This window comes from Hydrogenimonas urashimensis (genome assembly GCF_016593255.1).
In the GTDB taxonomy this organism is placed as follows: Bacteria; Campylobacterota; Campylobacteria; order Campylobacterales; family Hydrogenimonadaceae; genus Hydrogenimonas; species Hydrogenimonas urashimensis.
In genome coordinates, this window is sequence record NZ_AP023212.1 from 1,522,262 (window position 1) to 1,579,932 (window position 57,671).

A 57,671-nucleotide genomic window follows, 5' to 3' on the forward strand; every position below is an offset into this window, starting at 1 on the left:
CGCCCAGACCATCACGATCAATCCCTGGGAGAAAAACCTGCTGCCGGAGATCGAACACGCCATCCAGCAGGCCAATATCGGCGTCAACCCCAACAACGACGGCGAAACCATCAAACTCTTCTTCCCGCCCATGACCGTCGAACAGCGCCAGGAGAGCGCCAAGCAGGCCAAAGCGATGGGAGAGAAGGCCAAAATCGCCATCCGCAACATCCGCCGGGACGCCAACGACAAAATCAAGAAGATGTTCAAAGAGAAACTCATCACCGAAGACGAAGAGAAAAAGGGGCTCGACCAGGTGCAGAAGATCACCGACGAATTTGTCAAGAAGGTGGATGAGCTGGTCAAGAAGAAAGAGGAAGAAGTACTGAAAGTCTAACTAAAAATTAAAAACTAAAAACTAAAAATTGTTGATGCTTTGCTTCGCGAAGCGTTCCATCAAATGTTGTCCGCAAAGCGGCTCACCTCAACTTTTAGTTGTTCACTTTTAGTTTTTAGCTGAAAAGGTTGTACGATGGATATCAAAAAAATCTACATGGACGCGGACGCGCTGCTGCATGGCCATTTCAAACTGAGTTCGGGCAACCACTCCGAATACTACCTCCAGTCGGCAAAAGTGCTGGAAGACCCAAAAACCGCCAAACTGCTGGCGGAGGCTTTGGCCAAACAGATTCAAGATTACGGCCTGGAGGTGGAGACTGTCTGCTCTCCCGCCATCGGCGGGCTCATCGCCGGTTTCGCGCTGGCCACGGCGCTGGATTGCCGCTACATCTTCACCGAACGGGTGGGCGGCGAAATGACCTTGCGGCGGGGGTTTGAAGTCAGACCCGGTGAAAAGATCCTCATCTGCGAAGATATCATCACCACCGGGGGATCGGCGATGGAAGCCGCGGCGGAGGTGGAGCGTCTTGGAGCCGAAGTGGTCGGCTTCGCCGCCCTGGCCAATCGGGGATTTTGCCAACGTATCGGCAGCGACCTGGAGCGCAAGCCCAACTGCAAACTCCCGGAGAACAAACCTTTCTTCGCGCTGGCCGATTTCGATTTTCCGATGTATTCGCCCGAAGAGTGCCCCATGTGCAAAGCCGGCAGCGAAGCGATCAAACCGGGAAGCAGAGGAAATTAGTGAAAAGTTAAAAACTAAAAAATGAGGAAATTTTGCATCGCAAAATGTTTTATTGGATTTTCTCTGCGAAGCAGTTCACCCCAACTTTTAGTTTTTAGTTGAAAAGGATAGTCGTGGGTCGTTGGCGAAAAGTGAAACAGGGAAAAGTGGAAAACCCCGTTTCCAAAAAGAGTGAAAAAAGTGGGGCGAAAAAGGAAGAGACGGCCTGTGCTCCCGTATTTTTGCGCCTCAAAGCTTTTTTGACCGATACCTTCATGATCGTCATGCCGATTCTCTACATCGTGATCTATCTGGTGATGGGGAGCCGGGAGGGGTTTCGAGAACACATAGGCGAGGGGTGGCTCATCATTCTCGCCGCCCACTCCATCGCCGTCATCGCCTTTTGGGCCATCGCCGGTCAGACACCGGGGATGCGGGCTTACGATCTGCTGCTGGTCGACCCCCAAACGAATCAAAAGCCCGGCATCGTCAAGCTGGTGCTGCGCTATGTCATGATGCAGACCGCCATCTTCTCCATTCTGGGGCTCTTTCTGCCTTTCTTTCTCAAAAGCCGCGAAGCCCTTCACGACCTGGTTTCGGGTACCTGCATTCTCTGGCAGCCGCGAATACATGAAAAGAGAAGAAAGCGAAAATCCTCATCATGAAAAGACGACTCGATTTCGCTTTCTATTTCCGATTTCCAATTCACGCCTGACATGTACGCGCGCCTTTCGGCATTTTATCTCTTCTACTTCGCTGCGGTAGGAGTTTACGTCATCTTTTTCCCCAAGGCGCTGCAGATGGCAGGATACACCAGCCTGCAGATAGGCACGCTTCTTTCCGCCGCACCGCTGATGCGCTTTTTCGCCCCGTTTCTCTTTTTGAAGCATTTGCGACTGGACGACCGCACATTTCTGGGAGCGCTGATGCTCATGAGTACGGGCGTACTGCTTTTTCTACCGGCGCTGCACCATTTTTGGCTCCTGCTCTCGGTCAATCTGCTTTTTGGTGCGGCCATGAGCGTCACGCTACCTTTCGTCGAAACGAGAGCGCTCGAAAGTCTCGCGAGAAAAACCTACGGTCGGGCAAGGCTCTTTGGCTCCATCGGTTTCATTGCCATCGCGCTTTGGCTGGGCAGGATCCTTGAAACACCCTACGATGCGGTGCATTATCTTATCGCCACGATTTTGCTGACGGCTCTCTTCGGCGCCGCCATCGTTTTCGCCGACCGTGCCCATGCCCACGCCGACGTCCCATCCGATGGCGATCCCTTCGATCTGTTACGCCACTGGCCGCTTTGGAGCGCCTTTTTTCTGATGCAGGTGAGTTTCGGGGGATTTTACAACTTTTTCACGATCTACGAAACGGCCCACGGCATCTCGCTTGAAACCACCAGCTGGCTCTGGAGTTTCGGCGTCATCTGCGAAATCGTCATGTTCTATTTCCAAGGGCCGCTTCTGCAGAAAAACCTGATGACGATCCTGAAAATCACCATTTTCGCTACTTCGTTGCGATGGGCCATGCTTTGGCTCTTTCCCGACTCCCTGCCCATGACCTTCGCCGCCCAGAGCCTCCATGCCCTCAGCTTCGCCCTCTATCACACCACGGCCATCACCCTGCTGCATACTCTTTATAGACGCAAAGCACTGGCCCAGCAGTTTTTCCTGGGTATCTCCTACGGACTGGGTGGCTTCGTCGGTGCCCTGGTGGCGGGAAGGCTTTACGATGAGCGGCTTTTTCTCTACGAAAGTCTTATTGCCTTCACAGCTTTTGTCGTGCTCTTTTTCGCGAAAAAACAGTTGTTTCGAACCATTTAACTGCCTATTAATTTGGCCGATATTACAATGCAGATATACTAAAAGGCAAGGAAAGGCGGGACAGTCATGAAAAAGCAGATTCTATTCGGTGCCGCGGCGGCATTTTTGTCTCTTGGCACAGTGTCGGCTTCCGCGGATACGCTTTTGGGCGGTGAAATTGCTGTCGGCGGATGGCATCACGATCCGGGGGGATGGGTCAAGTATCCCAACGATCTGCCCGATGACCAGAGCAAGGTCGACGCGGATGACGATCTGAATCTCGATGCGCAGAACGATATCTACCTGCGGGCGAAACTGGAGCATCCGATACCGATCGTGCCCAACGTAAAAGTCGCCTATACACGCACGGAAACAGAGGGAGACGGCCGTATCGAGAGAAGTTTTACATTTGGTAATATCGATTTTACCGAAGGCCGGGACATCCATTCCGAAGCGAAGCTCGACAGTTACGATGGGACGCTCTATTACGAAGTGGTCGATACCGGCATCGATTTCGACCTGGGGTTGACCGTTAGATATTTCGACGGCTATGTCAAGGTGACCGACAGACAGACAGGTGAAAACGATCAGACGGATATCGATTTTGTCGTACCGATGCTCTATGGCAACATTCGGGTGCCGCTGCCCTTTCTGGAAGGTTTTTCACTGGGCGCCGAGGGCAACTGGATCACCTACGACGGAAGCACCCTTTACGATGTGCAGGCGGATGCACGCTACACGTTTTCAATGGGTCTTGGTTTCGAGGTCGGATACCGGTATGAAAAGGTGGAGCTCGACGATGTCGAGGATACCGATTCGGATATCGACATCCAGGGAGTCTTCTTCGGAGCGCTCCTGGATTTTTGATCCGCAGCTCGGAAGCGGTATCCGCGCTTCCCGGATAGCTACAGGTATTCGACGATCTCTTCGAGGGGCAGACGGATCTTCGCCGGAGGCTCCTTGACGCGATAACCGAAAGTGACAATGAGTGCGATCTACTCTTTTGCCACATCCATCTGCAGTACCGCTTCAACTTTCTCTTTTTCGAAACCCTCGATCGCGCAACTGTCGATCCCCATCGCCGCCGCTCCTGTCATCATGTTGGCCGCTGCAATGTAGCACTGCCTGGATGCCCAGGCAAAAAGCCCCTCTTTTGCCATCTTCTCCGTAACGAATTTGTCGTACCTTTCGAAGTAGGCGCGAATCTTCTGCTCGGGCAGATCCCTTCTTGAAAGCATCTTTCGGCTGTAGTCGCTGCCGGGTGTCAGCGGGGAGAGAATCGTCTTGATGATCACAAGATCGCTGCATGTCGTGATCTGAGGCTGGTTCCAGCAAAGCGGCCGCAGCGTCTCTTTCAGCCCCTGGTCCCGGACCACGAGAAAACGCCACGGTTCCATGCCGAAAGAGGAGGGACTCAGGCGGCCAAACTCCAGAATGGTCTGCAGCGACTCTTTCGGAATCTTTCTCTTTTCATCGAACATCTTGCAGGCGTGCCGTGCCCGCATCGCTTCCATAAAAATCTCTTCGTTTCTCATGCGCCGCTCCTTTCGCTTCCAAATTCTACCCCAACCTCACTTAGCATCCGTTACGCTTTGCTCCATATGCGCCGATTGAGATTGAGTTCCTCGACGATGCTGAGAATGAGATCGAGATTGTCGATATAGGATTTGAAAACATCAAGACGCAGCAGGGAGCGAAAGAGGGTGGGCTCGAACCATTTTCCTCCGTTTGCGATAGCGATAAAGAGTTTGTCGTAACGAAAGGAGAAGTACAGATCCGATCCCGCCTCTTTTCTCAAGGCCACGATCTTCTCCATCAGGTTGGGAGTGAGAAGATAGTGGGCTTCCACCGGATCGTCGCAGTAAACTTTGAAATAGTTTTCGAATTCGGGCGAATCCATGCGCACCAGATTTTTGGACCCGATATTCTGAAACCAGCCCCCCAGCACGCCCATGTAACGCTCCGCCACATCGGGTAGAACCATCAAAGAGCGGGTGAAATGCTTATGGAATTCTGTCACGATGAATGTTCCGTTGAATATCGTTTCGCGATGCTCCCTGCCCCTGGCGTCGCGACTTCTTTTCTCGACTTTCAGATTGGAGAACTCGATCGGGGTCTTGCCGATTTTTCCGCGAATGTAATCTTTGCCTTCGTAGCGGTCGTAATCGGTTTCGAAAAGGCCGCTGGCAACGAACAGCCCTTCATGCACCTTGCCGTCGGGATCGTACGTCAAAGATGGATCGATATGGGTGACAAGCCGTCGAAAAACGTCTCTTTTGAAACGGTTGCGGTAGCTGTGGCCGAACCACCGGGCAGACAACGCCACGATAGCAAAGCCAATGGGCAGAAGGGTCAGGATCTTTTCGACCGGATCGCCTTTTGTTGCAAAAAAATAGGCCGCCGCCACTCCCGCAACCACTGCCGCAACGACATAAAGCTGTTTGAGAATCCGTTTGCGCTCCGATTCAAGAGATGTCAGCTCGTTGTAAAGTTCGTCGTAGTAGAAGTCGAGCAGATCCGATGTTTTGATGTCCATCCCGACTCAGTCAGCTTTTGAGCAGCTCTTTGATATCGATGTTTTTCCGCTCGGTTTCGGGAATTTCGAAAAGCTCTTTGGGTTGAAAACGGAACCAGGCGGCGATCAGGGAGGAGGGGAACATCTGGCGGGCGTTGTTGTAGTCGGTCACCGCCTGGTTGTAAGCCCGCCTGGCCGCGGCGATCTGCTCCTCGATCTCGTTGAGCGAACGCATCAGCTGCATGATCTGTTCGTTGGCCTTGAGCTCCGGGTAGTTTTCCACAGCCACCATCAGTCCATGCAGCGGCTGGGTCAGCTCATCGGCGATGGCGATCTTCTCTTCCGGTGTGAGGTTGGGCCGCATCGCTTTGGCTCGCAGCTGTGTCACCCTTTCGAGCAGATCCCGCTCGTAGCGCATCGACTCTTTCATCAGTGTCACCAGGTTGGGGATGAGGTTGTAGCGCTTCTTCAGCAACGCGTCGATACTGGCGAAAATGTTGTCGCACTGGTTGCGGCGGGAGACGAGGGTGTTGTAGATAAGGACGGCAAGAAGCAGGATGATGCCGATTGCAACAAGAATTTTCATGATCTGCCTTTTTGAAAATAGTACATCGAAAAGAGGATATCAAAGAATCGGTATTTCCATCAATTTTTGAACGAAGGGCACCAGGGAGCCCCAGTGTTTCCTCTCTCTTATCAGGCTTTTTTCTGCTTCTCCATCCGTTTTCGGACATGGGGATCGAGGTAGCGTTTGCGCACCCGGATGTTTTCGGGGGTCACTTCCACCAGTTCGTCATCTTCGATCCACTCCATCGCACGCTCGAGCGTCATTTCCCGCGGCGGGACCAGGACGATCGCGTCGTCGGCGCCGGAAGAGCGGACGTTGGAGAGCTTCTTTCCTTTGATAGGATTGACCTCAAGATCGTTGGGCCGGGCATGCTCGCCGATGATCATACCCACATAGACCTCCGTCTGAGGCTTGATAAAGAGGGTGCCGCGATCTTGAAGATTGAACAGAGAGTAACCCAGCGCCTTGCCGTTTTCCATCGAGATCAGCGCCCCGTTGGCCCGATGCTCCACATTGCCGACGAAAGGCCGGTAGGCGAGGAAGGAGTGGTTCATGATGCCTTCTCCTTTCGTGTCGGTCAAAAACTGTGTTCTAAAACCGATGAGTCCGCGGGCGGGAATCTCGAACTCGATGCGGGTCGTGCCGTCAGGCATCGGATGCATCGACGTCATCTCCGCTTTGCGGCGTCCCAACTTTTCGATAACCGAACCGCTGAACTCTTCGGGCACGTCGATCACCAGGTGCTCGTAGGGCTCCATTCGCACGCCGTTTTCTTCCTTGATGACCACCTCCGGACGGGAGATCAGAAATTCGAACCCTTCGCGGCGCATGTTCTCCGCCAGAATCGAGATCTGCAGCTCCCCGCGGCCGGAGACTTTGAAACTCCCTTCGCCCAGCTGTTCGAGGCGCATGGCGATATTGGTCTGCATCTCCTTTTCAAGACGCTCCTTGAGCTTGTTGGCCGTGACGAACTTTCCTTCGCGTCCGGCGAAAGGCCCGTCGTTGACGCTGAAGATGACCGAAAGCGTCGGCTCTTCGATATGGAGCGGATCGAGGGGCTGGGGATCGTTGGGATCGGTGATGGTATCGCCCACATCGATCTCGTTGAATCCGGCGATGGCCACGATGTCACCCGCTTCGGCCTCGTCGATCTCGATACGCTCCAGACCAAGAAAGCCGATCAGTTTGCTGATGCGCCCTTTGAGCTTCTCTCCGTCGCTTTTTGCCAGAAGGACCTGCTCGCCCGCTTTCACTTTTCCGTTGAAGATGCGCGCGATACCGATGCGGCCGACGTAATTGTCGTAGTCGAGGGTGAAAACCTGGGTCTGCAGGGTATTCTCCGCACTCCCTTCGGGCGCCGGGACATACTCCAAAATCGCTTCGAAAAGGGGCGTGAGGTCCCTGTTTTCATCTTCCATGTTCCATTTGGCGTACCCGTCGCGGGCGGCGGCGTAGAGAACCGGAAAATCGAGCTGCGTTTCGTCGGCGTCGAGTGCTACCAGCAGGTCGAAAACTTCGTCGACGACACGCTCGGGTTCGGCGGCCGGCTTGTCGATTTTGTTGACGACGACGATGGGGCGCAGACCCAGGCTGATCGCTTTTTTCAATACGAATTTGGTCTGGGGCATGACCCCCTCCTGGGCATCGACCAAAAGCAGTACCCCGTCGACCATTTTGAGCACCCGCTCGACCTCGCCGCCGAAATCGGCGTGGCCCGGTGTGTCGATGATGTTGATTTTGAAGTCGTTGTATCGAATCGCCGTGTTTTTCGAAAGAATCGTGATACCGCGCTCTTTTTCGATATCGTTGCTGTCCATGACGCGCTCGGCAACATCTTTGTGGGCTTCGAAAGTGCCCGACTGCTGCAAAAGGCCGTCGACCAGTGTTGTTTTACCGTGGTCGACATGCGCGATGACGGCTATGTTTCGAATGTTTTGCATGGGTGTGTAGTCCTGTAGTTGTGTAGATATTTCGCGCATTATATCCAAAATATGGCGTTTTGCATCCAGGACACGGTGGAACATCTTTTGCTTGATCAGTTCAAAGTTCCAAAAAAGGGTTCCTATGGCTCTACTTCAGCTCTCTGCGCTGCTGACGAAAGCGATCCCACCCGGAAAGGGCAAAGCCGATGTTCTCTCACCGGAAGGGGGCGATGATTTTTTCAAAGAGTTGTTCCAGCTTCTGCTGGGCGGCAAAGAGAAAATGACGCAAACAAAATCAAAAGCTCCGCTCGGCCGCATGTTGCACGAGCCGGGAGAAATTTCCAAAAAAACGCCAAAAAGCGAAAGAGTTGCCGCAAATCTGCCCAACCAAGCCGAATCGCCGCGGGAAAAAGCGCCGCCGATGTTGAAAAGAACGATCGTTCACATTCAGGATTTTCCTGAAAACGACGGAAGGCTTCCGCTTTTACATGAGGACGGCGACACGGAGGCCGTGAAGGTGGAAATTCCCGTTTTACAGGAAGCGGCGCCTCCTGTAAAACGGATAAAAACACAAAAGGGTCAAGAGAAAATTGCCCCTGCAGCGCCTATAAAAATTTCTGAGCCGCTTCTTTTGAGAATCGTCACAAAAAAGCCGCAAAAATCCGAAAAAGCGCCGCCGGATGGGGCAGGGGAAAAGAGAATGCCCTCCCTGGAGAGACTCTTTGGGGTTTTCGTTCCATTTTCTCCATTCGCGCCGGATGAAGCGTCGCCCTTTACAAAGAACCGGAAGGTCCCCCTTCCTCTCCAGGAACCTCCGTTCTTCTCCAAAAAGAGGGTCGCCGGAGTGCCCGAAATCCTGCAAACCGGCCATGCGGTCAAAAAGAGGGGCAAACGAGCCAAAAGAGTGACGGAACTCGTCGATTTTGCCAAAAACATCGGACTCAATCCAAAACGAGCGAGCCTCCACATCCAGAAAAAGAGCGAACCAACCCCCCTCTTCGGGAATCTGCCGCACCGGACGCATAATGCATCCGAAAGAAACGGAGACATTTCCCGCAGTACCGCCGAACTGCTTCGGCGTCCCTTCCCATCCCATGCGCCGAAGAATCCTAAGACCGTACCCCCGCAAGAGCTTGGCAGCCCGACCGAGGAGACGGCAGCGGCGAAAGAGTCCGCAGGAGCGGGCGATACTCCCGCCAACAAAGAAGGATCGGCTCCTGTGGAGAATGCGCTGAAAAAACTGATGGAGCTTACCGCCCATCCCGATCACCGAAGCCGTGCCGCAAAAAAAGAGACGACAGCAGCCCAGAAGGGGCCGGATGGAATCGAGAGTCCGCGAAAGGAAGAGAGCAAACAGCCCTCCTCTGAAATCTCCGATCCGAACGGTTTGGATCTGCCCGATCACCTGGTTGCCGAAAACACGAAAACGGGCGAATCCCTTCATCAGAAAATCGCCGACGCCAAAGCGACGGTACGCCATTTCGCCCGGCAGCTTCAGGAGCAGGTGGAAAACTACAAACCCCCCTTTACCCGCATGAAGATGCTTCTTGAGCCCAAAGAGCTCGGAGCGGTCGAACTGACCCTTGTCAACCGCGGCAGCAATCTTCATGTGCAGGTGCACTCCAATCCCAATGCCATCGGCCTCATGGCCACCCAGGGACAGGAGTTGAAAAGCCAGCTCGTCTCGATGGGTTTTAGCGATGTGCAGATGCAGTTCAGTATGAATCAGCAGCAACAGCGGCCGCGGCACAACATGCAAAAGAGCCGAAGCGAAGGAGATGTCGCAATCGCGGAAGAGAGAAGCGATTTTTACGACTCTTTGAACATCATCATCCCGTACTATATCTGACAAGGAGACAAAGATGGATGTCACCACCACATTCAAACCCGATACCACGTTTACCTCAAAGAGCGATGTTGTCTCCAACCCCGACGCGATTCTCGGAAAAGACGACTTCATGAAACTGCTCCTAACAGAGCTGCAGTACCAGGACCCGACCAACCCGATGGACAGCGAAAAGATGCTGACGCAGACATCGCAGCTGGCCACCCTGGAAGCTTCCGACAATACCAACAAAGCCCTCGAAAAACTGGCCGCCACACTGACACAGAGTTCGTCGCTGGCCATTGTTTCCGCCATCGGGAAGATGGCCTCGTTGAGCAACGAAGGGTTCGTGCTGGACGAAAACAATACGCCGACCTTCGACATCTATCTGCCCGAAAACATCTCGTCCGGAACCATTCAGATAGAGGATACGCAGGGCAACGTCGTGCGCACCATCCCTGTCGATGCGATGGGCGCGGGAATCCATACATTCTCATGGGACGGCACGGACGGGGCGGGCAACCGGTTGAACGAGGGCAGCTACCGGGCGATGCTCAGTTACATGACATCCGACGGGCAGAAGGGTTACAGCCGCACCGGTTCCTATCCCATCGAGGCGGTCCGCTTCGACAAAGGCGAAGCGCTGCTGAAAGTGGGCAACCGCTATCTTCCGATGGATGAGATCGGCGAAATATACGGAGGATAGGAATGAACAGATCTTTCTACAACGGTGTCTCCGGCTCGAAAACCTACATGCTCGGCATGGATACGATCGCCAACAACATCGCCAATGTCAATACGATCGGATTCAAAGGCAAAACGGTCGAGTTCGCCACCGTTTTCAGCCAGACGCTCGGCGGATCGGGCCTTGCCCCCGTCGACAGCCAGACAGGACTCGGAAGCCGTGTCAACGCCACGGCGCTCGACACCGATCAGGGCTCCATCGTGGCCACCGACAACACATTCGATCTGGCGATCGCAGGAGACGGCTGGTTTGCCGTCAGGAACGGCGGTGAGCGACTCTACACGCGCAACGGAGCTTTCTTTGTCGACGCAACGCAGACATTGACGGCGGAAAACGGCAGTTATGTGCAAGGCGTCTCTGGCAACATCTTCAGACCCGACCCCGAAAACCCGGGAGGCTATATCGCCGCACTCGTCGATTCAATTCCTCTGCGCGAAAACGTCCCCGTCGGCGACATCTTTCTTCCCGGAGAGGCCCGAGTACCCGGCCGCCCGACGGAAAACGCCTCCTTCAAAGCCAATCTCAATCCAACCGTGGAAAAAGGCAACGTCGTCGTCACGATCCCCCAAAACGATTACACGACGGATATTGACAACAACAGGCTGGAAGCGACCATCTCCGGCAGCGTGACACCCTCCGACGAGATCTTCGAACCCCGGCCGGGGCAAACCGTCGTCGTCACGATACGAAACAGTGCCGGAGATGAAATCGAAGCCAGCACCCTGCTGGACGAGACACTCCACTGGTCGATCGAAAATATCGATATCAGCGCTCTTCACCCCTCCGAAAACGCTCCTTTGAGTGTCGAAAGCAGGCTTCATACCTATCAGGATATCCCCAACGTGGGCCATTTTCAGATGCCTGTGTTCACGGCGGGCGGGGAACGGGCCGTCATCGATATGAACTTTACCCAGCGGCTTCCTCTCCCACAGCTGGGTTCGGTCTGGGATGCCGAGATCAAGCTGATGCAGTTTTACGAAGAGTACGATCCCGATACCGTGTACGATCCGCAGCGGTACTATATCGAAGAGTCGACACACAGGGTCTATACCGTCATCGACCGCCAAAACGGTGAAGTCCGTTTCAACGAAAACGGCGCCCTGTCGGCCAACACGATCCCCCCTCTCAACAATGCGGAAACCCCGCTGCAGCTGAATTTCGGTACCCCCTACGATCCGGAGATTCCCAACAGCGGATACGACGGCCTGACGACATTCGCGAACCTGGCGACCGCCAGTACCGCCGCCACCCACGACGGATACGAGGCAGGCAACCTGCGTGGATACGTGGCGGCCGAAGACGGCACAATCTATGCAAACTTCTCCAACGGCAAAACCTCGGCGGCCGCCAGGCTTCCTGTCTACCATTTCCAGAACGATCAGGGTCTGGCCAGTAAAGGGAATGTCCTTTTCCGCGCCACACTCAACAGCGGCAAGCCCTTCTTCTATACCGATGCCGCGGGCAATGTGGTCCAGGGAGCCGTCATACACTCCTACGCCCTGGAGAGCAGCAACGTGCAGCTTTCAAGAGCACTGACCGAGATGATCGTCATGCAAAAAGCCTTCGACGCCAACGCCAAGAGTATCACGACCAGCGACCAGATGATCCAGAAAGCGATCAATATGAAGAAGTAGGAATGGATTTTGCTTGAAGAATTTCACCTGAATGAAAAGAAGAATAAAAATCACTATCAAAGGATAGAACCATGATGCGATCACTATGGGCCGGCGTGTCCGGACTTCAAGCCCACCAAATCGCGATGGATGTGGAGGGCAACAACATCGCCAACGTCAATACCACAGGATTCAAATACAGCCGCGTCAATTTCGCGGACATGCTGAGCCAGACAAGCAAAATCGCCACGGCGCCCCAGGGGGAACTGGGAGGCAAAAACCCGATGCAGGTGGGACTGGGAACCCAGGTGGGATCGATCACCAAAATTTTCAAACAGGGTTCTGTGCAGACAACCGACAAGAACACCGACCTGGCAATCCAGGGGGACGGTTTTTTTGTGATAAGCCCCGATGGAGGCAAGACGTACAAATATTCACGAAACGGGGATTTCGTTTTCGATGCGGAGGGAAACTTCGTCGACAACAACGGCTATATCGTCCAGGGATGGATACGGGACCCCGCCACCAACGAGATCGATGCGACCGCTCCCATTCAAAACATCACCATTCCGCCCGGATTGACGACACCGGCCAATGCGACATCCATGGTTTCGCTCAAAGCCAATCTCAACTCCGGCCAGCAGATAGAAAACAAATCCCTCGTTTTCTCTCTGGACAGTTCCGGCCAAAACGACAGTGAAGAGGCGAGGGCGATAGAGAACGCGGGAAAATCTTACTATCTTGACTTCAAAACGCTTTTCAACGGGACGGGAGAGTCGCTTGCGATGCAAGAAGGCGACGCATTCCGGATATCATTCGACGGAGGCGCCAGTTTTACCGAATTTGTCTACGACGATCCGAGTAATACAACGACACCCGCAAATGGGACACCTTTTACAACAAACGAAGATCTGCGAAGCGCTATGCAGTCGGCAGCGGGAGCCGGCACGACCGTTACACTCAACGAGAACGGAAAATTTGAAGTTTTCAACAATACCGGTGGAGAAATCAGAATCGTTGTGGAAGGACCGGATACCGCCGCAACGGGAAACAAACTGAATCAGAAGTTTTTGGATATGTTTACACCGCTGGAAGGTGCCATACCGGACGGGGATTCGAAAATCTCCCAGTCCTTCTACTCCGCCACCCACGCGTCGAGCATCGATATTTTCGATTCCCTCGGTACAAAGCACACTCTGCGTTTTGAATTCAGAAAAATTTCCCAGAATACGAACGGATCGGAGTGGATGATGGTGCTCAGCGTTCCGGAACCTTCCGAAATCAACACCACCGATCCCAAAAACTATCTGGTCGGTAGCATCTCTTTCAATTCGGACGGTTCCCTCTCCACTTTCTCCCCGACCAATATCAGCTTTACGGGCAACAACGGCTCCGCACCGAAGCAGACGGTCAATCTGGAACTGGGTACCGCGGGGCTTTTTGACGGAATGACCAGTTTCGACAACCCTTCCAGCACGTCGGGCATCAGCCAGGACGGCTATCCCGGCGGCGACCTCAACGGCATCCGCGTCGACGAGACCGGAACGCTGATCGGCAGTTTCACCAACGGAAGAAGCTTCGGACTCGCCCAGGTGGCAATGGCAAGTTTTGCCAACAACGAGGGACTCGAAGCCGACGGCGGCAACGTCTTTATCCAGACATCCAACTCAGGAGACCCCATCATCGGCCAGGCCGCGACGGGCAAGCGCGGTTTCATTTCGGCATCCTCCCTGGAGATGTCCAACGTCGACCTGAGCCGCTCTTTGACCAATCTCATCGTTATTCAGCGCGGTTTCCAGGCCAACTCCAAATCGATCACGACCTCCGACCAGATGCTGCAGACGCTGCTGCAGCTCAAGCAGTAATTTACATCAGGCCATAAACTTCCCGGTACCGCATCAGCGCGTACCGGTCGCTCATGCCGGCAATGAAGTCGGCGATGACTCTCTCCTTTTTCTCCTTTTCCAGCCGTCTGCGATACTCGTCGGGAAGAAGGTTGCCATCTTCCGTGAAAGCCTTGTAGAGATTTTCGATACAGATCTTGCCGGCATGCATCTTGCTGACGATTCGCTCGTGGCGATAGAGTTTTTCAAAAAGGATCTTCTTGAGCTTTTTGATCTCGGTCGCCAGCTCTTTGTCGAACCGCACAGGAAGCGGCTCGGAAGCGGGCAGGGTACGGCACAAAACGCCTCTGCCCCGGGGTACCCTTCCGCGGCTCGATTCGATCAGTTCCGTCACAAGATGGCTGATGAGCATTCCCACGAACCGGTAACGGTGCAACTTCGATCCTCTCTGAAGTACTTCGCTCCTTACCCTGGCATCGATCATCCGGACCAGTTCGTTTTCCAGAATATCCTCGAAAGAGATGAGACCATACTGGATGCCGTCGTCGATATCGTGACTGATGTAGGCGATCTCGTCGGCATGGTCGACGATCATCGCTTCGATGGAAGGGTGGTAGTCGAGTCCGAAAACCTCGTCATACCACTCCGTCAGAAAGGGCTTTCGGTAGGGGTAGGAGTGTTTGAGTATGCCCTCCAGCGTGGCGAAGGTGAGGTTCAGGCCATCAAACGGGGCGTAGCGTTTCTCCAGTTTCGTCACGACGCGGAACGACTGGAAGTTGTGCTCGAAACCGTTTGTATTGCCATCTTTTTTCAGACAACTATCGAGCGTGTCACCCCCCACATGGCCGAAAGGGGTGTGGCCCAGATCGTGGGCCAGGGCGATCGTTTCGGCCAGTGTCTCGTGACACCCCAACGCCGTGGCCACCGACCTGGCGATCTGGCTCACCTCCAGCGAATGGGTCAGTCGCGTTCTGAAATAGTCTCCCTCGTGGTTGATGAAAACCTGGGTTTTGTACTCCAGGCGGCGGAACGAACTGGTATGGATAACCCTGTCACGGTCACGGGCAAACGGGTCCCTGAAATCCGGAATGGCCGCATGGAAACGATCGGTGCACTGCATAAATTTTCCTTGGAATCCCGGTATGGGTGGCTTAAGAAATCGATGCGCGATTTATATTATAATTGGATCAATTTTATCCAAAAAGGCGAGCCGATGAAAGTGACGCTGATGCACCATACCCCACTGGAAGTGTGCGCCCATGCCATACGGACATGCTGGCAGAGTTTCGACAAAAGCGACGGCGGCGGGGAGAGAGACCGGGAACTCATCGACCGTGTCGGCAACAAGTTCAAACACGCCAGCACCCTCGAGCATCTCTGTTATACGTTCTATATCCAGGGGATCAGCCGCGCCGTGCTGCAGGAGCTCGCGCGCCACCGCATGGCGAGTCTGAGTGTCAAAAGCACCCGCTACACGCTCAAAGAGCTCAAAACCGAATCCCCTTTCACATCCGCGGATATCCAACGGGCCGAAAAATATCTCGTCATGACCGACAAGGCACTGGTCAACGAAATGAGTATCAAAGCACTGGAAAATCTGCGGCAGCTGCTGGTAGCCGGCATCGCCAACGACAAAGCCAAATATGCCCTGCCGGAGTGTTACAAAACCGAACTGACCTGGACCATCAACGCCCGCAGCCTTCAGAATTTCCTGTGGTTAAGAAGCGACAAAGCGGCGCTGTGGGAAATCCGCGACCTCGCCCATGCCGTCTACGGCGCCCTGCCCGAAGATCACAAATATCTTTTCACGATCAAAGAGATATAAAGGCGGCTGCCGGGATACCCCGCTGCCCGCCGCTCACTTCATCCGCTGCGCATGGGTGATCGCCACAGCCATTGCGTCGGTGATATCCAGGGGCCTGATCTCCCTGTCGATTTTCAGAATCCTCTTTACCATGAACGCCACCTGCTCCTTGGCCGCTTTGCCGTTGCCTGTGAGCGCTTTTTTGACCTGAAGCGGTGTGTATTCGGCGAAATTGCCCAGCTCCTGCAGAATCTTCAAACTCAAAGCCCCCCGAAACTGCGCCAGTTTCAGCACCGTTTTGGGATTGAAAGCGAAAAAGATATCTTCGATCGCCACTTCGTCGACAGGGTTGGCTTTCAATACAAGATCGAGCCCCTCCACCAGCTCGACGATCTGATGCTGCAGATCCTTCTCTTTGATCTTTATCAATCCGGCCTCCACGAGCCGAAGAGAACGTCCCTCTTTTTCGACAATGGCATACCCGCAGTTTCTGCTGCCAGGATCAATTCCAAGTATCTTCACGCTTTCACCCTTTTTTCACAGTGTGAATAAGTCACTCTTCACAATTTTCTAACCTCATTTTAACGTAATTGGGATAAAATGCTTCAAGTTATTCACATACTTTATTCACAGGTTGAAACGATGCTCGGACAACAGATTCTGCAACTTCTCAAACAGGAAATTCCCCAGATCGAATACGAACGCTACATTCGGCAGCTTCGGTACGACGAAGAGGCTTCCAGGTCCGATATTGCGGTGTTTTACGCCCCAAATCCCCTGATATCCAAATGGGTCAAAACCCGCTACGGCGAGAAACTGTCCCACCTTTTTGAACTCAAGACCGGCATCAAGCCGCAAATCTCCATCGAAGTCAAAAACGGCCGCAAAAAGGCCGCCGAACCGAAAGGGGGTGAATTTTCCGAGGCACCCTCACCCAAATCCCCCACGAAGAGCACGATTCTCAACCCCTCCTACACTTTCGACAGCTTCGTCGTGGGCAGTTCCAACCAGTTCGCCTACACGGCAGCGCTGCGCGTCGCGGAAAAACCGGGAGAACAGTACAACCCCCTTTTCATCTACGGCGGGGCCGGACTGGGGAAGACCCATCTGCTGCACGCCATCGGCAACTTCAACCTGGAGCGCGGCAGACAGGTGATTTTCACTTCGCTCGAACAGTTCATGAACCAGTTCACCCATCATCTGCGCAACCACACGATGGACCGCTTCAGGGACAAATTCCGCAGCTGCGACATTCTTCTGCTCGACGACATCCAGTTTCTCAGCCGCAAGGAAGAGACCCAAAAAGAGCTCTTCCACACTTTCAACGAGCTTCACGGTGCCGGCAAGCAGATCGTCATGACCTCCGACCAGCACCCCAAAAAGATCGCCGGGCTGGAGGAGCGCCTCAGAAGCCGCTTCGAGTGGGGGCTCATCGTCGACATCCAGCCGCCTGAACTGGAGACCAAAATCGCCATCATCAAGAAAAAGTGCGAACTCAACGGCATCCAGATCGACAATGACATCGTCAACTACATCGCCGCCAACATGGGCAACAATATCCGGGAGATCGAAGGGATCATTATCCAGCTCAACGCTTTTGCGAACATGATGAACCAGAACATCACCCTCGAATTCGCAAAAAATGTCGTCAAGAACCAGCTGAAGGAGCGGAGCGAAAACATCACGATCGACGACATCGTCAAAGTGGTCTCCAAAGAGCTCAATGTCAAGCCGAGCGAGATCAAGAGCAAAAGCCGCAGCCGGAAGATCGTCGAGGCGCGGCGCATCGTCATCTACCTCGCCCGGTCGCTCACACCCAACTCCATGCCCAGCCTCGCCCAGTATTTCGGCATGAAAGACCATACGGCCGTCAGCCACGCCATGAAAAAGATCAACGAAATGCTTGACAGGGATGAAACATTCAAAGCCAAAATCGAGGAGCTGGGCCACAAAATTACGGCCATCACCGTGGAATAGCCGTCCGAAGGCATCTTTGAGACGAAATCTATTCATTTTGACGTAAAAAAAAGATATAATAATTACCAGTGAAAAAAGGTGAAGAGTCCGTTTTACCCGCCTCGACGAAAAGATCCCAGAATTCCGCGGCACGCGCGCGCTTTTCACATAAACACGCCATACGACTACCGCTACTGAAAAAATTAAAAAAACAAACAAGGAGTTCCGATGAGACTTGCTGTAGCCAAAAGCACGCTTGAATCACTGCTGATCAACCTTCAGCCTTTTCTCGAGAGAAAGGATACGTCGCAGATCACTTCCCATGTGCTCTTGATCGCATCCGACAATCTGCTTACCGCCAAGGCTACAGACCAGGAGATCGGATTGAAAATCGAAACGGAACATGTCAGCACCCAGCTTGACGGCAAAGCGACAGCCAACGGAAAGAAACTCCTCGACATCGTACGTATTCTCAAAGAGGGCGACATCATCCTCGAAACGATCGAAGAGACGCTTCATATCAAACAGGACCATTCGAAATTCAAACTTCCGATGTTCAATGCCGACGAGTATCCGACCTTTCCCGAAGTCGACGAGCTTCCCTCCATCAAACTCGATTCGATGCAGCTGATACAGATGTTCAAGAAGGTCTCGCCCGCCATCGACACCAACAACCCGAAATATGAGCTCAACGGCGCCCTTCTCAACATCAAGGACAATGAAATCGACGTCGTCGGAACCGATACCCGGCGCCTCGCCATCGGCAAAATACCCAACGAAAGCGACACAACCCTCTCCATGATCATTCCGAAAAAGGCGATTATAGAAATCCAGAAACTCTTTTTCGACCAGATCGACATCCACTACGACGAAACCAACCTGATCATCACCGCCCCGGGATACTACTTCTTCACACGGCTGATCAACGGAAAATACCCCGACTACGAACGCATCATTCCAAAAAGTGTCAAATACTCTCTGACACTTCCCAAAACGAAGATCATCGAAGCGATCAAGCAGATCACCACCATCTCCCAGGAGATCAAACTGACGTTCGAACCAAATTCCATCGTATTCAAGAGTCTGGGAGACGAAAACTCGGAAGCGGTTACGGAGATTGATGCCGAAACCGGTTTCGAAGACAAATTCGTTCTGGCGGTCAACAGCCGCTATCTGCTCGATTTTCTGAGTCACATCGACACGGAGAATTTCACGATGGGTCTGAACGAACCGAACCTTCCCTTCATCGTTCAGAGCAACAACTTCTCGACGGTGATCATGCCGATCATCATCTGAAAAACACTCTGGAACGGAAATATTTGACAAGGATTGAAACTATATGAGTAACCAAAACTACGGTGCAAGCAACATCAAGGTCCTCAAAGGACTCGAAGCGGTCCGCAAACGACCGGGCATGTACATCGGCGACACATCCGTCAAGGGACTTCACCATCTCATTTACGAAGTGGTCGACAATGCCATCGACGAAGCGATGGCAGGCTACTGCGACAAAATAAAGATCACCCTTAAAAAAGACGGAAGTGCCGTAATCAGCGACAACGGCCGCGGTATCCCGACCGATATGCACCCGACCGAAAAGGTCTCGGCCGCCACTGTCGTTTTGACCGTGCTGCATGCAGGCGGCAAATTCGACAAGGACACCTACAAAGTTTCCGGCGGTCTCCACGGCGTCGGCGTCTCGGTCGTCAACGCCCTGAGCGAAAAACTTCACATGACCATCTACAGAGATGGCAAGATCCACGAACAGGATTTCGAAAAGGGAATCCCCGTCAACGAGCTGACCGTCACCGGCAAGACCCGAAAAAGCGGCACCACCATCCAGTTCTGGCCCGATGCCACGATTTTTGAGACCGTCGATTTCCAATACGACATTCTGGCCAGACGATTCAAAGAACTGGCCTATCTCAACCCCCGTATATCGATCACTTTCGAAGACGAAAGAATCGGCAAGAAAGAGGTCTATCATTTCGAAGGGGGCCTCAACCAGTTTGTCCAGGATATGGCGAAAAAAGAGCCGATCTGTTCGGTCATCAGCTACTCCGAGAAAGCGGACGACATCGAAGTCGATATCGCGTTCGAGTATACGACGGCCTACGACGAAAAGCTTCTGAGCTTCGTCAACAATATCCGAACGCCCGACGGCGGAACCCACGAGAGCGGATTCCGGGCCGGTCTGACGCGGGCAGTGAGCCGGTACATCCAGGAAAACGCCAGCGCGCGGGAAAAAGATACGAAAATAAGCGGCGACGATGTGAGGGAAGGATTGGTGGCGGTTGTGAGTGTCCGCGTTCCCGAGCCGCAGTTTGAGGGGCAGACCAAAGGGAAGCTGGGAAGCAGCTATGTCAAACCTCTGGTGCAGAAACTGACCTACGAAAAACTGATGAAATACTTCGAAGAGAACCCGGCCGATGCCAAAGCGATCATGCAAAAGGCACTGCTGGCGGCCAAAGGACGGGAAGCGGCGAAAAAGGCGCGGGAGCTGACGCGCCGCAAAGATGCCATGACCGTCGGAACCCTGCCGGGCAAACTGGCCGACTGCCAAAGCAAGGACGCCACGATCAGCGAACTCTATCTCGTCGAGGGCGATTCCGCGGGCGGTTCGGCCAAACAGGGAAGGGACAGGGTCTTCCAGGCGATTTTGCCTCTGAAGGGTAAAATCCTCAACGTCGAGAAGGCGCGGCTCGACAAAATCCTCAAAAGCGACGAGATCAAAAACATGATCACGGCGCTTGGATGCGGTATCGGGGAGGAGTTCAACCCCGACAAGCTCCGTTACCACAAAATCATCATCATGACCGACGCCGACGTGGACGGCAGCCATATCCAGACGCTGCTGCTGACCTTCTTTTTCCGTTTCCTGCGGCCGGTCATCGAGGAGGGGTATCTCTACATCGCCCAGCCGCCGCTGTACCGGTACAAGAAAGGAAAGCAGGAGATCTACCTCAAAGACGACAGGGCGATGAGCGAATTCCTGATCGAACGGGGAATCGATGCGCTGGATGTCCAGGGGATGGGCAAAAAAGATCTGACGGAGCTTTTCAAACTGGTCGCTTTCTACCGTATGACGCTCAAAGAGCTCGACAAACGGTTCAGCCTCGTGGAGGTGGTCCGCTATCTGATCGAGCATCCCGATCTTTTGGCGCTCAATACCCAGGCTCTTTATGAAGAGATCAAACTTTACCTCGACGGGCTCGGATACAACATTCTCAACAAACATGTGGATGACGAAATAATCCACCTCTATGTCCAGACAGACGAGGGACTCGAAGAGATCGTCATCGACGACGAACTCTTCACCAACCCTTTCTACAACGAGGCGCGATACATTTTCGACAAGATCAGCGAACGCGATCTGGAGATTTTCGGGGGCCGTGATCTGCTTCAATTGCTCGACGAAATCGAAAAGAGCGCCAAAAAAGGCGCCTATATCCAGCGGTACAAAGGTCTGGGAGAGATGAACCCCGAGCAGCTTTGGGAGACGACGATGAACCCGGAAAACCGTCGGCTTCTGAAAGTGGCCATCGAAGATGGCGAAGCCGCCAGCGACGTCTTTACACTCTTTATGGGCGATGAGGTGGAACCCCGCCGCCAGTATATCGAAGAGCATGCGAAGGATGTCAAGCATCTGGATGTCTGAGTGATGCTCTTCTCGGAAAAGCAGGAGCGCGCCAGACGGTTCCGACTGGCGCTGCGAATGGGAATTCCCATCCTGCTGCTGATCAGTGTCCTCGTTTTCTACTTTTTCCGGCAGAGCCGTCTGCAGATAGAGAGGCTGGATATCGCCGTTTTCGTCGCGGTCCTCTTCATCTCCGTCTATTTTCTCTTTTTTCTCATCAATCTCGGCCAGTCCGAGACACTCGTCGACAGAATGACAGGCGCTTTTAACCGTGACTCGCTCATGGACGCGCTGAAAAAGGCGATGAAACATGAAAAAGAGTACAGTATCCTTCTTCTTAGGCTCGACAATCTTCCCTTCATCAGCGACCACTACGGCATCGAGAGAGGAGACAGGCTTCTTAAAGTTTTCGTCTCCGTTCTCAATGAATTTTTCCGACGGCACGATCTCAAGGAGCCCCTGATCGGCCGCTATCACGGAGGGGATTTCATTATCGGGCTGCCTCTTGAAGCGCAGGAGAGTCTGAATCTGATCGAAGACTTCGTTTCGACCTACAGGGAGATCAGCAATCTCGCGGTCGAATTCAAATACGCGGCGGTGCAGAAAGAGAGCGCCTCGGATCTGAATGCGCTGATCACCTATCTTTATGATACGATCTCCCAGCAGAAAGGCTCGTCTGAAAAAAAAGAGCCCCAGGAAAAAAGACTCGATATCGATCTTCTCGAACGGGAGATCGTCGAAGCGGTTCACGACGGAGCTCTCCTTCTGCACTACATTCCCACACTCAATTCCCGCAAAAACGAGATCGATCTTTTCGAAGTGGGGGTGCGACTGAAAACCAAAAACAACGGCATACTTCCGCCGAAAAAGTTTATTCCGGTGGTCAACCGCATGGGGCTTGAAAAGGCGTTCGATGCGGCACTGTTCGAGTCGATCTGCAAAGATGCGGTCCGTGTGCGTTCCGATATCCAATTCAGTTTCAACATCTCGCCCTTCTCACTGCGCAACGAATCTTTCGTCGAAACGATCAAAACAGTCGCGTCGCGGGAAGGGGTGGAGTACGAGCGTATCATCATCGAACTTTTCGAAAACCGGGCTTTCAAGGATATCACCCGCTACAGAATGATCCTCGAAGAGCTCCGGGAACTTGGGATCAAATTCGCCCTCGACAATTTCGGCGCCCCCAACGCGAGTTTCGAATATATCAAAAAGCTGCCTGTCGATATGGTGCAGTTTGACAGAGATTTTACAATTTCTTATAATAATCCGAAAATTTCCTCTCTTCTTAAAGGATATATCCAGGCCTGCCGGAGCATGGGGATCAAAACATTGATCAAATGGGTCGATACCGAAGAGGCGCTGGAGAGGTTCAGACAGCTCGGGATCGACTATATCCAGGGATTCATCGTCTCGAACAGGCCGCTGGGAAGCGAACAACTGATCAAAAAATACGGAGCGAAAAGATGAGATACGGCGAAGAGATTGTAGAGAATTTCGATATCGACAAAGATTTGGAAATCTGGCCCAACAAATTCCGGAAAAACTACAAAATAACGATCACCCTTCCCGAATTCAGCTGCCTGTGCCCCAGAAGCGGCTACCCCGATTACGCCACTTTCGTACTGGAGTATATTCCCGATCTGTGGGTGGTCGAGCTCAAGGCGATCAAACTCTATATCAACTCCTTCAGGAACCGCCACATCAGCCACGAGGAGAGTGCCAATGAAGTGTTCGATGTGCTCTATGAGAAACTGCAGCCCAAATGGATGAAACTGACGGCCGATTTCAACCCAAGAGGCAATGTCCATACGCTCATAGAGATCGACAGTGACCATTTCGAAAAAGAGGTTTGAGATGAAAGAGGTGCGAACCGTCGCGATCGGCGTTATGCTTCTGCTCTTTATCGGAGGGTGCCAGCACTCCAATCCGCGGGAGGCACCCAGGGTGATGGGGGAGCAGAAAAAAAGCGAGTACGCCCGGACGATTCTCGAAAATGCGACACAGCCGAAAACCGAAGACCTCAAAATCAAGAAGATGGAACTCAAGGCCCGCGAAGAGATCGAAAAGATACGGGCCCAGAAGGAGCTGGAGATAGCCAGGCTGAAAGCGGAAAGTGAAAAATCGAAACTGCTCACACAGAAAGAGCTGACGATCAAAAAGATCCAGACGCAGCTCGAGGAGATTCTCGGTGACAGAAAAATGGTGGGCTGGGTCATCGCCCTGTCGGCACTCTTTCTCTTTCTTCTTCTGTGGGTCACGGTCAAGCTCTTCAGGGAGTACCAAAATCACAGAAAACGGCTGGAAGAGGCGAGGATGGCCCATGAAAAGGAGCTTAAAGAGAAGGAGATTCAGGCGCGGCTGGCCGAAAAGATGTTCGAGGCTCTCGGAAGCGGCAATCTGACGGAAGAGCAGCAGAACAGACTGCTCGATTCGCTTGCCGGTGCGAACCGGCAGATATCGTTGAAAAAATGACGTACCGGAACAGGGGTAGATGCTGCGCGCCGTAACGATCCGGACGAACATTTTTTCCAACATTCTTTTTGTCGTCGTAACGGTGGCGGGTTCCCTGCTCGCCCTGCAGTACCATTTTTCGAAAACGATGGCGTATGAGGCGACACAAAGGGGTTTTCTGGATGCGGCGGAAAAGATCACGCTCGATCTGCGCGACAGAGACCGGTTGGTAAAAACGGTTCTCTCCGAACTCTCCTACGACAATGCGTACATCGATTTTTCCGGTGTTTTTCCCCTCAAAACCGTTAGGCGGCTCACCTATACGATGGCCCGTTTCAAACGGATCTACGCCATAAACATCGGCAATCCCTACGGAGATCTTTTCGAAGTCGTCAATATGGCCGGACGCGAGCGCCTCTACAAAACCTATCACGCGCCGCCGCGCACCCGCTGGAGCGTTATCTACATTCACGACACCCCCCAAGGACGCATCAAGCGGTTCGACTACCTCGACGAAGACCTCAAAAGGGTTTTCGGACGCAGCGAACCCTCCGATTTCGATGTCACGACACGGCCATGGTATACCAAAGCGCTGGAGAGCGGCGGCCTCTACCGAACGCTCCCCTACCGTTTCGAAAATCTCAAGGAGGAGGGCATCACCTACTCCAAAACGGTGGGCGCATCCCACAATGTCGTGGCGATCGATCTGACAATCTCCGATCTTGACAACCTTTTGAAAGAGGAGCTTTTCGTTCCCGAGGCGCAAATCTACCTGTTCGACGGAAACGGTACGATCATCGCCGCCACGACGAAAAAACCTGCCCTCGATCCGCCGATGCTCGAAGCAGTCAGACAGAAAGAGTCGGGCCGTGTCTTCACCGCCTCCGTCAATGGAAAGAAGCGATTCATGAGGGTGACACAGCTTTTAGAAGGCATAGGCAAAAATCTCTATCTCGGATTTTCCGTACCGGTTGAGGCGATGATGGGACCTTATCTTCAAAAGATTCTCTACGCTTTTGCGGCGGCGTTGCTGGCACTTCTGTTTGCCATTCCCCTGATACTTCATACAACGGCCCGCATTGTCCGGCCCATCAAAGCCCTGATGAGAGAGAATAAAAAGATCAAGTCCCGCCGGTTCGAAGCGGTCAAACCTGTCTCAACCCGCATCGTCGAGCTTATGCAGCTTTCCGATTCGCTTGTCTTGATGTCCGAAAGCATCCGGGCGTACGAAGAGTCCCTCAAGGAGATGATGGAATCGTTCATCAAACTGATTGCTGGTGCCATCGACGCGAAATCGCCCTATACCGGGGGACACTGCAAGCGGGTCCCTGTCATCGCCCTTATGCTCGCGAAAGCGGCCAGTGCCTCCAGGGAGGGCGAATTCGAAGCCTTCCGGTTCGACAGCGACGAGGCACTCAAAGAGTTCGAACTGGGTGCATGGCTGCACGATTGCGGGAAGATCACGACACCCGAATATGTCGTCGACAAGGCGACGAAACTCGAAACTATCCACAATCGGATCCATGAAATCCGAACCCGGTTCGAAGTGATCTGGCGCGATGTCGAAATCGAATTTTACGAACGGCTGATCGCGGGAGAGGAGAAGGAGCGGCTCGAACGGTGGAAAGAGAAAGAACACCAAAAGCTGATGGAGGAGTTCCGTTTCATTGCGCAGTGCAACCTCGGTTCGGAATTCATGAGCGAGGAGAAAAAAGAGAAAATCCGATCGATCGCGAAAAGAAAGTGGATCCGCCATTTCGACCATATGCTCGGCCTCTCCGAGATAGAACGGGAACGCTACAGATATGTCAGGAAGAAAGAGCCGCCCGTCGAAGAGAACCTTCTGGCCGACCGTCCGGAACATCTTGTCGAACGGTACGATTTCGACGAGGAGGGATACACAAAAAGAGGGTTCAAACTCAAAGTGCCCAAATATCTCTACAACAGGGGAGAGATCCACAATCTCTGCATCGAGAAGGGGACACTGACCGAGGAGGAGCGCTTCAAGATCGAAGAGCATGTCATCATGACGATCCGGATGCTCGAGCAGCTGCCCTATCCGCCGGGAATGGAGAAAATTCCCGAATACGCCGGTACCCACCATGAAACGATGGACGGAACGGGATATCCAAGGAAGCTGGACAAAGAGAGACTTTCCATCCCGGCACGCATCATGGCGATCGCCGATATTTTCGAAGCGCTGACAGCCTCCGACCGTCCCTACAAAAAGATGAAAACGCTCTCGGAAGCGCTGCGCATCATGGCCGCAATGGTGAGAGAAGGCCACCTGGATGCAGAAATTTTCAAACTCTTTTTGAGGTCGGGCATCTACAAAGAGTATGCGCAAAAGTATCTGAAGCCCGAACAGATCGATGCCGTCGACATCGACCGGATTTTAAATGAATCCACAATGAAAATGGTACAATGAAAAAAGTATCCCGAAAGGTTGCATCATGATTGTCCGCCTTCTTTCCATCGCGACGCTGCTGCTGTTTTTCACAGGCTGCAGCGGCCTCAATACGAAAAAGCCCGAACTCTCCGTCGGTATCAACAGTTTCACAATGGTGCCGGGAGAGGGGATGGTTCCCCGTTTCGAGATCGGACTGCACATCGTCAATACGAGTTCTGTGGATATCGATATCAAAGGAATCGTATACAAAATCTATCTGCAGAAGCGTAAAATCGTCACGGGAGCCGCCCACGACCTCCCGAAAATCGCCGCCTACAGCGAAACCGACGTGAAAGTGACCGGGACGCCCGACATTTTCGAAACCATCGGCTTTTTCAAAGATCTGATGTCACAGAAAAAAGAGGCCATCGACTATGTCGTGGATGTCGCTATCGACGCCGGCTCCTTCATCCCGATGATCCACACAAAAAAAGAGGGGCAACTCTCCCTCGCCGGGCGGCAGGTACCGAAATGATCACCCTCGAAGAGCTGGAGAGATCGCCCCTCTATTCGGAAGAACTGGGCATCGATCTTGCCGACAAAAGGGACGGGGAACTCTTCAAATGGTTTCTCGCGAGCCTACTTTTTGGAGGGCGCATCACCCAGACCATTGCGAAACACACCTACCGGGCATTCGAAAAGTACGGTCTCCTGACGCCCGAAAAAATTCTCGATGCAGGCTGGGATTTTCTTGTCAATCCCATTATGTGGGAAGGCGGGTATGTCCGTTACGACGGCAGAAAGTCCGAACAGATTCTAAGAGACTGCGAATCTCTTTTGGAAAAGTACGAAGGAAGCCTCAACAGGGTGCACGATCTTGCCTCAGATTCCAAAGATCTGGAAAAGCGCCTCGACGCATTCTACGGTGTGGGCCCCGTTACGGTGAACATCTTCTTAAGAGAGCTTCGTCCCTTCTGGGAAAAGGCGGACCCGAAGCCTCTGGACATCGTCTTCGAAGAGGCCGAAAAACTCCATATCGATCTTGCCCGATTCGAGCGGAAAAGTCTGCGATTCGTTCGGATCGAAGCGGGACTCATCCGGCACAAGAACGATATTCTGGAAAAGAGAGTCATAAAAAATCTGTAAAGACGCCATTGACGCCCCACTCGAAAAGACGCTTTCTCTCTTTTGGGTCATTGACGACGAAAACGTTCACGAACCGCCCGTGTTGACGGACTTTTCGAACCAGTGACCGGCGGACGGTCTCTCTTGAGAGGTGCAGGGCGTCGGCACGGAGTCTTTCGAGTATGCCCAAAGGATTTTTAAGAGGCCTGTTTGCCAGAAGGGCGGTCGCGATGTTAGGATCGAACTCTCTGCAAAGGGGCAGATAGCTCCGGCGAAAAGAGGAGAGCATCACGATGGATGAGGTCCGGCTCTTTCGAATCATCTCAAAAATGATCCCCAGAAGCGCTTCATCCCGAATGCAACGATGCAAATCTTTGATTTCGAGATTGAGAAAGATGGCGTGCTTTTTTGAAAATTCGAGTACCTCTTTAAGCGTTGGAATCTTCTGGAATCTCTCATCTTCGGGCGGCAGCTCGGCTTCGCCGCTGCGCAGGGTGCCGAAAGGGTCCGTTTCATAGAACCAGCTTCCGAAATCGAGCCGTTTCAGTTCGTGCAGGGTGAAATCCTCCACCCGCCACGGTGCACGGTTTTTGAATGCTTCGATCGCCTTGACGTTGCTGGTTCTTTTCAGGGTGGCGTCGTGCAGGATGACGGGGATTTTGTCTTTTGTAAGACGTATATCCATCTCGACGAAATCGCATCGGCCGATGCTCCCTTTCAAAGCCGCCAACGTATTTTCGGGGAAGCGGGAGCGGTCACCGCGATGCGCGGCGATGAGATGCGGTTTTGAAAAGAGGTCTATAAAACGCATCGGGACATTCAGAGTTTCCGCAAAAGCGCGCCGATGTCGATACCGTAGATTTTGTAATCAAGGTAACGGGCCGTCAGCGCATCGCGGGCACTCACCAGATGGGAGGTCGCCACACCGTTGGCGATGGAAGCGCTCGCTTCGATGAAAGCACCGATATGGTCGGCCACCTTGATGAGCGACCCGTCGATGCCGTCGTAGCTGTCTAAATTGTACTTGGTCTCCATCAGCTCCTTGTCGGTGACGATATTCACGCGGCCGTCGGGACGGATTTTGTCGGCGAATTCGTCGGTGACGTAGTAGCGCAGGTCATTTCGTAAGTACCTGGGCAGCAGCGGCAGCAGTTTCTCTTCGACCACCTTTTTTTCATACTCTTGCAGCAATTCGTCGAGCCCTTCGACCCCGTACTTGACCGGTGAAATGATATCCCGTGTCAGGGCCTCGGCAATGTCGTGGAAAAGGGCCGCGAAAAAGTTGTTGACCATTTTTCTCTCGCAGGCGCCGTACTCCACGCTCAGAAGCCATCCCGTCGCCGCAACGAAAATCATGTGCCCAAGCACCGAAGTCTGCGGCAGCCTCGGTGTCTTCGCCCACCGTTTCTGAAATCTCAGCATCGCGCAGATTTCCAGAAAATTGCGGCTCTTTTTGCCAAGCTCCAGGCGCCTTACGGCTGTTAGGTCGAGATACTCCTCGACTTCCGAATCGATCTTCTCCTTGATCTCTCCCACGCCGTAGGCTTTCGGATGGAAATCGTAGATGATTTCGAACTCCCACCGGCTCGCCAGAAAATGGGCCGCATTGAGGACCCGGCGCTCCAGTTCGCCTTCGTCGGATGCCCTATACTCATGGAACCGCCGCATAAAGCGTTCATCGGCCACTTTGAGAAGCTCTTTTTCGACATAATTGTCGAGCTCCCTCTTTTTATGATGGAGAAGGTGATGAAAAACAGGGGGTTTGAGGTCGGTCACGACGGCACGGTAGGCGAACTCCACCATCCCGTAGCCGATGAGCTTCGGCCAGTCGACCCTCATGCCGTTCTCCTCTTCCTCGATTCGCCCAAGAAGCCACGCGATGATCATCTTGTGCGCCTGTTTGTCGAGCTCGACGAAATCGACGGGTCGAATCTGATCGTTCCAGCGGTCGATACTGGCTGTAGAAAAGAGTAGATGGAGAAATTCCGGTTTGATCATGATGAAGCACTCTTTTTTCGCTCATTATACATCATATGGCGAAGAAGTGAGGAGCAAGAAGCAAGAAGCAAGAAGCAAGAAGCGGGAAGCGATAGAGGGGCAAAGCCCGCTCTATCTGCTCCTAAAGCGCCTCTTCGTCCTCTTCGCCGGTGCGGATGCGGATCGCTTTCTCCACCTCGCTGACGAAGATCTTGCCGTCGCCGATCTTGCCGGTGCGGGCCGTCTCGACGATTTTTTGGGTCACCGTCTCCACCTCTTCGGCTTTGACGACGACTTCGAGTTTCACTTTCGGCAGGAAATCGACCACATACTCGGCACCGCGGTAGAGTTCGCTGTGGCCCTGCTGACGGCCGTAGCCTTTGACTTCGCTGACCGTCATCCCGGTGATGCCCGCTTCGGCGAGGGCATCCTTGACGTCTTCGAGTTTGAAGGGTTTGATAATCGCTTCGATCTTTTTCATTCATCGCTCCTTGCTTACAGGTTCATCGCGCGTTCGCCGTGGACCGCTTCGTCCAGACCCATCGTCTCGGTCTCCTCGTCCACACGTCCGCCGCCGGTGACTGCCGAGGCGATGAAGTAGACGATCGCCGTGACGACACCGCTGTAGACAACGGTCAGACCGACCGCCTCGAGCTGGCTGACAAGCTGGCTGCCCAGGCTGTAGTTTTCGGGCATCGCATACTCGGCGATGAAGAGCGCCGTGGCGATGGAGCCCCAGATACCCACCAGGCCGTGGACCCAGAAGGCATCCAGCGAATCGTCGACCTTGAACATCTTCTTGATCTTGGAGACGGCCAGGAAGCCCAGGAAGCCGCCGACCAGGCCGATGATGATCGCGCCGCCCACTCCGGCCGTACCGGAAGCGGGGGTGATGGCGACCAGACCGGCGACGGCACCGGAAGCGCCGCCGACGAGTGTGGGCTTTTTGAAGACGATCCACTCACCCAGCACCCAACCGATGACGCCCAAAGAGGCCGCCACGTTGGTGACCAGGAACGCCGAAGCCGCCGTACCGTCGGCCGCCACTTCGGACCCGGCGTTGAAGCCGAACCATCCGAACCACAGCAGCATCGCACCCAGGACCACGAAGATGGGGGAGAAGGGTTTGATGGCCGCTTTTTCGTAATCTTTGCGGCGTCCCAGAATCATCGCGACGACAAAGCCCGCGACACCCGCGTTGATATGAACGACCGTACCGCCCGCGAAGTCGATCTCGCCGAAGTTGAGTGTCTCGCCGCCGCCCCAGGCCCAGTGGGTGACCGGTGCGTAGACCGCCAGAATCCAGAGTGCCGCGAAGACGACGAAGGTGGAGAACTTGACCCGCTCGATCATCGAACCGCTGGCGATGGCCACGGTGATGGCGGCGAAAGTCCCCTGGAAAGCGACGAAGAGCAGTTCGGGAATCGACCCGCTCAACGTATCGGCGCCGATGCCCGAGAGCATCAGCTTGCCGGTTCCGATGAAGTCGCCGTCGCCGAAGGCGATGGAGTAGCCGGCGATCACCCAGACCAGTGTGCCGACCGCGTAGGCCGCCAGGCTCATGCCCATCGTGTTGAGCACGTTCTTGCCGCGTGTCAGGCCGCCGTAGAAGAGTGCCAGTCCCGCCGGCGTCATCAGCATGACAAAAGCCGTCGCGACGATCATCCAGGCCGTGTCGCCGCTGTTGAGCTCATCCGCGAACGCCATGGCCGGAAGCAGAGGCAGTGCCAGTATCCATTTCTTCATGAATTCTCCTTGGAAAGTTTTGTACGCTGCAAGTATAGAAAAATCGGATAGTGATTTGGGGAAGATGTTGCCTATTTTTTAATCAATCACTGATGTTGCGTCGTATCTCAGTCAATAATAAAAAGGCTCAAAACGATATTCAAAAAAAGCGAAACGACAAAAAGAATGCGGTAAACCTTCGCCGGGTCTTTTTCGAAAAGGGAGATGTCGGGCGGGTAGTAGGGCTTGACCTTGTCGGGATGGGTCGATTCCCACAGCATCTCGCTGTAGACTTCGTAGCGCCGCTGTCGCTCCTTTTCGATGGCCCGCATCACGACCGACTCCAGCCAGGCCGGGACCGTTTTGTTGAAATGACGCAAAGGTTTCGGCTTGCCAAAAACCGGCGTCTGAAAAGGTTCAATCTCCCCATAGGGGAATTTGCCAGTCAGCGCTTCGTAGAGCGTCACCCCGATGGCGAAGATTTCGCTCTGCTCGCTGATGGGGTCGCCTCTGAAGCGCTCCGGCGCCAGATAACTGGGGGTGCCCGCCCGGGAGGCGATGGAGAAAATTTCGACGATGGAGCCGAAATCGACCAGTTTGAAGAGACGTTTACCCCGCCGCTCGGTGACGATGATATTTTCGGGCTTGATATCGCCGTGAACCAGGTCGAATTTCAGCAGATACTGACACGCCTGCAGCAGGAATTTTCCCAGTTGGATCGCCTCTTCCACCGGCAGGGGGCGGCGCCGGATATACTCTTTGAGAGTCAGCCCTTCTTCGTAAGCCATGACGTAGTAGCGCACGGTACGGTTGCGGGGGATGACGGCTTTTGGGAAAAAGCCCGCCTTCAGGCGCGACGCGTTCCACGCCTCCCGGACGAAGAGATCCAGCAGTTTTTCGTCTTCCGCCGCCTCCACGGGAGGAAATTTCATCACATAGTTGACGCCTTTCTTTTCCGCCAGCCATGTCCTTTCGTTGGCGACCAGAGGCTTGATGAGACGGTATGCGTCGATCACCTCCTCTTTGTGCAGCTTTTGCGGAATGGGCAGGTCGATCTTCTTGAGCCGACAGGTGGTACTCTCCGATACCACTTCTATCACCACGGCTGTCGTATCGTCAGGGAGGTCGTCTTTGACCATCTTGCTAGCCTGTTTCACCAACGACGTGGCCCCCAGTGACAGCTTTTGGGCGATCTCCTCGGTCGAAAGCACCGCTTCCAGTCCATCGCTGGCCAGCAGCAGCCGGTCTCCCGCCCGCAGATTGTTCTCGAAAAGGTAGATATCCACCGTCGGTGTCAGGCCCACCGCCTGGGTCAACACCTGGTGCATCCCCTCCTCTTCCAAAGTGTGGGGGACGCTCAACTGCAAAAGCGCTCCGTCCCGCTGCAGCCAGATGGGGCTGTCTCCGACATTGGCACCGTAGAGCCGCCCCTCTTCGATGACCACTATACTGAGCGTCGTGAGATATTCGGGCCGTTCGTACTCCTCCAGCCCTTTGTGATAAAGGATGGTGTTGATGTTTTCGATGAAGTGGCGGAGGGCTTTTTCGATGCTCCAGGAGCGGGGACGCGACTTGAAACTGTTCATCATGTAGGTGACAGCCCGCTGGGCCGCCTTCGCGCCGGCATCGGCACTGCCGACCCCGTCACAGACGATGCCCACGCAGACACCGTCTTCCATCACTTTGACGGCGGCGAAATCGTCCCCTACCAGCTCTTTGCCTTTGGCGAGGGAGAAGCTAGAAGTGCGGAAAAGCGAGGAGGTCATTTTTATCCTTTTTTGCCATTGGTCTTTGGTCGTTGGTCGCTGGTTATCGGGTTTCGAATTCCACATTCAAAAATCACAAAATTTTTCTCCAAAATCAAGCCGTCTGAATAAATACCCAATCTTTTCTTTCAAGTCTATTTAAGGCATTGGGCATTGAGATTTGCTTCGCAAATCGGCATGAGGCATTGGTACAAGTTGTAACTTTCAAACAGAAGCCACGGTCGATGCCAACGTCCAACGACTAACGACTAACGACTGACGACTAACGACAAATCAGATTCTGCCCCCGGCCGTCAGTCCCCATGTGGTGCGCCAGCGGGTCTTGACCAGGCTGATGCCGACGATGGCCAGCAACACGACACCGGCGAAAAGGAAGAAGCCGGCGGCGTAGCCGTCGAAGGCCCCTTTGGACCATCCCAGCGTCTTGATGAGCGCCGTGCCGCCCAGGCCTCCGGCGCATCCGACGATGCCGGTCATGATGCCCATATCTTTTCCGAAGCGCTGGGGCACCAGCTGAAAGACGGCTCCGTTGGCCATCCCCAGGTTGGCCATGATGAGAAAGAGCACCAAAATGGCGAAATAGAAGCTGTGAACCACCGTCGCGTTGAGCACAGCGAGCAGTGTCACGGCGCCGAAAAAGATGTAGAGCGACTTCACGCCGCCCATTCTGTCGGCGATGCCGCCGCCCACGGGCCGCAGTACCGCCCCGGCGAAGATGCAGAGCGCGCCGAAATAGCCGGCGACGACTTTCACATTCTCCTCTCCCAGGTACTGGGCGCCGAAAGCGCTCATGTCGACCTGATAGGTGTTCATAAGGTAGACCTTCATGTAGTTAGCAAACCCCACGAATCCGCCGAAACTGACGGCGTAGAAGAGGCTGAACCACCAGGTATCCCTGTCTTTGAGCAGCTTCAGGTACTCCCCGATCTTCTTGGGACGGGGTTTGTAAACACTCGGCGGCGCGTCTTTAGCCATGAAAAGGTAGAGAATGAAAATGAAAAGCGAAAGGAGGCCGCCGACCAGGAAAACCGCCTGCCATCCCCAAAGCTCCGCGATTTTCGGCGCGAAGAGAAAGTCGAGGACGACGCCGATGTTGCCGGCTCCCGCCAATCCCAGAACCAGCCCCTGGAGCCGGGGCGGATACCACTGCCCCGCCTGGGGAAGGGCCACGGCGAAGGAGGCACCGGCGAAACCGAGGCCGAAGGCCACGGCCAGCAATTCGTTGTAGGTGATGCTTTCGCCACGGATGTACCCGTAAAAAAGCGACGCGATGACGATGGCCTGAGCCATCAGTGCTGTCTTTTTGGGCCCGAATTTATCGACCCCGAACCCCAGTACGATACGCAATATCGCACCGGAGAGAATCGGAATGGACAACAGGGTGGCTTTCTGCGAAGGGGTCAGGACAAAACCGTTCATAGCAAGCGATTCGGAAATCTCTGTCGCCAACGGCCCAAGCATCGTCCAGACCATGAAACTGAAATCGAAATATAGAAATGCCGCCAGCAGGGTTGGGAAATGCCCTGCTGTTTTGAGTTCACCGAATTTCATCGATTCTCCTCGTTCGATAGATGAGATGGCGGAATTGTTCCATAAAAAAGAACATTTTATTGATTAATAATTAATCATAGATATGCTCAAACCGATGATAAACTTTCGACAGCAAATGACAATATAGTAAAGGTTGCGACATGAAAATCAAAGCAGTTTCCGCAAGACATACGAAAATCAATAAAATCGAAAAGCTAAAAGCCGAGCGTTCCTACCAGGAGGCGTGGGAAGCCCTGCAGCGCTACGCCAAAGAGGGGTACGACGCCATCGCCAAAGAGGATATGGACTTTTTTTTGAAATGTTTCGGCATTTTCGACCGGCCCGCCACGCCGGGGAAATTCATGATACGGGTCCGGATTCCGGGCGGCAGGCTTACATCCCAGCAGGCCAAAACCCTGGGCGAAGCGGCCAAAACCTACGGCAACGACTACATGGACCTGACCACCCGGATGCAGGTGCAGCTGCGCTACCTGGATATCGCCGACATTCCCACCCTCATTGAAACACTCGAAAGCGTAGGCATCACCACCTGGCAGACAGGGGTGGACAACTTCAGAAACATTGTCACCGACCCGCTGGACGGCCTTTGTTTTGACAGCGTTATCGAAACGGCCCCCCTCATAGAGAAGATGCAGTCGCTCTGGCTCAAAAAACCCGAATGGATAGCGGCGATTCCCAGAAAATTCAACACCGCCATCGGCGGTACCGGCTCCAACCGCTGCAACCTCTTCGCGCATGATTGCTGTTTCGCCCTGGCCAACCGGGAGGGGGAGTACGGATTCAACGTCTACCTGGGGGGAAAAGTGGGAGCCATCGCCGAATCCGCCGACATTTTCGTTACCGAAGAGGAGATTTTTTCCTTTTACGAAGCGCTTATGAAGGTCTATAAAAAGTATGGTTTTCGGGACAGCCGCAACAAGAACCGCCTCCACTTTCTCATCAAAGAGGCGGGCATGGAGGCTCTCGTGGAGGCCATCAAGGACATGGCACAGCGCGACTTCGCTCCGGCCGGCGAAACGCTGGTCAAGCAGCCAAGAACCGAAGAGCGCGACGGCCGCATCCGGCTCAAAGACGGCACCTACGCGCTGCATATGGTCGTGCCTTCCGGTATCTTCAGCGGCACGGCGATGATGGAAGCGGCCCAGGCGGCCGAAACCTACGGCAACGGCTCACTCAATATCTCCACGACCCAGAATCTCTTCATCCTGGGTGTCGCCAAAGAGAATATCGAGAAACTTCTCGCCCAGCCCCCCTATGACAAATACAGCAACCGCGGCAGCGCCTACACCAATCAAATGGTCGCGTGTGCGGGTATCGAATTGTGCCCCTTCGGGGTCATCCCCAACAAATCCGACGCCATCGACATGGCGAATTATCTGGAAGAGGCGGTTCCTCTGCCTGAGGATGCCGGTGTCAGGATGCACTGGTCGGCTTGCGTCAAAGGGTGTGGTGTTCATGAATTGGGTGACATTGGTTTCATCGGCTGCAAAGCCAAAGAGAACGGCCAGACGGTTTACGGCGTGCATATCCAACTGGGAGGCAAATCGACCATCTCCCAGGAGGAGGCCTACACCATCCTAAAAACCGTTCCCCTGACGCGAGCGAAACATTACGTGGCGGAGCTGATGCGCGCCTACCGCGATTTGCGAAACCCAAAAGAGCGTTTCGAACAGTTCGAAAGCCGCGTCTTCAGACGATACACCAAAGGCGCCATCGAATTTATCTTGCGATGGAATGTGGAAGTGGCCACGCCCAAAGGCTTCGAGCCTCTGACCTTCCATCCCAAATGGACCCCCAACATCGAACATAACGAAATTTTCGAACTGGGCACACGGCTTTACAAAACCCTCACAGGCCAAAACCCCTACCAGGGCACCCACCTCTACAACCCCATCGAAACCACCCCGGCCAAACACCCCTCCAAACTCAACCCCTCCATCGACAAAGGATTGGGGGACATCATCATGAAAATGATCGCCCTGTCATCGAAACGGTACGAAGTCTTTACCGAGGTGATCCATGCGATTGAGGAATGGGCCAGGTCGAACCGCTTGATTGGCTAATGTGCTATTTTATGGTAGGTTAAATATGCTTCTTTCATTTCCATTTAGGTTGAATCGATCAAAAAGAGGGGCCATCTCTTCATGCAGAGGAAGAAATTCAAGTTGCCATCCGATTCGTGTTTAACGCTTCATATGCAAGAATACATCTTTGTATACGGAACTCTCAGACCCTATTTCAAACACCCAATCCAGGAACTGCTGTCTGGGCAATGCGACTATGTTGGAGAGGGGTATGTTTTTGGAAAGCTTTACGAAATTGAAAATTATCCCGGTCTGACCATCTCTCCTCCAATAAAAAACAAAGTGTATGGAGAGATATACAAACTTCATGATCATGACGACATTTTGAATATTCTCGATGAGTATGAAGGATGCAGCGATTCCTTTCCCAAACCCCATGAATACAGAAGAATCAAAAGCGATGTGTACGATGGAAACGGCAAAACATTCCATGCATGGCTTTACGTTTACAACCATCCCACAGAAGGACTTGAAACGATTCCATCCGGAGATTATGTCGATTATTGGAAGAAAAAATACGATGGCTCGCGTTGATAGCCTGCAGCGGTCTCATTTGGCCATGCGCTTTCATTGGTGATTATTTTTTATACACTGCTTTGCCCATAAAAGAGATAAAATTGTTTCATTACAAAAAAGGAGCTGACAGACCATGAGCCAACTACCCACCCCCATCGACTCCTTTTTGAAACACAAAGCCGATACCGGTATGCAGTGCGGCAACTACAGCATCGACATTCCCGAGCTAAAACCCGGGCAGCAGTATCGCTTCCACTTCGACATGACCGCCTGTGTGGGGTGCCACTGCTGCGAAGTGGCCTGCAACGAGCAAAACGGCAACCCCGCCGAGATCAAGTGGCGTAGGGTCGGGGAGATGGAGACGGGGCATTTTCCCAACGTATTGCAACTCTTCAACTCCATGAGCTGCAACCACTGTATCGACCCCGCCTGTCTTAACGGCTGCCCTACCAACAGCTACATCAAGCTGGACAACGGCATCGTCTACCATGTGGATGAAGACTGCATCGGCTGCCAGTACTGCACCTGGAACTGCCCCTACGAAGTGCCGGTTTTTCACGAAGAGCGGGGCATCGTCACCAAATGCCACATGTGCGTCGACAAGCTGGAAGCGGGCCAGACACCCGCCTGCGTGCAGGCCTGCCCCGCCGGCGCCATCCAAATTGAGGTGGTGGACAAGGAGGAGTGGATAAGAAGCGACATGGCCAAAGAGGGGGTCGCTCCCCACCTGCCCGATATCTCCATCACCAAACCCACCACCCGCTACACCCTCCCCGAACTTCCCGAAGGGGAGGAGATACGGCCCGCGGACGAACATATCCTAAAACCCGCCCATCCCGAATTTCCGCTGGTCTTCATGACGGTCCTGACCCAGATGAGTGTCGGCGGATTCCTCGCCCTCTTTTTCGGCGAACTTCTGCATCTGCTGGGGCTCGACCTGCCCGCACCGTCGCTTTGGATGGTCCTGGCGGTACTGGCCCCCGCCGCCGTCGGCCTGCCCCTATCGGCCCTGCACCTGGGGCGCCCCATACTGGCCGTCACCGCCATGAAGAACCTGAAAACCTCCTGGCTCAGCCGGGAAGCGGCGGCCCTGGGGGTGTATGCGGGCGGCGTGACCCTGCTGGCCGGGATCTATTACCTGGGGGCGCCGGCATGGCTCAGACTACTGGTGGAGATTCCTGTCGCTGTTCTTGGCATCTACGGTATCTACGCCCAGAGCATGATCTACCGCATCCCCGCCAGGCCGGCATGGAACCGCAAAAGCACGACCCTGCGCTTTTTCGGCACGGGTTATCTGGGATTGTTGCTGGTTGCCGTGGTGCTGGCAATTTTGGGTGAAACCCGAAGCCTTCTGGCCCTGATGGCCCCGACGCTGATGCTTGGGATGGCACAGATGTATCTCATTTACGAAGAGACGCTTTTTTACAAATACCTGGACGAGGAGAACCCCCTCTATTACCAGCTCAGCCGCACCAAACGGCTGCTGGAGGAGCATTTCGGCCACCTCAAACGTGCGCGCCTGCTTAGCCTTGGCATTTTCGCCATCGCGCTGCCGATGCTGGCCATCGTCTTCGCGGCGGCGGGGCTGGACACTCCGGCTGCCTGGTTGCTGGCCTTCGCCTTCCTAGGAGCCACCGCCAGTGAGCTTCTGGGGCGATATCTTTTCTATACGACAGTGGTTCCCCTGGGGCTGGCGGGAAATTTCTTCGCGGGGAATCAGAGGCATTGATTTGGTCGTTGGACGTTAGTTAAAAAAGAGGATGAAATGATAAAAAAGATCAAAAATTTTCTGGGATTGGACATCAAAGAAGACAAATACGCCCTGGTGGACGACCCTTTCTTCGGCAAGGTGGCCAAGGCCAAGGCGCCCGATAAATGGGTGCGCTCCACCTGCGGTTACTGCGGCGTGGGATGCGGCCTTTACATCGGGGTCAAAGAGGGCGATCCGGTCTATGTCAAGGGTGACCCCGACCATCCCGTCAACCGGGGGACCCTCTGCCCCAAGGGGCTGAGCGAGCATGAGATGGTGCGCGCGCCTACGAGACTGCCCGGCGCGATGATCAAGCGAAACGGCGCCTTTAATCAAGTCAGTTGGGACGAGGCCTTCCAAACCGTCAGCGACAAGTTCAAGCAGATCCAGGCCGAGCACGGCAAAAAGTCGGTGGCCGTCATCTCCACGGGGCAGCTGCTCACTGAAGAGTTCTACACCCTGGGCAAATTCGTCCAGATGGGGCTGGAGACCAACAACTACGACGGCAACACCACCCTCTGCATGGCCAGCGCCGTCATGGGGTACAAGCAGAGCTTCGGAAGCGACGGCCCTCCGGGCTGCTACGAAGATTTCAGCCATGCCGAGGTGATCATGTTGATTGGCGCCAACATCGCCGACAACCACCCCATCCTCAAGCTCCACATCGCCCGTAACCAAAAAGTCCGGGGCAAAAAGCCCACCATCATCGTCGTCGACCCCCGCCACAGCAAAACCGCCAACATGGCCGACATCTACCTCCCTGTCAAACCCCGCACCGACCTGGCGCTCATCAACGGGCTTTGCTACATCATTCACGAACAGGGGTGGATGGATGAGAAATTCATCAATGAGCGTACCGCCGGCTACCGAGAGTTCATCAAGGAAATTCAGAAATACCCGCCCCAGGAGACGGCCCACATCACCGGCATCGACGTCAAGACCCTCTACGAAGTGGCCCGCCTCTACGCCGGTGCGAATGCGGCCATGAGCGCCTGGACCATGGGGGTCAACCAGTCGGCCCAGGGAACCGACACCGTCAGCGCCATCGTCAACCTGGCCCTGATGACGGGCAACCTAGGCAAGCCGGGCGGAAGCCCCATGAGCATCACCGGCCAGTGCAACGCCATGGGCACCCGCGAAAGCGGCTTCACCAGTTCCATCCCCGGCTACCGGGATTTCAAAAACCCCTCGGATCGGGCCGAATACGCCCGCATCGTCGGCGTGCCCGAGGAGCTGGTGCCATCCCAGCGGGGCTACGCCTATCCCCAGATCATCGAAGGGATCGAAAAGGGGGAGATCAAAGCCCTCTGGGTCGTCGCCACCAACCCGCTGGTGAGCTACCCCGACCAGCCGCGGCTGCGCAAAGCGCTGGCGAAGCTCGATCTGCTGGTGGTGCAGGACAGCTTCATGAGCGACACCGCCGAACTGGCCGACGTACTCTTCGGCGCCGCCACCTGGAGCGAAAAGACCGGCACCTACACCAACAGCGAACGCCGCTGCAACCTGGCCAGAAAGTCGGTGCCCAACTACAAGGACTCCAAGAGCGATTTCCACATCGTCCTGGAATTCTCCAAATATTTCGAGGGCAAACACGAGCTGCTCTTCAAGGGCTGGAAAGAGCCCGAAGACGCTTTCGAAGAGTGGAAAAGGGTCAGCAAAGGGCGTCTGTGCGACTACAGCGGCATGAACTACGACAAGATCGAAAAGCTTGGCGGCATTCAGTGGCCCTGCAACGACGAGTACCCCGAAGGCACCCCACGCCTCTACACCCCCGACATGCCCACCCGCAACACGGAGGGCAGACCCAAATTCGTCTTCACCGACTGGGAACCCCTCCCCGAAGATGTCTGCGAAGCCTTCCCCCTCATCCTCAACACCGGCCGCACCGTGGAGCAGTTCCATACCCGCACCAAGACCGGCACCATCAAGATCCTCGACGACCTGGCCCCCGAAGCCTGGGTGGAGCTAAACCCCGCCGACGCTAAGAAACTGCAGGTACAAAGCGGCGACCGCATCGCGATCAGCTCTCCCAGAGGACGGGTGGAGAATGTCATCGTCCGGGTCACGGAGGTAGTACGCGAAGGGACCATCTTCGTCCCTTTCCACTTCAATACCCAGTTGGTCAACACCCTCACCCAGTCGCTTTTTGACCCCAAATCCTTCGAACCCAACTACAAGCAGACCGCCGTGCAGCTGCACAGCGAAAAGGTCCCCGAAGGCATACTGCTGCGGCAGAAGAAGAGTGCGGGCGCCTTGACATTCGACAGGAGTGCCGTGACAAAAAAGGAGACAAACATCACAAATCAAGCGGTCGGCAATTGAAGTTTTCCTTTATGATTTGATACGGGTTGCGAAAATAGAGATACATTCTCTATCGACACTATTTGGGTATGATAAAACATCGTACCTATTGGAAAGGACACTGCGATGAGCCTTTTTCTCTCAAGCGTGATCGAGGCGCTTCAGTCAGGCGATTATAGACAGTTCAGACATATCATGGAAAAAGTAGGGCCCACTATATTCAAAGGGAAAATGCCCCAATCTCTTTTGGAGGAGGCAAGGTATGGCGAATTGAATTGCGGCAAAAACGATCAATCCGAACCGCTTTTTCCCATCCGTTTCATGTGGCTTCTTGAGATGCATGAGCAAAGAATGTTCGGCTTGCAAACTCTGGGGCGCTCTATGTATCATCCCGAAAAACTGTATGCATTGTGGCAGAAAGCCACCTCGGATGCGTCCTACCGGAAAGAGTTGGAGGAAGAGGGCATCCGATTCGACCTGAAGAACAAAGCGATACTCCTGCCTGCCGGATGGGTCTATATCGGCGAACACTTCGTCGAGGACTTTATCGAAATCGAGCGGTTTTACGCGAAAGGCAAAGAAATACTCTATCCCGACCCGGAAACCGGAGAGATGAAACCGGTTTTCCATGAATTCAAAAAAGCCTCGGGGAAATAATAGGGTTTGCAAACGATAGTGAACCAAAATGGTACAATAGAGTATAAAAAAGGGGGGCAGAAATGGCAAAACCCGTTGAAAAGTACAAAAACAACAAGTATTTCAAGTATGTCATGGCGGAAGCCGACGACCCTTTATACAAAGAGGGTTTGCAGATGGGCCGGATCACCGTGGCGTCAAAGAAAAAGAAGAAAACCAAAAAGAATAAAAAAGATTGATAAAACCAAAAGAACCAGATTGTCCTTGGATGATTGAGATAATATCATAAATCCTACTTAATCATTGAGCCTGCCTTCGAAGAAGACGGAGAACTGCAAAAGGGTCAGGCTATAGTTTAAAAGGGGTATCAGTTATTTCTTCCGGGTGTTTTTGTACCGAAATGAGGCGGCTTCATTAGGCTGTCTTCGTTGAAAAAACCCTCTTAGGTCTTTGTCAGTTTTCTAAACGTGGGATGGATCGATTCGATGATGCCGGTCGACTAAATAATCTGGCAAATATTTTTAGGATACTTGAAATGATTTGAGAGATTGTATCTCACTTATTGTAGCCTGAATAGATGGCGGTGGGGCATTTCCCCAATTTCTCTTTGACCAGTTTGACTCTGCTTTTTCGGTTTCGTTTAAATAGGTGCATGCTTTAAGATTTTTGTCGGACTTCTTTTGTTTTCTTTGGTGTAAATGAATCGGATCCGCTGGGAACGCTCTTTCGTTTCCGCTTTTTCGGTTTCCCGCACTGAATCATCCCACCGCTCTGCAAGCCCTCTTTGTAAATCGGGTCGTCAGGCTCGGCGATATACCAGTCCATTTTCATGTGTTCGTATTCTTTGATTTTTTTCACAGCCGCCTCCTTTTTTTGGAAATTTTACCGTTTTTTTGGCTTTTCATACGATTTTCCCCAAACCGTTTCATCCCCGCGCATGCGGGGAACACTAGAGCACCACATTCCCGGCGGCCCCCTGAAAAGTTTCATAAAATTCCAGGTGCGTCACGCCCTTGGGGCCATCCAGCAGATACGCAACGAAGCGGCCCACGGCGAGAGCACCTCCTTCGGTATCTGTCGAATATATCGCAACAAGATTGTAGGTATCGGTGAGAGTGGCATTGTGTGCGACCTGGTGCGTTACCAAAGGATGATCGAGCAGTTGTGACACAGCGCTGTCATGACGGCATGCAAAATGGCACCGAACCTGAAAGGAGGTGCCTGCAATGGTCATCCGAACCATCGAAATCCGCAAAAACAGAATGCTTGGCGAGCATACTCTCGTCATCAACGGCCGTTACGGCTATCTTTATGGCCAAACGGCAGATACGGCCCGTATCGTCCGGCAAAAACTTCTGCGGACCGGACGCGTCAGCGATCGGCTGATTTACGAAATTTCCAATCATCATCGAAACCAGCTTGAAACCGATCCGAAATCGCCTGCCCATCCCATCGCCGCTTAGGTGCAGAAAGGAACCCCCATGCTAACCCTCTTCGTGATCAGTCTTTTCCACAAATGGGTGATAAATTATACTGAGTAACCACAATGAACCTGTTCGATATCTCTGTATGGCAGATGTTGCCGACATGTCACCCCTTTCCGATGCAAAGAAATCAAACAGGAAAAGGCACCTATCAGTTTTACTTTATTTTAGGGAAGTTTACATATGGTCTGATTTTATGGTACCTGTCGTATGCGGATTATGGGGCGTGTGCAAGAAGATTGGACATCGGTTGTCAAATTTGCAGAGATGGATTGTTTGAAAATCCGTTGGGAGAATGTTTTTCAAACCCCTTGTTGTGAGGGTCTTCTGAAGAGTGTCGGAATTTTTTGGAAGAAAAGATGGTGGAGCATAGCGGGCTCGAACCGCTGACCTCCTCGCTGCCAGCGAGGCGCTCTCCCAGCTGAGCTAATGCCCCACATTGTTGAGAGACCCGAATTTTAATTCAAACTCGCTTAAGCTTTTATAAATTTATAAAGTACTTTTTCGCCGGCTCTTTCGATTCGAAAGGTATCACCTCGAAGGTTTCCTCTCCCACTTGCACGCTGTATCTTTTCGAGGGCGAGGTTTTGCCGTAGGTCGCCGTCAACCGGGCGGCCAGTTCTTTGTCGGCCCGCGAAGCGTTCGCGCTGATGGCTGAAATCGGTCCGGTGGCATCGAGCAGGCGAATTTTTCTGTATTTCGGCGTGATGGCCGCGTCGATCATGGCGTTATCCTCCCTGTGGCGGCCGATAACCAGTTTGGCACCGTCGGGAAGACGCAGGTGCCGGCCGCATTTGAGCAGGGCGATATCCTCCACTTCCAGGTTGTCGTATTTGATGAATTCCGCCAGTTTTTTGGAGAAATTTTCGTCGGTCAAGAGGCAGCCGCCACCCGGTTTTTCGAAATCCTTGAGTCCGATCTCTTCGGCCATCCTTAGCTGCACTTCCCGGTTGCGTCCGGTGATGCCAAGAAGCTTTTCTCTGTCGACCCATCCCTCGCACTCCGGCAGGGTGGGCGGCAGTACTTTGGCGCTGAGGGGGCGTAGAAGCAACTCTTGGGTCTCCGAAAGGCCGGTGACAAGGTCAAGCGCGTCCCGGCGCTGGCTCATGGGCCTCTGTCCCACCACTTCCCCGCTGATGAGAAAGTCGGCTTCCCAGGGTTCCATCAGCTCCCTGGCGATGCGGAACATATTGCCGTGGCAGTCGATGCAGGGGTTGAAGTTTTTGCCGTACCCGTACTTGGGGTTGAAGAGGATCTCCCTTAGATACTGGTCTCGGATATCGAGCGTACGCAGTTCCACCCCCACCTGGTCGCACATGCTTTGCATATGCTCCAGTTTGCTTTTGGTGCTGCCGAATCCGATATCGATATTCAGGGCGATCACCTCGATGCCCTGGTCCTTGACCAGCTTGATCGCCAGGGTGCTGTCGAGCCCCCCGCTGAAAAGCGCGATGGCGCGGCGTTTCTTGTCAGACAGTGTGGTGCGATTCATAGGGAACCAGTTCTCCTCGTTTCAATCGATTGATGTAGTCTTGGTATTTGCGGATGAAAAATATCTTTTTTTCGAAAGCAAGTGTATCGTTTTTTTTGATAATGTCAAGAGCTCTTTTGTAGTATCGCTGAAGGAAATAGAGCAGCTGTTTTTTGAGCTCCTCTTCGCTGTAGGTGACGATGGTGTCATCGAGTTCGATACGAAGGAGATCTTCGTGCTCGATCCCCCGAAGCAGCGCCTCGAATGCGTTTTTGTGCGCTCCGAACATCGAGCTGTCCATCGTATCGAGCACCATGTCGGTCAGGGTGGGTGTTTTGAGCAGGGTTTTGATGATGCTCTCCTCCGCCACATCCGTGAGGGTGAGAACCGGAGCGGGTCGCGTTTGGGCCGGGTCGTTGCGTGGTGCATAGCTTGGCCTTGACGTCGTGGGTGCCAGCATCGCGGTATTGACCCCAAGGCGAAGCGCCGCGTAGGGAAGATACTTTTCCTGCACGAAAGGCGAAAGGGTCGCCAGATAGTTTTTGACTGCATGGAAGGCATCTTCTTTTCCTTTGGGTGATCGGATATCATAGCGCGCGACGGTCTGGTCGATGACAAACTGCGCATAGGGGACCGGTTTGGCGAACAACTCCTCGATGGCGTCGGCATTGCCCGCGTTGACCATGTCGGCCGGGTCCATGCCGTTTCCAAACAGCACGACACCCCCTTCGAAGTTGTGGGCGCTCAGCAGAAGCGCCGCCTTCATTGCGGCATTGACGCCGGCATTGTCGCCGTCGTAGGCGACGATCACTTCGGGTTCTCCCTTTTTCAAAAGGGGCAGATGATCGTTTGTCAACGCCGTGCCCAGCGTGGCGACGGCGGTAGTGAAACCCGCCTGGTGGAGCATGATGACATCCATGTACCCCTCCACCACGATGAGACGTTTTTTGCGGTATATCTGTTCTTTGGCCAGATGGTAGCCGTAGAGCAGCCGTGATTTGTTGAAGAGTTTCGTCTGCGGGGAGTTGATGTATTTGGCGGGGTGGTTGCCCATCGTCCTGCCGCCGAATCCCACCGGCATGCCGGAAGGGGAGTGGATGGGAAAGATGATACGCTCGATCAGCCGTGCGTACCATCGCCCCCCATCGTGGCCCAGGAGTCCCGCCTCCTCCGCTTTGGGGAGAGGTATCAGGGCTTTTTGCAAGAATGCGAGCGTCTCCTCGGAAGAGGGGGCGTATCCCAGGGCGAACTTCTCGACGCTCGCCAGAGAGACCCCCCTGTCGCGAAGATACTTTTTTGCGGTTTCGTTGTGCTCCAGGTTGGCCCGGTACCACTGGCCGACTGTTTCGAGAATATGTCTCTCCTGCGCGCCGCTCTGGGAGCCCTGGGTATAGCGGAGGGTGAAATTGTACTGGCTGGCCAGTTTTTCGATCGCTTCGGGATAGCTTAGTTTTTCGAACTCCATGACGAACTTGATGGCATCGCCGCCGGCACCGCATCCGAAACATTTGTAGAACTGCTTGGTCGGACTTACGATGAAACTGGGCGTTTTTTCGTTATGAAAGGGGCAGAGCCCTTTGAAATTGGAGCCGTTTTTTTTGAGTTCGACATAGTTGCCGATCACGTCGACGATGTCGATGGTCTGTTTGAGCTGTTCGATGGAGTTGTTATCTATCATATATTTATTATATAATAAACTGAATGTGAGCGGTGAGTAGTGCGTAGCGAAAGGCTACCTACTGCCCACTGCCCACTGCCACTTTCCAAAAAGGTCGGTTGTGGACGCTCTCCTCATAGATTATCGTGATCCGCTCTTCGCCATTTTGCTGATCGCGGGCATGGTGTTTGTCATCGCGTTTGTCAGTTACTGGTGGGGGGTGTATGTCAGAAGGAGAAAATCACGCAGGCTGCAGCGTTTTTTGCGCCGTTTCGAGACGCACGGTGTAAAAAAGAGTCTCGAAACCATGCCCTACACGCCTGCGATGACCGAGCCGCTCGTTCTTCTGGCGCGGGCCTATGAAAAGAGCGGGGAGTACACCAACGCCATCGAGATCGGCCTCTATCTGCTGGAACACTGCGAAAGCGACGCGATGACCTACGAGCTGATGGAGCTGGTGGGCACGACCTACATGCATGCGGGTTTTCTTGAGCGGGCCCATTCGACGTTTTTGCAGATTCTCAAATCGAATCCTCGGAACAAGAAGGTGCTCAACGATCTGATGGTTGTCTACGAACGCCTGCAGAATTTCAAAAAGGCGCAGGAAGTGGTGGAGTCGCTCGAAGCGATGGGTGTCGATGTGCAAGATCTGAAACTCTATATCGAGTTGAAACTGATCGCCTCGGATCTTTCGATGCACCATGACGAAAAGATCGAGAAGATGATCGATTTCTATCTGAAGCACAGAAAATACGAGCGCATCGTGTTCGAGTATCTTCTCAAAAACGAGCCGCATCGGGCGTGGGAGATGGTGCAGGAGGCCAATATCGACCGGCTGGTGGATATCTTCTGGTTTCTGCCCACCTCTTTCATGGATTACGACCGAATCAAGGAGAGTCCGAAACTACGTGCCATATTCGGAGCGCGGGGGGATATCGAGCCGGCAGGGCCGACGGGGTGGTTTGTCATCGACATGATGAACCATCTGAGGCGAACCGGTTTCAACGAGACGACGCTGCAGTTTGCCTATTTGTGCAACAATTGCAAACAGCAGTTTCCGGTGCCTTTCGACAGGTGCCCCAAGTGCCTGGCACTCGACAGTGTCGTCGTGGAGACGGAAATAACAAAGGCGACGCATGAAACAGGTTACAATCTTCTCTGACGGCTCGAGCCTGGGCAATCCGGGACCCGGCGGCTGGTGTACGATTCTGCGTTTTGGGAAGCATGAAAAGGAGTTGGTGGGCGGCGAAGCGATGACAACCAACAACCGGATGGAACTGATGGCGGTCATCGAGGGCCTCAAGGCTCTGAAAGAACCCTGTGAGGTGACAATCTACAGCGACTCGAACTATGTGGTCAAGGCGATCAACGAATGGCTGCCTGCATGGATTGCCCGGGATTTCAAGAAGGTCAAAAATCCCGATCTTTGGAGAGAGTATCTCCGGGTCGCGGCCCCTCACAGAATCAAGGCGGTGTGGGTGCGGGGCCATTCGGGCCATCCGGAAAATGAACGATGCGACGAGCTGGCCCGCAAAACCGCCGAACGATACAAAAACGGCACATGAAGGAAAAAGAGATGGATGAACTGAAACCATTGGAAGAAAAGCTGAAATACAGGTTCAAGGATCGGCAGCGGCTGATTGAAGCGTTGACCCACAAAAGTTTCAAAAAGCCCTACAACAACGAACGGCTGGAGTTCCTGGGGGACGCGGTGCTCGATTTGGTGGTCGGAGAGTATCTTTATGAGCGTTTCCCCAAAGCGAAAGAGGGCGAATTGAGCAAGATGCGGGCATCATTGGTGAACGAAGCCGGTTTCAAAAGACTTGCGGATGCCCTGAATCTGGGAGAATATATCTACATATCCGCTGCGGAAGAGAACAACAAAGGACGGGAAAAACCCTCGCTGCTATCCAACGCTTTCGAAGCGCTGATGGGGGCGATCTATCTCGAATCGGGTCTCGATGAGGTGCGACGTATCACGATCGGCCTGATCGAGGCGTGCTATCCGAAGATCGATTTGAGTTCACTTTTCAAGGATTACAAAACCACGCTGCAGGAGCTGACGCAGGCACGGTACGGCGTGATCCCCGAATATATACTCAAAGACTCCACAGGTCCGGACCACAACAAGGAGTTTGAGGTGGAAGTGCGGGTCAACGACCGTCTTCTGGCCACGGCCAAAGGCAAAAGCAAGAAAGCGGCGCAGCAGGAGGCCGCCCACGCCGCGCTGAAACTGCTGGCCAAAGAGGAGGGGCAGAGTGAGTAACACATTTGGAAAACGTTTCTGCATGACCACCTTCGGTGAATCCCACGGCAAAGCGATCGGATGCGTTCTTGACGGTGTTCCGGCAGGTCTGGAGATCGACGTCGACTTCATCCAGAACGAACTTGACCGGCGCCGTCCCGGCAGAAACATCTATGCAACCGCCCGCAAAGAGGCCGACACTGTCGAGATACTCAGCGGAATTTTCGAAGGGAAAAGCACGGGTACGCCGATCGCGATGGTGATCTACAATACCAACCAAAAATCGAAGGATTATGGCAACATCAAAGATCTTTTCCGTCCGGGGCATGCCGATTTTACCTACTGGCAGAAGTACGGCATACGGGATTATCGCGGCGGCGGCCGGAGCAGCGCGAGGGAGACGGCGGCGCGGGTCGCTGCGGGCGCCGTGGCGAAACTCATGCTGGCGAAACTCGGCATCAGGGTAGAGAGCGGCATTTTCAAAATCGGCGGGGTGGAAGCATCGCATTACGATTTTGACTTTGCGAAGCGAAGTGAAGTTTTCGCTCTCGATCCCGGGGTGGAGGAGGCCCAGAAGCAGGCCGTTTTGAAGGCGAAGGCCTCTCACGACAGTATCGGAGGTGCGGCCCTCGTTCGTGCTTCGGGCATTCCGGCGGGGCTGGGCGAGCCGATCTATTACAAGCTCGATGCGATATTGGCGGAAGCGATGATGGGTATCAACGCCGTCAAAGGGGTCGAGATAGGTGAAGGGGTCCGCAGCGCCGAAATGCTTGGAAGCGAAAACAATGACGAGATGACGAAAGAGGGGTTCAAAAGCCACCACGCGGGGGGAACGCTGGGAGGCATCAGCAGCGGGGATGTGCTGGATGTGAAAGTCTATTTCAAGCCCACCCCCTCCATCTTCAGACCGATGCGGACACTCGATGTTCACGGTAAGGAGGTGACGTGTGAGCTCAAGGGGCGCCACGATCCTTGTGTGGCCATCCGCGGCAGTGTCGTCGCCGAAGCGATGGCGGCCCTGGTTCTGGCCGATATGATACTTTTGAACATGGGGTGCAAGATGGACGATGTGGTCCGATACTATGAAAAGTAAACCGATGAGACGAAAAGCAGGATACAAAGGTTGGCTGATCGCTCTGCTTTGGCTGATGCCGATGGTCTTGGCGGCGGAAATCCGTGTGGCTGTCAGTATCGTTCCCCAGAAGTATTTCGTCGAAAAAATCGCCGGCGGCCTGGCCGACGTGACGGTCATGGTGGCCCCGGGAGCGAGCCCCGCGACGTACGAGCCCAAGCCCTCCCAGATGAAGAAGATTGCCCGTACAGAGATCTATTTTGCCATTGGTGTTCCATTTGAAAAGGCGTGGCTTCCCCGTTTCAAGGCGCAGAACCCGAAGATGGAAGTGGTGGACACCACTCGGGGGATTGAAAAAGTTCCCATGGTTTCCCATCATCATGCGCACGGAAAGCAAGAAGCGGAAAGCGGGAAACAGAAAAGTCTTGATCCGCACGTCTGGCTTGCGCCGCCATTGGTGAAGATCCAGGCGCGCAATATCGCCGCAGCACTCGAAAAAAAAGATCCCCGGCATCGCGATATCTACAAAAAAAATCTGGACGCATTCGAAGCCGAGATCGACATCCTCGATAGGAGGCTGAAAAAGCGTCTGGCTCCCTGCAAGGGCAGCGCGATGATGGTTTTCCATCCGTCATGGGGCTACTTCGCGAGGACATACGGACTTAAACAGATACCCATTGAAATCGAAGGCAAAGAGCCCCGGTCGAAGGAGCTGGTCCATCTGATCCATGAGGCGAAAGAGGAGGGGGTCCGGGCACTATTCGTACAGCCGCAGTTTTCCAAACGGACAGCAAGAGTCATTGCCGAATCGATTGGAGCGAAGCTTGTCGAAGCCGATCCGCTCGCCTACGCTTGGGCGGACAATCTGCTCAAGGTCGCGCAAAAAGTGTGTAAAGTGTCCAAATGAGTGACGTTGCCGTCGATGTACGCAAGGTCACGTTCGCGTACGATGGCCAGCCCGTTGTGGTGGATGTCTCCTTCCGGGTTGAAAAAGGGGATTTTCTCGCAATCATCGGACCCAATGGCGGTGGAAAGAGCACATTGCTGAAGCTGATGATGGGAATATTGAAACCCCAGAAGGGGGAGATTCTTCTCTTTGGAAAACATCCCGATGAAAAGAACGTTGTTGTCGGCTACGTTCCCCAGGAGACCGGTCACAATCTCGATTTTCCCGTCACGGTTCTGGATGTCGTGCTGATGGGACTTCTGCACAAAAGAAACCGGCTGCGGCGATACGATTCTACGTTGATCAAAAAGGCGGAAGAAGCATTGAAAAAAGTGCGTATGAGCGCTTTTTCCGATCGGAGAATCGCCGAACTTTCCGGGGGACAGCGGCAGCGGGTTCTCATCGCCAGAGCGCTCTGCAGCGACCCGGATATTCTGATGCTCGACGAACCGACCGCCAGCATCGATTTCAGTGGGCAGCGGGAGATATTCGAACTGCTCGAACAACTGAACCGGTCGATGACGGTCGTTGTTGTAAGCCACGATATGAGTATGGTGATGGGTTATGCAAAGCATGCTCTTTATGTCAGCAAAAGCGCGCTAATGCATACGATCGACGCGCATACCCGCTATCAGATCAAACATCAGTTGCAGGGGCACGAAGGGCACTACTGTGGGGCGGAATTTTGGCAGGATATGGGGAAAAAGATCGAATGTACCAAGGAGTGCAAAGATGCTTGAAGCGCTTCAGATGCCTTTTTTCCAGCATGCGTTGATCGCCGGGGTGCTGATTGCCGTTGCCATAGGGCTCATCGGTCCCTTGACGATGGCGAACAAAATGACCTTCATGAGCGGCGGTATCGCCCATGCCACCTATGGCGGGGTGGGCGCCGCACTCTTTTTCGGCATTTCCATTCTTGCCGGCGCATTGATCGCAGCACTCCTCGCGGCAGCGGTTGTCTCTTTCGTCGCATTCCGCTATCGCCATCGGGCTGATACGGCGATCGGCATCGTCTGGGCGGTAGGTATGGCTATCGGCGTGATTTTGGCCGATATGACCCCCGGGTACAATGTCGACCTGATGAGTTTTCTTTTTGGATCCATTCTTGCGGTGAGTGCTGACGATATCCGATTGATGGCTCTTTTCGATCTTGCGGCACTTGGTATTGTCTGGTATTTTTACTACGATTTTATGGCACTCAGTTTCGATCCTGTCTTTGCGAAACTTCAGGGGGTTAAAACGGCATTTTTGCATCTGCTGCTGTTGGGGCTTGTGGCGATAACGGTAGTCCTGGCGATGAGGCTTGTGGGGCTGATTATGCTGATTGCACTGCTGACGATGCCGAGTTTTTCGGCGGAGCGGTATGTCAAATCGTTGGGGCAGATGGTTATTTTTTCCATTATTTTGTCGATTATCTATATCGTAGCGGGACTTTTTTTCGCCTATTGGTACGATCTTTCGGCCGGTCCCGCCATCGTTGTCGTCGCCGTTTTTGGTACAATTTCGTTATTTTCGATAAAAATAGTAAAAGGTTGAAAATGATTAAACGATGTCTTTTCCCCGCTGCCGGGTACGGTACGCGTTTTCTCCCGGCCACCAAAGCGATGCCCAAAGAGATGCTTCCTGTCATGGCCAAGCCACTTATACAGTATGGTGTCGAAGAGGCAGTCGAGGCCGGAATGAATATCATGGCCATTATCACAGGCCGGGGCAAACGGGCCATCGAGGATCATTTCGATGTCAGTTTTGAACTCGAACATCAAATATATGGCACCCCAAAAGAGTATCTTCTTCAGGAAATACGGGCTCTTATCAACCAATGTACCTTTACGTATACCCGACAGATAGAGATGAAGGGCCTGGGTGATGCGATCTACAAGGGACGTGTTCTCATCGGTGACGAACCTTTTGCCGTTCTGCTCGCCGATGACCTTTGTACCAATGAAGATGGAGACGGGATTCTTTCCCAAATGGTCAGGGTTTTCAACAAATACCGCTGCTCCATTGTCGCCGTCCAGGAGGTCCCGATGGATCAGGTACACAAATACGGAGTCGTTGCGGGAAAAGAGATTGATGAGGGACTTTATATGATCGACAATATGGTTGAAAAACCGAAAGCGGACGAGGCGCCTTCCAACCTTGCCATCATCGGACGCTACATCCTCACCCCCGACATTTTCGAACTGATCGAACAGACCGAGCCGGGCAAAGGGGGAGAGATCCAGATCACCGACGCACTGATGGCGCAGGCCAAAAAAGGTATGGTCATCGCCTATAAATTCAAAGGGAAACGGTTCGATTGCGGTTCCATCGACGGATTCGTGGAAGCGACCAACTACTTTTACGAACAGAGCAAAAAACAGAATACGAAAAAAACGGAAAAAAAGAGCCAATGAAGCTGGTATTTCTGGATGCCGTGACACTGGGCAACGATATCGATATGGATATTTTCGACCAATTCGGCGATGTAGTCGTGCACCAGATGACAAGGAAGGAAGAGACGATAGAGCGCTGCAGGGAAGCCGATATCGTCATTACCAACAAGGTGATTGTCGACAAAGAGGTGATGGATACCTGCGAAAACCTGAAGCTCATATGCGTAGCCGCGACGGGAATGAACAATGTGGACCTCGCCTACGCGAAAGAGAGAGGAATCGAAGTAAGGAACGTGTCGGGATACTCGACCGACAGCGTAGTGCAGCATACTTTCGCAATGCTCTTTTATCTAATGGAGAAGCTTCCCTTTTACGACCGTTATGTCAAAAGCAGGGGCTGGACAAAATCGGGCATTTTCACCTCCATCGACCGCCCGTTCCATGAGTTGCGTGGCAAACAGTGGGGCATCATCGGGCTTGGGACGATCGGAAGAGAGGTGGCCAAGGTGGCCGAAACGTTTGGCGCTACGGTTGTCTACTACTCCACAAGCGGAAAGAATCATGACCCCCTCTACCCCAGAATGGAGCTTGACACCCTGCTTAGCACATCCCATATCGTCTCCATTCATGCACCCCTTAACGAAAAAACGGAAAATCTGCTCGATTTTGTCCGTCTTGAGAAAATTCCTGCCGGCTCCATCCTTCTGAATCTGGGTCGGGGCGGTATCATTAACGAGGGAGATCTCGTTCGTGCAATCGATGACAAAGAGATCTATGTGGGACTGGATGTGACCGAGAGGGAGCCGCTGCCGGAAGACTCTCCGCTTTTCGATGTCGCCCACCCGGAGAGGCTTTTGATAACACCCCATATCGCCTGGACCAGCATCGAAGCCAGAGAGAGGCTCGTGGCGGGCATCATTCACAATATCGAGGTATTTTTGAAAAAACACACCATATGATCGGATGTTCTATTCCTTCTCCCCGGTTCCCCGCAGCGGAGCGAAATTTTCCTGCTCCAGTGCATAGAGTTCGTATCGTATCGTTTTGAAATCTTCCGCTTTGCTCGGGTCAATCAGCTTGAAACTCTCTTCCAAAACTCGCGCTGCTTCCTGTGCCCGTTTGTAGTTGGCCAGCAGCAGACTCGTTTCATCTTCACGTTTCAATTCGCTCGCGACACTCTCTTTGAGCACGTCGTTTTGAATGTCCCGATACGGAAGGAGATCGAGATAGTTCTCTACAGTCGCCAGATGACGCAGACGTTTCAGTTGCGAAGCGATGGCTTGATTGTCGTACAGGTAGCGGTTGATATCTTCGATGACGCGAATCCCCTCCTTCAGACGGTTGAGATTCGCATCGACGAGCCGAAAGAGCTTCGGCCCGCTTTCATTATTATTCGTCACTTCCGAAGATTCCAAGAATCTGAAGCAAGGAGATGAAGAGGTTCAGCACGTCCAGGTAGATGGCGATAGCCGCTTCTACAGGTGTCGCGAAGGCGCCGCGAATGATCATTTGCGTATCGTAGATGATCATGAATGAAAAGAGCAGGGCGCCGGCACTGGCGATAACCACCTGCAGCATCGGGCTGCCAAGGAAAAGATTGATCAGTGATCCGACCACCAGAATGACCAGTGCAATGAGCAGTGGTTTGCCCCAGCTGCTGAAATCCCGGGTCGACTGCATCGCATAGAGACTGAGTCCTCCGGAAATCAACGCTGTCAAAAAGAATGCCTGAGCGACGACCCCCATGCCGACCGCGGCAAGCAGGGGCACCAGGGTGATGCCCGTCAGGAATGTGAATCCAAAGAGCATAACCATGTTCAGACCGGGTTTTTTGCGAGTCAAATAGAGGCCAAAGAGCATGGCAAACTCAAGAATGACCAAGCCGATATACCACTGGGCAATCGACGCAGCCATTCCCATGCCAAGATAGGCACCGGCTGCACCGGCGAGACAGGATGCGGCGAAAAGCTGATAGGTCTTTTTGATAAAGTCTGCCAGTTCCGCTTCGCTGCGAACCCCCGGCTCTTCATACGCAAATTGTTGTGCACGCTCCTCCTGGCGTTGTGCCGCCTGGTTGTGAATGTAATCACGATTGTAGAGTGACACATGAACTCCTTTTTAGATTATTTTAAGATAAAGATGAGCGATTATAGCCTATGTCATCTACAAAATCAAGTTCATTGTATACATTATATTAAAGTTATAAATTTTTTTAAAACATAGGAAAAATCTGAAAAAAATTACCATCTTACAGCGACTTTTTCCCCAGATCACTTGACAAGGGGGGAGCTACCTGCTATAATTCCCGTCCGCAAACAGAGGAAGCCGACGGGTCGAGTGATCTCAGAGGCGAGTTTGCAGGAGTCGGAAAGACGACGAGATCTTTGACAACCGAGTAAGAGATAAGTAACAACCTTTGAGTGATTATTTTTGGCCGTTTTTTAGTAAAAACGGTCAGTTAGTCGACAGGGACTGACACTTCATATATTATGGAGAGTTTGATCCTGGCTCAGAGTGAACGCTGGCGGCGTGCTTAACACATGCAAGTCGAACGAGAACGGTCCGATGAACCTTCGGGGGATTCGGATGTCAGCTAAGTGGCGCACGGGTGAGTAATGTATAGGTAACATGCCCCTTAGAGAGGGATAACGGCTGGAAACGGCCGCTAATACCTCATATTCCTGTATGACACAAGTTGTATAGGGAAACGGTGTATTCCGCTAAGGGATTGGCCTGTATCGTATCAGCTAGTTGGTAGGGTAACGGCCTACCAAGGCGATGACGCGTAGCTGGTCTGAGAGGATGATCAGCCACACTGGAACTGAGACACGGTCCAGACTCCTACGGGAGGCAGCAGTGGGGAATATTGCACAATGGGGGAAACCCTGATGCAGCAACGCCGCGTGGAGGATGACGCTCTTCGGAGTGTAAACTCCTTTTCTGTCGGAAGATGATGACGGTATGACAGGAATAAGCACCGGCTAACTCCGTGCCAGCAGCCGCGGTAATACGGAGGGTGCAAGCGTTACTCGGAATCACTGGGCGTAAAGGACGCGTAGGCGGCCGGATAAGTCAGATGTGAAAGCCCACGGCTCAACCGTGGAACTGCATTTGAAACTGTTTGGCTAGAGTCTGGGAGAGGCCGATGGAATTGGTGGTGTAGGGGTAAAATCCGTAGAGATCACCAGGAATACCGATGGCGAAGGCGATCGGCTGGAACAGTACTGACGCTGAGGCGTGAAAGCGTGGGGAGCAAACAGGATTAGATACCCTGGTAGTCCACGCCCTAAACGATGGATGCTAGTCGTTGTGATGCTTGTCATTGCAGTGATGCAGCTAACGCAATAAGCATCCCGCCTGGGGAGTACGGTCGCAAGATTAAAACTCAAAGGAATAGACGGGGACCCGCACAAGCGGTGGAGCATGTGGTTTAATTCGAAGATACGCGAAGAACCTTACCTGGGCTTGACATCCCACGAACCGGCCAGAGATGGCTGGGTGCTACTTCGGTAGAGCGTGGTGACAGGTGCTGCACGGCTGTCGTCAGCTCGTGTCGTGAGATGTTGGGTTAAGTCCCGCAACGAGCGCAACCCTCGTCCTTAGTTGCCAGCACTTCGGGTGGGCACTCTAAGGAGACTGCCTGGGTAACCAGGAGGAAGGTGAGGACGACGTCAAGTCATCATGGCCCTTATGTCCAGGGCGACACACGTGCTACAATGGCGTGTACAATGAGAGGCGATACCGCGAGGTGGAGCAAATCTATAAAACACGTCCCAGTTCGGATTGCAGTCTGCAACTCGACTGCATGAAGTTGGAATCGCTAGTAATCGTGAATCAGCCATGTCACGGTGAATACGTTCCCGGGTCTTGTACTCACCGCCCGTCACACCATGGGAGTTGATTTCACCCGAAGCGGGGAAGCTAAACTGGCTACCTGCCACGGTGGGATCAGCGACTGGGGTGAAGTCGTAACAAGGTAACCGTAGGAGAACCTGCGGTTGGATCACCTCCTTTCTAGAGAAAAAAGGTCAGAGATTCGTTTCTTTGACTGAAAAAGCTCGAAGGTTGTGACGCGTCTTTTGCTCGGTTGTCAGAGATCTCGGAGTTCTTTGAAAACTAAAAGTGAAAAGTTAAAAACTAAAAGTTCAGGTGAGCTGCTTTGCAGACAACCATTTAGTTTTTAGTTGTTGGTTTTTCACTGAATCAAGGGGCGTATAGCTCAGCCGGTTAGAGTGCACCCCTGATAAGGGTGAGGTCCCAGGTTCAAGTCCTGGTACGCCCACCACTTTTGGCCAGATTGCACAAAGCTAAAAGCTCACGTACATCAAGTACGCTACGCTGTAACCTTTGCACAATCTGACCAAAAGCGTTATGAAGAGACTTGTCTGGGGAATTAGCTCAGCTGGGAGAGCGCCTGCTTTGCACGCAGGAGGTCAGCGGTTCGATCCCGCTATTCTCCACCATAAGTGAGTGGGAAGTTTAATTGAAGCTCTTGAGTGAGAGAGTTTCAATTAGGCTTTGCCTAAGCGTTGTTTAACATGATATTGTTCAGTAGTCTGCGTAACAATTTTGCGACAGTCTTGTTGGCAATGTTCAACAAGGCGGTAGCGCGCCATAAAGAAAAAGGTAAGTTACTCAGAGCAGACGGTGGATGCCTAGGCTGATGGAGGCGATGAAGGACGTACTAGGCTGCGATAAGCCACGGGGAGCCGCCAAGAGGCGTTGATCCGTGGATTTCCGAATGGGGCAACCCGGCACAGAGTGATCTGTGTCACCTCCTTGTGAGGGGCGAACCCGGGGAAGTGAAACATCTCAGTACCCGGAGG

53 protein-coding genes, 3 tRNA genes and 2 rRNA genes (2 of these 58 running past the window's edge) are annotated in these 57,671 nt (G+C 53.4%); 40 read left to right on the forward strand and 18 right to left on the reverse strand.

Features of this window, described 5'->3' with window-relative positions; translation table 11 throughout:
* The 5 genes from frr to JMG82_RS07855 all read left to right on the forward strand — a co-directional run.
* Positions 1-376: the 3' portion of a ribosome recycling factor gene (gene frr / locus JMG82_RS07835; RefSeq protein ID WP_201352151.1), read on the forward strand. Its footprint begins 188 nt before the window's first position; 376 of the gene's 564 nt are visible here — the last part of the coding sequence; the start codon falls outside the window, past its left edge; it ends in the stop codon at positions 374-376.
* A gap of 135 nt (positions 377-511) precedes the next feature.
* A complete protein-coding gene (gene pyrE, locus JMG82_RS07840) occupies positions 512-1,120 on the forward strand; it encodes an orotate phosphoribosyltransferase (RefSeq protein WP_201352152.1) in 609 nt (202 codons plus the stop codon).
* A 113-nt stretch (positions 1,121-1,233) separates the two neighbouring features.
* On the forward strand, positions 1,234-1,764 hold the full coding sequence (locus JMG82_RS07845) for an RDD family protein (RefSeq protein WP_201352153.1): 531 nt from the start codon (positions 1,234-1,236) through the stop codon (positions 1,762-1,764).
* A 51-nt stretch (positions 1,765-1,815) separates the two neighbouring features.
* Positions 1,816-2,916, forward strand: coding sequence for an MFS transporter (locus tag JMG82_RS07850; protein ID WP_201352154.1), 1,101 nt, complete (start codon positions 1,816-1,818; stop codon positions 2,914-2,916).
* 66 nt (positions 2,917-2,982) lie between these two features.
* On the forward strand, positions 2,983-3,762 hold the full coding sequence (locus JMG82_RS07855; RefSeq protein WP_201352155.1) for a TIGR04219 family outer membrane beta-barrel protein: 780 nt from the start codon (positions 2,983-2,985) through the stop codon (positions 3,760-3,762).
* A gap of 128 nt (positions 3,763-3,890) precedes the next feature.
* Here the strand turns inward: JMG82_RS07855 and JMG82_RS07860 are convergent, their stop codons facing one another.
* The 4 genes from JMG82_RS07860 to typA all read right to left on the reverse strand — a co-directional run bounded on the left by JMG82_RS07860 (position 3,891) and on the right by typA (position 7,918).
* A complete protein-coding gene (locus tag JMG82_RS07860) occupies positions 3,891-4,430 on the reverse strand; it encodes an NAD(P)H-dependent oxidoreductase (RefSeq protein ID WP_236579117.1) in 540 nt (179 codons plus the stop codon).
* Positions 4,431-4,480: 50 nt separating this feature from the next.
* Entirely contained in the window at positions 4,481-5,431 is a 951-nt protein-coding gene (locus JMG82_RS07865) for a DUF3137 domain-containing protein (RefSeq protein WP_201352156.1), read from the reverse strand.
* Positions 5,432-5,441: 10 nt separating this feature from the next.
* On the reverse strand, positions 5,442-5,996 hold the full coding sequence (locus JMG82_RS07870) for a LemA family protein (protein ID WP_201352157.1): 555 nt from the start codon (positions 5,994-5,996) through the stop codon (positions 5,442-5,444).
* A 110-nt stretch (positions 5,997-6,106) separates the two neighbouring features.
* Positions 6,107-7,918, reverse strand: a complete 1,812-nt coding sequence (gene typA, locus JMG82_RS07875) for a translational GTPase TypA (protein ID WP_201352158.1) — start codon at positions 7,916-7,918, stop codon at positions 6,107-6,109.
* Positions 7,919-8,042: 124 nt separating this feature from the next.
* Between typA and fliK the strand changes: the two genes are divergently transcribed.
* The 4 genes from fliK to JMG82_RS07895 all read left to right on the forward strand — a co-directional run bounded on the left by fliK (position 8,043) and on the right by JMG82_RS07895 (position 13,948).
* Positions 8,043-9,749, forward strand: coding sequence for a flagellar hook-length control protein FliK (fliK, locus tag JMG82_RS07880; protein WP_201352159.1), 1,707 nt, complete (start codon positions 8,043-8,045; stop codon positions 9,747-9,749).
* Positions 9,750-9,762: 13 nt separating this feature from the next.
* A complete protein-coding gene (locus JMG82_RS07885) occupies positions 9,763-10,431 on the forward strand; it encodes a FlgD immunoglobulin-like domain containing protein (protein ID WP_201352160.1) in 669 nt (222 codons plus the stop codon).
* Positions 10,432-10,433: 2 nt separating this feature from the next.
* Complete coding sequence (locus JMG82_RS07890; protein ID WP_201352161.1) at positions 10,434-12,104, forward strand: flagellar hook protein FlgE; 1,671 nt, start codon at positions 10,434-10,436, stop codon at positions 12,102-12,104.
* A 71-nt stretch (positions 12,105-12,175) separates the two neighbouring features.
* A complete protein-coding gene (locus tag JMG82_RS07895) occupies positions 12,176-13,948 on the forward strand; it encodes a flagellar hook-basal body complex protein (protein ID WP_201352162.1) in 1,773 nt (590 codons plus the stop codon).
* Between the two features lies 1 nt (position 13,949).
* On the opposite strand, the gene JMG82_RS07900 is transcribed toward JMG82_RS07895, so the two are convergent.
* Positions 13,950-15,047, reverse strand: a complete 1,098-nt coding sequence (locus tag JMG82_RS07900) for a deoxyguanosinetriphosphate triphosphohydrolase (RefSeq protein WP_201352163.1) — start codon at positions 15,045-15,047, stop codon at positions 13,950-13,952.
* A 93-nt stretch (positions 15,048-15,140) separates the two neighbouring features.
* Here JMG82_RS07900 and thyX point away from each other — a divergent pair, with 93 nt between their 5' ends.
* On the forward strand, positions 15,141-15,752 hold the full coding sequence (gene thyX / locus JMG82_RS07905) for an FAD-dependent thymidylate synthase (RefSeq protein ID WP_201352164.1): 612 nt from the start codon (positions 15,141-15,143) through the stop codon (positions 15,750-15,752).
* Positions 15,753-15,785: 33 nt separating this feature from the next.
* On the opposite strand, the gene ruvC is transcribed toward thyX, so the two are convergent.
* Entirely contained in the window at positions 15,786-16,253 is a 468-nt protein-coding gene (ruvC, locus tag JMG82_RS07910) for a crossover junction endodeoxyribonuclease RuvC (protein WP_201352165.1), read from the reverse strand.
* A 120-nt stretch (positions 16,254-16,373) separates the two neighbouring features.
* Between ruvC and dnaA the strand changes: the two genes are divergently transcribed.
* The 9 genes from dnaA to JMG82_RS07955 all read left to right on the forward strand — a co-directional run bounded on the left by dnaA (position 16,374) and on the right by JMG82_RS07955 (position 27,310).
* Entirely contained in the window at positions 16,374-17,708 is a 1,335-nt protein-coding gene (dnaA, locus tag JMG82_RS07915; RefSeq protein ID WP_201352166.1) for a chromosomal replication initiator protein DnaA, read from the forward strand.
* 207 nt (positions 17,709-17,915) lie between these two features.
* Positions 17,916-18,983 (forward strand): DNA polymerase III subunit beta, encoded by a 1,068-nt coding sequence (gene dnaN, locus JMG82_RS07920; protein ID WP_201352167.1) that lies wholly within the window; start codon positions 17,916-17,918, stop codon positions 18,981-18,983.
* Positions 18,984-19,026: 43 nt separating this feature from the next.
* Entirely contained in the window at positions 19,027-21,345 is a 2,319-nt protein-coding gene (gene gyrB / locus JMG82_RS07925; protein WP_201352168.1) for a DNA topoisomerase (ATP-hydrolyzing) subunit B, read from the forward strand.
* 3 nt (positions 21,346-21,348) lie between these two features.
* Positions 21,349-22,791 carry an EAL domain-containing protein gene (locus JMG82_RS07930; protein ID WP_236579216.1) on the forward strand — a complete coding sequence of 481 codons (1,443 nt, stop codon included), beginning with the start codon at positions 21,349-21,351 and terminating at the stop codon, positions 22,789-22,791.
* On the forward strand, positions 22,788-23,177 hold the full coding sequence (gene queF, locus JMG82_RS07935; protein ID WP_201352170.1) for a preQ(1) synthase: 390 nt from the start codon (positions 22,788-22,790) through the stop codon (positions 23,175-23,177). The genes JMG82_RS07930 and queF overlap by 4 nt, the downstream gene beginning before the upstream one ends.
* Position 23,178: 1 nt before the next feature.
* Positions 23,179-23,796: a hypothetical protein gene (locus tag JMG82_RS07940; protein WP_201352171.1), complete on the forward strand. Its 618-nt coding sequence runs from the start codon at positions 23,179-23,181 to the stop codon at positions 23,794-23,796.
* Positions 23,797-23,815: 19 nt separating this feature from the next.
* Positions 23,816-26,203 (forward strand): HD domain-containing phosphohydrolase, encoded by a 2,388-nt coding sequence (locus JMG82_RS07945; RefSeq protein WP_201352172.1) that lies wholly within the window; start codon positions 23,816-23,818, stop codon positions 26,201-26,203.
* A gap of 25 nt (positions 26,204-26,228) precedes the next feature.
* A complete protein-coding gene (locus JMG82_RS07950) occupies positions 26,229-26,699 on the forward strand; it encodes an LEA/WHy family protein (RefSeq protein WP_201352173.1) in 471 nt (156 codons plus the stop codon).
* Positions 26,696-27,310: an HhH-GDP family DNA glycosylase gene (locus JMG82_RS07955; RefSeq protein WP_201352174.1), complete on the forward strand. Its 615-nt coding sequence runs from the start codon at positions 26,696-26,698 to the stop codon at positions 27,308-27,310. The genes JMG82_RS07950 and JMG82_RS07955 overlap by 4 nt, the downstream gene beginning before the upstream one ends.
* On the opposite strand, the gene JMG82_RS07960 is transcribed toward JMG82_RS07955, so the two are convergent.
* The 6 genes from JMG82_RS07960 to JMG82_RS07985 all read right to left on the reverse strand — a co-directional run bounded on the left by JMG82_RS07960 (position 27,294) and on the right by JMG82_RS07985 (position 34,308).
* On the reverse strand, positions 27,294-28,100 hold the full coding sequence (locus tag JMG82_RS07960) for a glycerophosphodiester phosphodiesterase (protein WP_201352175.1): 807 nt from the start codon (positions 28,098-28,100) through the stop codon (positions 27,294-27,296). The genes JMG82_RS07955 and JMG82_RS07960 overlap by 17 nt on opposite strands.
* Before the next feature lie 8 nt (positions 28,101-28,108).
* Complete coding sequence (locus JMG82_RS07965) at positions 28,109-29,287, reverse strand: HD domain-containing protein (protein ID WP_201352176.1); 1,179 nt, start codon at positions 29,285-29,287, stop codon at positions 28,109-28,111.
* A gap of 121 nt (positions 29,288-29,408) precedes the next feature.
* The gene (locus tag JMG82_RS07970) at positions 29,409-29,747 is read right to left on the reverse strand and encodes a P-II family nitrogen regulator (RefSeq protein ID WP_201352177.1); all 339 of its coding nucleotides are present in this window, start codon (positions 29,745-29,747) and stop codon (positions 29,409-29,411) included.
* 14 nt (positions 29,748-29,761) lie between these two features.
* On the reverse strand, positions 29,762-31,012 hold the full coding sequence (locus tag JMG82_RS07975; RefSeq protein ID WP_201352178.1) for an ammonium transporter: 1,251 nt from the start codon (positions 31,010-31,012) through the stop codon (positions 29,762-29,764).
* A gap of 107 nt (positions 31,013-31,119) precedes the next feature.
* Positions 31,120-32,757, reverse strand: a complete 1,638-nt coding sequence (locus JMG82_RS07980) for a bifunctional protein-serine/threonine kinase/phosphatase (protein ID WP_201352179.1) — start codon at positions 32,755-32,757, stop codon at positions 31,120-31,122.
* Between the two features lie 273 nt (positions 32,758-33,030).
* Positions 33,031-34,308 carry an MFS transporter gene (locus tag JMG82_RS07985; protein WP_201352180.1) on the reverse strand — a complete coding sequence of 426 codons (1,278 nt, stop codon included), beginning with the start codon at positions 34,306-34,308 and terminating at the stop codon, positions 33,031-33,033.
* A 140-nt stretch (positions 34,309-34,448) separates the two neighbouring features.
* Here JMG82_RS07985 and JMG82_RS07990 point away from each other — a divergent pair, with 140 nt between their 5' ends.
* The 6 genes from JMG82_RS07990 to JMG82_RS08015 all read left to right on the forward strand — a co-directional run bounded on the left by JMG82_RS07990 (position 34,449) and on the right by JMG82_RS08015 (position 41,834).
* On the forward strand, positions 34,449-36,371 hold the full coding sequence (locus JMG82_RS07990; protein ID WP_201352181.1) for a nitrite/sulfite reductase: 1,923 nt from the start codon (positions 34,449-34,451) through the stop codon (positions 36,369-36,371).
* 132 nt (positions 36,372-36,503) lie between these two features.
* A complete protein-coding gene (locus JMG82_RS07995; protein ID WP_201352182.1) occupies positions 36,504-36,926 on the forward strand; it encodes a gamma-glutamylcyclotransferase family protein in 423 nt (140 codons plus the stop codon).
* Positions 36,927-37,041: 115 nt separating this feature from the next.
* Complete coding sequence (locus tag JMG82_RS08000) at positions 37,042-38,637, forward strand: DmsC/YnfH family molybdoenzyme membrane anchor subunit (protein WP_201352183.1); 1,596 nt, start codon at positions 37,042-37,044, stop codon at positions 38,635-38,637.
* A 36-nt stretch (positions 38,638-38,673) separates the two neighbouring features.
* Positions 38,674-40,980 (forward strand): molybdopterin oxidoreductase family protein, encoded by a 2,307-nt coding sequence (locus tag JMG82_RS08005; protein ID WP_201352184.1) that lies wholly within the window; start codon positions 38,674-38,676, stop codon positions 40,978-40,980.
* Between the two features lie 105 nt (positions 40,981-41,085).
* Positions 41,086-41,616, forward strand: a complete 531-nt coding sequence (locus JMG82_RS08010) for a hypothetical protein (RefSeq protein WP_201352185.1) — start codon at positions 41,086-41,088, stop codon at positions 41,614-41,616.
* Between the two features lie 62 nt (positions 41,617-41,678).
* Positions 41,679-41,834 (forward strand): hypothetical protein, encoded by a 156-nt coding sequence (locus tag JMG82_RS08015; protein WP_201352186.1) that lies wholly within the window; start codon positions 41,679-41,681, stop codon positions 41,832-41,834.
* Positions 41,835-42,252: 418 nt separating this feature from the next.
* On the opposite strand, the gene JMG82_RS08020 is transcribed toward JMG82_RS08015, so the two are convergent.
* Positions 42,253-42,453, reverse strand: coding sequence for a hypothetical protein (locus JMG82_RS08020; protein ID WP_201352187.1), 201 nt, complete (start codon positions 42,451-42,453; stop codon positions 42,253-42,255).
* A gap of 79 nt (positions 42,454-42,532) precedes the next feature.
* Between JMG82_RS08020 and JMG82_RS08025 the strand changes: the two genes are divergently transcribed.
* Complete coding sequence (locus JMG82_RS08025) at positions 42,533-42,763, forward strand: hypothetical protein (RefSeq protein ID WP_201352188.1); 231 nt, start codon at positions 42,533-42,535, stop codon at positions 42,761-42,763.
* 58 nt (positions 42,764-42,821) lie between these two features.
* Positions 42,822-43,058, forward strand: a complete 237-nt coding sequence (locus tag JMG82_RS08030; protein WP_201352189.1) for a hypothetical protein — start codon at positions 42,822-42,824, stop codon at positions 43,056-43,058.
* 381 nt (positions 43,059-43,439) lie between these two features.
* Here JMG82_RS08030 and JMG82_RS08035 read toward each other — a convergent pair.
* The 3 genes from JMG82_RS08035 to dnaG form a co-directional block, all read right to left on the reverse strand.
* Positions 43,440-43,515: transfer RNA gene (locus JMG82_RS08035), tRNA-Ala, on the reverse strand.
* A 45-nt stretch (positions 43,516-43,560) separates the two neighbouring features.
* Entirely contained in the window at positions 43,561-44,571 is a 1,011-nt protein-coding gene (locus JMG82_RS08040; protein ID WP_201352190.1) for an argininosuccinate synthase domain-containing protein, read from the reverse strand.
* Positions 44,549-46,228 (reverse strand): DNA primase, encoded by a 1,680-nt coding sequence (gene dnaG, locus JMG82_RS08045; protein WP_201352191.1) that lies wholly within the window; start codon positions 46,226-46,228, stop codon positions 44,549-44,551. The genes JMG82_RS08040 and dnaG overlap by 23 nt, the downstream gene beginning before the upstream one ends.
* A 100-nt stretch (positions 46,229-46,328) precedes the next feature.
* Between dnaG and JMG82_RS08050 the strand changes: the two genes are divergently transcribed.
* From JMG82_RS08050 to JMG82_RS08090, 9 genes are read left to right on the forward strand one after another with little or no spacing between them, the layout of a single operon-like run.
* Positions 46,329-47,369, forward strand: coding sequence for a tetratricopeptide repeat protein (locus JMG82_RS08050; RefSeq protein ID WP_201352192.1), 1,041 nt, complete (start codon positions 46,329-46,331; stop codon positions 47,367-47,369).
* On the forward strand, positions 47,344-47,772 hold the full coding sequence (rnhA, locus tag JMG82_RS08055) for a ribonuclease HI (protein WP_201352193.1): 429 nt from the start codon (positions 47,344-47,346) through the stop codon (positions 47,770-47,772). The genes JMG82_RS08050 and rnhA overlap by 26 nt, the downstream gene beginning before the upstream one ends.
* Positions 47,773-47,783: 11 nt before the next feature.
* Positions 47,784-48,473: a ribonuclease III gene (rnc, locus tag JMG82_RS08060; protein ID WP_201352194.1), complete on the forward strand. Its 690-nt coding sequence runs from the start codon at positions 47,784-47,786 to the stop codon at positions 48,471-48,473.
* Positions 48,474-48,495: 22 nt separating this feature from the next.
* Complete coding sequence (aroC, locus tag JMG82_RS08065) at positions 48,496-49,545, forward strand: chorismate synthase (protein ID WP_201354295.1); 1,050 nt, start codon at positions 48,496-48,498, stop codon at positions 49,543-49,545.
* Positions 49,546-49,549: 4 nt separating this feature from the next.
* A complete protein-coding gene (locus tag JMG82_RS08070) occupies positions 49,550-50,431 on the forward strand; it encodes a metal ABC transporter solute-binding protein, Zn/Mn family (protein ID WP_236579118.1) in 882 nt (293 codons plus the stop codon).
* Positions 50,428-51,210, forward strand: a complete 783-nt coding sequence (locus JMG82_RS08075) for a metal ABC transporter ATP-binding protein (protein ID WP_201352195.1) — start codon at positions 50,428-50,430, stop codon at positions 51,208-51,210. The genes JMG82_RS08070 and JMG82_RS08075 overlap by 4 nt, the downstream gene beginning before the upstream one ends.
* Positions 51,203-52,006 carry a metal ABC transporter permease gene (locus JMG82_RS08080; protein ID WP_201352196.1) on the forward strand — a complete coding sequence of 268 codons (804 nt, stop codon included), beginning with the start codon at positions 51,203-51,205 and terminating at the stop codon, positions 52,004-52,006. The genes JMG82_RS08075 and JMG82_RS08080 overlap by 8 nt, the downstream gene beginning before the upstream one ends.
* A 2-nt stretch (positions 52,007-52,008) precedes the next feature.
* Complete coding sequence (gene galU, locus JMG82_RS08085) at positions 52,009-52,866, forward strand: UTP--glucose-1-phosphate uridylyltransferase GalU (protein WP_201352197.1); 858 nt, start codon at positions 52,009-52,011, stop codon at positions 52,864-52,866.
* Positions 52,863-53,804, forward strand: coding sequence for a D-2-hydroxyacid dehydrogenase (locus JMG82_RS08090; protein ID WP_201352198.1), 942 nt, complete (start codon positions 52,863-52,865; stop codon positions 53,802-53,804). The genes galU and JMG82_RS08090 overlap by 4 nt, the downstream gene beginning before the upstream one ends.
* 9 nt (positions 53,805-53,813) lie before the next feature.
* On the opposite strand, the gene JMG82_RS08095 is transcribed toward JMG82_RS08090, so the two are convergent.
* A complete protein-coding gene (locus JMG82_RS08095; RefSeq protein ID WP_201352199.1) occupies positions 53,814-54,245 on the reverse strand; it encodes a thiamine-phosphate pyrophosphorylase in 432 nt (143 codons plus the stop codon).
* Positions 54,235-54,951, reverse strand: coding sequence for a Bax inhibitor-1/YccA family protein (locus JMG82_RS08100; RefSeq protein WP_201352200.1), 717 nt, complete (start codon positions 54,949-54,951; stop codon positions 54,235-54,237). The genes JMG82_RS08095 and JMG82_RS08100 overlap by 11 nt, the downstream gene beginning before the upstream one ends.
* Before the next feature lie 380 nt (positions 54,952-55,331).
* Between JMG82_RS08100 and JMG82_RS08105 the strand changes: the two genes are divergently transcribed.
* The 4 genes from JMG82_RS08105 to JMG82_RS08120 all read left to right on the forward strand — a co-directional run.
* A 16S ribosomal RNA gene (locus JMG82_RS08105) occupies positions 55,332-56,859 on the forward strand.
* A 194-nt stretch (positions 56,860-57,053) separates the two neighbouring features.
* Positions 57,054-57,130, forward strand: a tRNA-Ile gene (locus JMG82_RS08110).
* Positions 57,131-57,232: 102 nt separating this feature from the next.
* A tRNA-Ala gene (locus JMG82_RS08115) sits at positions 57,233-57,308 on the forward strand.
* A 161-nt stretch (positions 57,309-57,469) separates the two neighbouring features.
* Positions 57,470-57,671, forward strand: a 23S ribosomal RNA gene (locus JMG82_RS08120); it runs 2,689 nt beyond the window's last position.
* The 16S and 23S rRNA genes sit together here with 2 tRNA genes alongside, the layout of an rRNA operon.

Coding starts and splice junctions, on each gene's coding strand:
- pyrE (WP_201352152.1), top strand. CDS start 512: ATGGATATCAAAAAAATCTACATGGACGCGGACGCGCTGCTGCATGGC.
- JMG82_RS07850 (WP_201352154.1), top strand. CDS start 1,816: ATGTACGCGCGCCTTTCGGCATTTTATCTCTTCTACTTCGCTGCGGTA.
- JMG82_RS07855 (WP_201352155.1), top strand. CDS start 2,983: ATGAAAAAGCAGATTCTATTCGGTGCCGCGGCGGCATTTTTGTCTCTT.
- JMG82_RS07860 (WP_236579117.1), bottom strand. CDS start 4,430: ATGAGAAACGAAGAGATTTTTATGGAAGCGATGCGGGCACGGCACGCC.
- JMG82_RS07865 (WP_201352156.1), bottom strand. CDS start 5,431: ATGGACATCAAAACATCGGATCTGCTCGACTTCTACTACGACGAACTT.
- JMG82_RS07870 (WP_201352157.1), bottom strand. CDS start 5,996: ATGAAAATTCTTGTTGCAATCGGCATCATCCTGCTTCTTGCCGTCCTT.
- typA (WP_201352158.1), bottom strand. CDS start 7,918: ATGCAAAACATTCGAAACATAGCCGTCATCGCGCATGTCGACCACGGT.
- fliK (WP_201352159.1), top strand. CDS start 8,043: ATGGCTCTACTTCAGCTCTCTGCGCTGCTGACGAAAGCGATCCCACCC.
- JMG82_RS07885 (WP_201352160.1), top strand. CDS start 9,763: ATGGATGTCACCACCACATTCAAACCCGATACCACGTTTACCTCAAAG.
- JMG82_RS07890 (WP_201352161.1), top strand. CDS start 10,434: ATGAACAGATCTTTCTACAACGGTGTCTCCGGCTCGAAAACCTACATG.
- JMG82_RS07895 (WP_201352162.1), top strand. CDS start 12,176: ATGATGCGATCACTATGGGCCGGCGTGTCCGGACTTCAAGCCCACCAA.
- JMG82_RS07900 (WP_201352163.1), bottom strand. CDS start 15,047: ATGCAGTGCACCGATCGTTTCCATGCGGCCATTCCGGATTTCAGGGAC.
- thyX (WP_201352164.1), top strand. CDS start 15,141: ATGAAAGTGACGCTGATGCACCATACCCCACTGGAAGTGTGCGCCCAT.
- dnaA (WP_201352166.1), top strand. CDS start 16,374: ATGCTCGGACAACAGATTCTGCAACTTCTCAAACAGGAAATTCCCCAG.
- dnaN (WP_201352167.1), top strand. CDS start 17,916: ATGAGACTTGCTGTAGCCAAAAGCACGCTTGAATCACTGCTGATCAAC.
- gyrB (WP_201352168.1), top strand. CDS start 19,027: ATGAGTAACCAAAACTACGGTGCAAGCAACATCAAGGTCCTCAAAGGA.
- JMG82_RS07930 (WP_236579216.1), top strand. CDS start 21,349: ATGCTCTTCTCGGAAAAGCAGGAGCGCGCCAGACGGTTCCGACTGGCG.
- queF (WP_201352170.1), top strand. CDS start 22,788: ATGAGATACGGCGAAGAGATTGTAGAGAATTTCGATATCGACAAAGAT.
- JMG82_RS07940 (WP_201352171.1), top strand. CDS start 23,179: ATGAAAGAGGTGCGAACCGTCGCGATCGGCGTTATGCTTCTGCTCTTT.
- JMG82_RS07945 (WP_201352172.1), top strand. CDS start 23,816: ATGCTGCGCGCCGTAACGATCCGGACGAACATTTTTTCCAACATTCTT.
- JMG82_RS07950 (WP_201352173.1), top strand. CDS start 26,229: ATGATTGTCCGCCTTCTTTCCATCGCGACGCTGCTGCTGTTTTTCACA.
- JMG82_RS07955 (WP_201352174.1), top strand. CDS start 26,696: ATGATCACCCTCGAAGAGCTGGAGAGATCGCCCCTCTATTCGGAAGAA.
- JMG82_RS07960 (WP_201352175.1), bottom strand. CDS start 28,100: ATGCGTTTTATAGACCTCTTTTCAAAACCGCATCTCATCGCCGCGCAT.
- JMG82_RS07965 (WP_201352176.1), bottom strand. CDS start 29,287: ATGATCAAACCGGAATTTCTCCATCTACTCTTTTCTACAGCCAGTATC.
- JMG82_RS07970 (WP_201352177.1), bottom strand. CDS start 29,747: ATGAAAAAGATCGAAGCGATTATCAAACCCTTCAAACTCGAAGACGTC.
- JMG82_RS07975 (WP_201352178.1), bottom strand. CDS start 31,012: ATGAAGAAATGGATACTGGCACTGCCTCTGCTTCCGGCCATGGCGTTC.
- JMG82_RS07980 (WP_201352179.1), bottom strand. CDS start 32,757: ATGACCTCCTCGCTTTTCCGCACTTCTAGCTTCTCCCTCGCCAAAGGC.
- JMG82_RS07985 (WP_201352180.1), bottom strand. CDS start 34,308: ATGAAATTCGGTGAACTCAAAACAGCAGGGCATTTCCCAACCCTGCTG.
- JMG82_RS07990 (WP_201352181.1), top strand. CDS start 34,449: ATGAAAATCAAAGCAGTTTCCGCAAGACATACGAAAATCAATAAAATC.
- JMG82_RS07995 (WP_201352182.1), top strand. CDS start 36,504: ATGCAAGAATACATCTTTGTATACGGAACTCTCAGACCCTATTTCAAA.
- JMG82_RS08000 (WP_201352183.1), top strand. CDS start 37,042: ATGAGCCAACTACCCACCCCCATCGACTCCTTTTTGAAACACAAAGCC.
- JMG82_RS08005 (WP_201352184.1), top strand. CDS start 38,674: ATGATAAAAAAGATCAAAAATTTTCTGGGATTGGACATCAAAGAAGAC.
- JMG82_RS08010 (WP_201352185.1), top strand. CDS start 41,086: ATGAGCCTTTTTCTCTCAAGCGTGATCGAGGCGCTTCAGTCAGGCGAT.
- JMG82_RS08015 (WP_201352186.1), top strand. CDS start 41,679: ATGGCAAAACCCGTTGAAAAGTACAAAAACAACAAGTATTTCAAGTAT.
- JMG82_RS08025 (WP_201352188.1), top strand. CDS start 42,533: ATGCGGGGAACACTAGAGCACCACATTCCCGGCGGCCCCCTGAAAAGT.
- JMG82_RS08030 (WP_201352189.1), top strand. CDS start 42,822: ATGGTCATCCGAACCATCGAAATCCGCAAAAACAGAATGCTTGGCGAG.
- JMG82_RS08040 (WP_201352190.1), bottom strand. CDS start 44,571: ATGAATCGCACCACACTGTCTGACAAGAAACGCCGCGCCATCGCGCTT.
- dnaG (WP_201352191.1), bottom strand. CDS start 46,228: ATGATAGATAACAACTCCATCGAACAGCTCAAACAGACCATCGACATC.
- rnhA (WP_201352193.1), top strand. CDS start 47,344: ATGAAACAGGTTACAATCTTCTCTGACGGCTCGAGCCTGGGCAATCCG.
- rnc (WP_201352194.1), top strand. CDS start 47,784: ATGGATGAACTGAAACCATTGGAAGAAAAGCTGAAATACAGGTTCAAG.
- aroC (WP_201354295.1), top strand. CDS start 48,496: ATGACCACCTTCGGTGAATCCCACGGCAAAGCGATCGGATGCGTTCTT.
- JMG82_RS08070 (WP_236579118.1), top strand. CDS start 49,550: ATGAGACGAAAAGCAGGATACAAAGGTTGGCTGATCGCTCTGCTTTGG.
- JMG82_RS08075 (WP_201352195.1), top strand. CDS start 50,428: ATGAGTGACGTTGCCGTCGATGTACGCAAGGTCACGTTCGCGTACGAT.
- JMG82_RS08080 (WP_201352196.1), top strand. CDS start 51,203: ATGCTTGAAGCGCTTCAGATGCCTTTTTTCCAGCATGCGTTGATCGCC.
- galU (WP_201352197.1), top strand. CDS start 52,009: ATGATTAAACGATGTCTTTTCCCCGCTGCCGGGTACGGTACGCGTTTT.
- JMG82_RS08090 (WP_201352198.1), top strand. CDS start 52,863: ATGAAGCTGGTATTTCTGGATGCCGTGACACTGGGCAACGATATCGAT.